Here is a 47,354-nt window from a genome sequence, read left to right as displayed (position 1 = left end):
AGAGATGTTTTGTGGGTTTCGAGATTGTTATAAGAAACCGGCACGATCCCCCTCCCTCCCCGTCCCTATCCACCCCGCAAGATCAATTCACTCCAACGGGCAGGCGCTCGGAGTGAAGAGAGGGAGCGCTTGGGGGCGCGTTCGACGTGGGATCTGTTGTGTCGATCAACGGACGTCTACGGTCGAAACGGGCACTGTGGCGGGGGAGGTGCGCAGATGGCGGTACTGACCGCCGATGTCGACCGGGCGCTGGTGCGCGTCCGTGACCTGGCCGGACGGCCGCGGGGGACGGGGTTCCTCGTCGAGGCGCGGGACGGACGGGGGATGCTCGTGACGAGCCACGAGGCCGTGGACGGCCTCGTACGGCTGGTGCTGCACGCGCACGGGGAACAGACGACCCTCGTCGAGGCGCCCGCGATCACCCCGCTGCCGGAGCTGGGGCTGGCGCTCGTGGCGACGGAGGGACTGGACGTACCACCGCTGCCGGTGGCCGGGTTCGCGCGCACCGCGGGGCACGGGCGGGCCGTGCGGCTGCGCGGCGCGGCCTGGGTGGAGGCCACGATCGCGGGGACGGCGCCGGTGACGTACACCGCGACGGACCGCTTCCACCTCCTCGACGCGGCGTACGAGCTCACCGGTGCGCGCGGTGATGACGAGCCGCTGCGTGCCGTCGCCTCGGGGGAGCCCGTGATCGACGCGGAGACCGGTGCCGTGCACGGCGTCGTCGTGACCGCGCTGCACGCGGGACGAAGGGCGGGCGGGTTCGCGGTGCCGTTGCGGGCGCCGGCGGAGGGCGGGGCGCTCGCGAACGCGCTGGCGCGCAACGCGGCGACCGTGCCCGCGTACGGGCCGCACCTCAACATCGCGGGGGCGCTGCAGCTGACCGCGACCTCCGTCGCTTCCGCGGCCCGGCCACGGCCCTGGCGTGGGGCCGAGGCGCGCCCGGACACGGAGGCGGAGCTGGCGGGCTTCACGGGGGAGGGGGGCGCCTGCGTGCTCGGGCTGGTCGGCGCCCCCGGCAGCGGCCGTACGACCGCACTGGAGGCGTTGGCCGCCCGGCGTGCCGCGGGCCAGGACCCGGCGCCCACGCTGTGGCTGCGTGGGGCCGAACTGCGTGCGGACGACGCCGGGTTGAGGGATGCCGTGGCGCGGGCGCTGGCCGCAGCGGGGCGCACCGTGCACGCGGGGAGGGCGCCGGAACGCGCGCCGGCCGACGCTTCGCCCGATGCCGTCGCCCGCCTGGCGCGCGCCGTGGGGCAGCGGTTGCTGGTCGTGCTGGACGCCCCCGAGGAGATGCCGCCGCTGCTCGCCCAAGCGCTGCCCGCGTGGTCCGCGGAGACGGCGCGGTGGCTGGGCACGACGGGGGCGCGGCTGGTCGTGGCGTGCCGCCCCGAGTACTGGGAGCAGGCCGGAGCCCTGTTCCCGTCCGGCCTGCTCCACGACGCCGGCACCCCGCCGGGCGCCCGGGCGCTGCCCGCCTGCCTGCGCCTCGGCGGCCTGCCGGAGGAGCAGGCGCGGCTCGCCAGGGAGCGCCACGGGCTGTCCGCCGGTGCCCTCGCCGAGCAGGACGCGGCGCATCCGCTCGCCCTGCGGCTGCTGTCGGAGGTACGGGCCGCCGGCGGTGGCCTGACGGGACGGCCCGGCCGGGCGGAGGTCTTCTCGGCTCACCTGGACCTGCTGTGCCTGCGGATCGCCCACCGGATCGCGGCCGCCCCGGCCCCCGCGCGGGCAACGGAGGTACGGCGGCTGGCCGCCCGCGTCGCCGGGCAGGCGCACGAGGCGGCCCGGCGCTGCCTGGGCCCGGGTCAGGGCGAACTGGACCGGGCGTCCTTCGAGGAGCTGTTCCCGTGGCGCCCCGGTTGGGCGGCGGCGGTGCTCACGGAGGGGCTGGTGGTGCCGGCCGGTGCCGGGTACCGCTTCGCGCACGAGGAGTTCGGCGACTGGCTGCAGGGCGGCCAACTCGACCTGGACGAAGCGCTGTACGCCCTGGTCCACCGCTGGTCGGCCGGCGACCGGGACGGCTGCGCCGAGGCCCCCGTGCGCCTGCCCGCCCGGACCGGGGCGCAGCCGCGGCACCAAGCCGTGCCGCCGGTGCCGCCCGCACCGCCGCTCGCCCCGCCCTCCGAGCCGCGCTGCCTGCCCGTGCCGCGGCACCGCATCGGACCGGTCGTGCAGGCGCTGCTGCTCACCGCCCGCCGTTCGGGGCCGGACGTCCTCGGGCGCAGGCTGCGGCAACTGGTCCAGGTGCTCGACCGCGACGCCGCCGCACCCGCGTCGCGCGGTGGCGGGACCGTACTGCTCGACGGGGTGCCCCGGCCGCGCGGGGAGGGAGACGGTGCCGCCCGGGCGGCGGCCCGGCGCGCGGACGCGGTGTGGTGGGCGGCGCACCTGCTGGGGGAGACCCTGCTCGGGGTGCCGGACGCGACGCCGTACCGGGACGTGCTGCGACTGCTGGCGGAACGTGTCACCGTCCGTTCGATCGAGGCCGGGGGCTTCCACGAGGGCGCGGGACTGGGGGAGTTCGGGCCGTGGTTCTGGCGGCGGCTGCGGCTCCCCCCGGAGGAGCGCCTGGCGCTGCTGAGGCTGCTGCTGCCCGCCGACGGCCCGCCGCGCGCCGCGGACCGCACGCGGGAGCGGTTCCTCACGGCGGCGGGCGAGGTGCTGGCCGCGACGCCGCGGCCGTCGCTGCCCGCGCTGTGCGGCTGGTTCACCGACGAACGGCTGCTGCAGTCCGCGCCCTGCGGCCCCCGGCCGACGGTCGCCACCGCGGCGCAGGCCCTCCTCCACACGCACCGGCGGCAGGCGGTGGACGACCTCACCGAGGTCCTGGCCGCCACGGACCACCCCCGCGCCAAGGAGCTGCTGGCGGCCCTCGCCGAGGACGAGCCGTCCGCCGTGTGCCGTGCCGTCGACCGCTGGGCGCACGCGGAAAGGCCGGAGCGGCACGCCGCCGCGGCCACCTACGGCCTGCTCGCCGCCCCGCACGCCGTACTCGCCGCCGACCGCGAACTGCTGCGCTACGCGGCCCTGGCGATCCTGGCCAGACCGGCCGACCGCACCCTGCACGGCGCCGCGCTCGGCCTCCTGGTGCGGGACCCGGCGACCCGGTGCCTCCACCTGAGGGCCGCCCTGGACGGCTTCGCCGCCGGCGATCCGCTGCTGCCGGCCGCGGCGCTCGCCGCGGCCCTCCCCACGCACCCCGAGCAGGTGCTCGCCGCGTTCCACTCCCGGCTGCGCGAACCGGGCCCCGGCGCCGCCGAGGTACTGCGCGAACTGGCCGAGGTGTCCACCCCGGCGCTCGCCCGCCGGGCCGCCGCCCTGGTGTGGGACCACCTCGGCCACCGTCCCGAGGACGCCCGGCACGCGGCGGCCTACCTCGACCGCCGCCTGGAGCACGGGCCGGCCGCCCGCGCCGTCCTCCTCCCGCTGGTCACCGGACTGCTGCGGGAGCACCCGCCGCAGGTGCGCAGGGTGCTGGCGCCCGTGCTGGCCGCACCGGGCGGCCACGTCTCCCGTCCGCTGCGCCAGGAGCTGCTGGACGTCCTCCTGGACCAGGAACGCGACCCGGCCGTGCTCGACGCCCTCCTCGGCGCGGCCGCCGACGGGTGCGCCCGGCGGCCGGCCCCGATGACCCGCGACCTGGTGCACCGGGTGGGCCTCCTGCTCTGCCGTACGCCCGAGGGCGCGGCCCTTTTCGACCGGCGGCTGGTGCAGCTGGTCAGCGGGTCGCCCGGGTTCGCCCGGCAGGTGCGCGGATGGCTGGCCGCGGACGGCCTCGATGGCGCGGGCCCAGGGGCGTGGGACGCGGTGATCGGCCCGAGCGCCCGGCGCATGTGCGACCAGCTGGCGCCGGCGGAGGCGGTGGGCCTCTGACCGGCCGGGGAACATCCGCCGACGGCGGCGGCGTCACGTGCCCGCTGCGGTCCGTGCACCGCATGCTCCGGCCGGTCGTCGTGCCGCGCCGGCACTCCCGGACCGCGTGCGTCCGGCGCCGCGCCCCGCCACGTACCGCGTCCCTTCCGGGCGGAGAGCGTGCTCTCACCGGTCGGGCGAGGGGCGCGCCAGGTCCGCGACGGCCGCGTCACCGGGGGCGCTGCGCCGGTGGGCCCCCCGGCATGGCAGGCTTGGACCTGCACATCGAAGAACCATCGGCGGTCGAGGAGCGGTCACTGTGCAGCGCTGGCGAGGCTTGGAGGACGTCCCCGGGGACTGGGGACGCAGCGTCGTCACCATCGGCTCCTACGACGGCGTGCACCGCGGGCACCAGCTGATCATCGGCAGGGCCGTGGAGCGCGCCCGCGAGCTGGGCGTCGCCTCCGTCGTCGTCACCTTCGACCCGCACCCCAGCGAGGTGGTCCGCCCCGGCAGCCACCCGCCGCTGCTGGCGGCCCACCACCGCCGCGCCGAGCTGATGGCGGAGCTGGGCGTCGACGCCCTGCTCATCCTCCCGTTCACGACCGAGTTCTCGCAGCTCTCGCCGGGCGACTTCGTCCGCACCGTGCTGGTCGACGCGCTCCACGCGCGGGCCGTCGTCGAGGGCCCGAACTTCCGCTTCGGGCACAAGGCCGCCGGTGACGTGGAGTTCCTGTCCGCGATGGGGCTGAAGTACGACTACGAGGTGGACGTCGTCGACCTCTACCTGACGGGCGAGGCGGGCGGCGGCCGGCCGTTCTCCTCCACGATGACCCGCAGCCTGATCGCCGAGGGCGACGTGGCGGGCGCCGCCGAGATCCTGGGCCGGCCGCACCGGGTCGAGGGCGTGGTCGTCCGCGGCGCGCAGCGCGGCCGGGACCTCGGATACCCCACGGCGAACGTCGAGACGCTGCCGCACACCGCGATCCCCGCGGACGGGGTCTACGCGGGCTGGCTGCACGTCGAGGGCGAGGCCATGCCCGCCGCGATCTCCGTCGGCACCAACCCCACCTTCGACGGCACCGCCCGCACCGTCGAGGCGTACGCCATCGACCGTGTCGGGCTGGACCTGTACGGGCTGCACGTCGCCGTCGACTTCCTCACCTACCTGCGGGGCATGGAGAAGTTCGACACGATCGACGCGCTCCTGGAGCGGATGGCCGACGACGTCAAGCGCGCCCGGGAGCTGGTCGACGCCTACGGCGCCGCCGGGTGAACCGGCGGCCGGAGCGCCGCTGACCGACCGACGCGAAGGGCCCGTCCCGCCACGATGGCGGGACGGGCCCTTCCCGTCACTGCTGCTGGGTCCAGCCGGGCGGGACCTGCCCCTGCGCCGGGGGCTGCTGCCCGGGCTGCGCCTCCTGCGGCGGCGGGGGCGGCTGCTGGGTCCAGCCCTGGGGCATGCCGCCCTGCGCGGGCGGAGGAGGCGGGGCCGGCTGCCCGTAGGGCGGCTGCTGCGGGTGGCCGTACCCCTGCTGCGGGGGCATCGGCTGCTGCGGCGGGTACGGCTGCTGCCCCTGCTGGGGCGGGTAGCCGCCCTGCTGCGGCGGCATCTGCTGCTGGGGCGGGTAGACGCCCTGGGCCTGCTGGGCGCGGACGAAGTCCTCGGCGACCAGCGACGCCAGGTGGAAGTACGCCTCACGGGTCTTCGGCCGCATCATGTCGAGGTCGACCTCGGCACCGGCGGCGAGGTGCTCGTCGAAGGGCACCACGACGACTCCGCGGCAGCGGGTCTCGAAGTGCGCGACGATGTCGTCCACCTTGATCGTCTTGCCGGTCTCGCGGACCCCGGAGATCACGGTGAGGCTGCGCTGCACGAGGTCGGCGTAACCGTGCGCGCCGAGCCAGTCGAGGGTCGTGCTGGCGCTGCTGGCACCGTCCACCGACGGGGTGGAGACGATGATCAGCTGGTCGGCCAGGTCGAGCACGCCACGCATGGCGCTGTAGAGCAGACCGGTGCCGGAGTCGGTGAGGATGACCGGGTACTGCTGGCCGAGCAGGGCCACCGCGCGGCGGTAGTCCTGGTCGTTGAAGGTGGTGGAGACGGCCGGGTCCACGTCGTTGGCGATGATCTCCAGGCCCGAGGGCGCCTGCGAGGTGAAGCGGCGGATGTCCATGTAGCTGTTGAGGTGCGGCAGCGCCTGCACCAGGTCCCGGATCGTCGCGCCGGTCTCCCGGCGCACGCGGCGGCCGAGCGTGCCGGCGTCCGGGTTGGCGTCGATGGCCAGGATCTTGTCCTGGCGCTCGGAGGCGAGCGTGGCACCCAGGGCGGTGGTGGTCGTCGTCTTGCCGACGCCGCCCTTGAGGCTGATCACCGCGATCCGGTAGCAGGACAGCACCGGCGTGCGGATCAGGTCCAGCCTGCGCTGGCGCTCCTGCTCCTCCTTCTTCGCGCCGATCTTGAAGCGCGACGCCTGGTTGTTGTTCCTGCGCGCCTTCGGCTGCTGGCGCAGCAGACGGTCCGAGGAGAGCTCCACGGCCGCGTTGTAGCCGAGCGGGGCGCCGTGCATGACCCGCTGCTGCTGCTCCTGGCCGGGACCGGGACCGCCCCAGCCGACGGCCGTGCGCGGGTCCACGGGCGGGGTGGGCTGTTGCTGCTGCTGCGGCAGGACCGGGGGGTGGGGCTGCACCGGCGGCTGGGGCTGGGGCTGGGGCGGCTGGGGCTGGGCGTGCGGGCCGGGCCCCGGCTGCGGATAGCCGTAACCGTGCGGCGGCGCCGGGGGGTTGGCTCCGTCGGCGTACGGCGGCATCGGCTGCTGCCCCTGCTGCGGGAGCGGCCCGGGCGCGGGAGCCGGGGGCTGCTGCGGAGGCGTCTGGGCGTACGGCGGCTGGGGCGGCTGGGGCGGCTGGGGCTGGGCGTAGGGCCCGGGCCCCGGCTGGGGATATCCGTACCCCTGCTGCGGGTGCGGCGGCTGCTGCGCGTGGGGGTCACCCCAGGGCGCGCCCTGGTCCGGCTGCGGGTACCCGTAACCGTGCGGCGGCGGGGCGGGCTGGGGGTAGCCGTACGGCTGCTGCGGCGCGGGCGAGTTGGGGTCGCCCCACGGCGCACCCTGATGCGGCGGCTGCGGGTAGCCGTACCCCTGCTGCTGCGGGGGCTGCACCGGGGCAGGCTGCTGCGGTGCCTCCTGCGGGGTGGCCGGCTGGTACTCCGGCGGCAGCGGCGGCACTTGGGACTGCGGCGCCGGAGCGGGCGGCTGCTGCTGCGGCTGCTGCTCGGGGGTGGCCGCGGTCTCTCCCTGGGGCGCTTGCCGGGTCTGCGGCATGGGCGGCTGCTGTGGCCCTGCGTCCGGCTCCGCGGGCGCGGGCGTCACCTCGGTGGCCACCGGCGCGGGCGCCTCCACCGGCTGCGGTTCCACCAGCTGCGGTTCCACCGGTTGCGGTTCCACGGGCCGGGCGGGCTCGGGGTCGGCGAAGACCGCCGCCGCGGCGGCCTCGCGGGTGGCGTCGGGCACCGCCGGAGCGGGCTGCGGCTCCGCGGGGGCGGGCGGCTGCCCGGCTTGCGGAGGACGGGGGTTCTGCGGCTCCTGCGGCTCCTGCGGCGACGTCGCCTCGGGCGCGGCCGCCACCGGCGGGCTCACCGCGGGAACCGGGGCCGGGGCCGGGGGAGCGGGCGTGGGCGCGCCTCCCCCCGCCTGCTGCGTGTACCAGGACGGCGGCGCGTAGTCGATCTGGAACTCGCCCGTGAGGTCCGCGTCGGACTGATCCCCGTCCGGGACGGCCCCGCCGGTGCGGATGTCGTCCTGCTCGCTGCTCACTTGTGCCTCCTGGTCAACTCAAGTACGCGCCCGGTCCGTCGGAGCGGACGCGATTCCCCCGTCTCGGAGTTCCCGCGGCACAACCGCCACGGCTCACCGGAAGAGCCTAATCATCCGGCCCGTGGGTAGGGCAAGCGCCGTCGGCATCACGACCGGCACGCCGACGTGATGCACCGTTCGCCGCGTATGGGGCCGCGCCGTCCACGCGTGGACACGGCTGCTGCGGATGCCGGGACCCTTGTGCCCATGCCCCGTGCCGCGGCCGGGTAACCGCCGCGGCACGGGTGCGTCCGGAACGCCCCGGCGGGCGGCCCCTGGTCAGTCCACGCGCCGGGCCGGGCCGAGAAGGCCGGACTCCGCTTCCGTGGGCTGCGTCATCACGAACTGCCGGCGCTTGCGCGTGCACCACATCGTCACGTTGTCGCCGAGCGTCGGCAGCGCGGCCACGTCGGCCTCCGACAGGCCCATCACCTGGCCGATGACCTCGGCCTCCTGGGGCGAGACCCGCTGCAGCCCCACCACGTCGGCGCCGGCGAGCAACCGCGGGGCCGTCGGCCCCAGGTACGGCAGCAGGGTCACGACCGACTGCCAGGACTGCGCTGCCACCCGGCTGCGCGGCGGACGGGCGCCGCAGTCACGGACGATGACGACGGGGCTGTGCACCGAAGGACCCTGCGGGGCGATCCGCCCGACCTCGTGCACCGTCACGCACTGCTGGCCGCCGCCCGCCGCCTGCGCCATCGGCGCCCACGACTGGGGGCGGGCGGTCTCCACCGCGACCCGGGCACCGGTCGCGGCGGCGCGCAGCGACAGCACCTGCGCCAGCCACATGCTGCCGACCAGCACCACGTCGAGCCGGGCCGGGCGGCTCAGCGCCAGCACGGCGGGCTGGTTGGCGGCGTCGATCCCGATGACGACACCGTCGTCACCGATCGGCAGGGACAGCCCGGACAACTGCCCGGGTGTCAGGGTGTGCCGGTCGCGGCGCGGTCCGAGCAGCCCGAACGCGGCACGCAGCGTGCGCCGTCCGGCGCCGGCGAAGGAGGAGCCGCGCGGGTCGGCGCCCTGCGGCAGGTGCGAGGGGCGGGGCCCGGTGCCGCCGGGGAAACCGGAGCCCGCGCCGGGGTGCTGTCCGCCGAAGGCGGGAACGGTCGGAGCCGACATCAGCGGGTACCTCCCAAGGGCAGCGTGGCCAGGATGCCGGGCACCTGCTCGCGGTCCAGCCGCACCAGGCCCAGCCGGGACGCGGTCGCGCGGCGTTCCAACTGGTGCCGTGCCTCGACCAGTTCGTTCTCGCTGCGGCCGGTCAGCCGTACGTACCCGGACAGCAGCGCCGCTCGGCTGCCGCCCGGCGCGAGGACCAGGGAGAAGGTGCTGGCCAGCGCGGGCGAGGAGGTCAGCAGGCCGACCAGGTCGGGCAGCGCGGCGGCGCCGGTGCCCAGTTGCGGCCAGCGGCTGACCCAGTAGGTCGTGTGCCAGCGGTCGTCGCACCGCCACGCCCGCGCGCTCTCGGAGGTACGGCGTGCCTGGCGGCTGCCGTCGAGGGCGGCGCCGCCCGTCGTGGCGAGGGGGTTCACGCAACTCGACGTCGCCACGGCGGCGATGATCTCGGGCTCGGTGAGCACGCGGGCCTCGAGCCCGGTGCCCACCAGCCGGCTCACCAGGTGGTCGGCGGCCCGCAGCAGGGCGCGCCGCGCCCCGGCCATGCCGCCGCCGCGCGCCTGCACCGCCTCCGGGCACAGTTCGGGATCGAGCTTGATCGCGATCCAGGTGAGCCGCAGCCCCGGCGTCTGGCTCTGCGCCTGCAGCGGTGCGTAGGACCGTGCGGCCAGCGCCTGCGCGGGCAGGTGCGGGGCGGGGGCGGGCTGGGTGTGCTGGACGACCTGGACCGACGCGAGCCGGATGTCGTCCACCGTCAGCAGGCCGTTCAGCAGCTCCAGGGGGAGCGAGCGGACTCCGCGGGCCGGGCGCAGCGGTTCGTCGACCGCCTGCACCTGGACGACGGCCGTCAGGAAGGTGCCGTCGCCGATCATGCCGATCTCGCGCTGCTCGCGCTCGTCGGTGTACCCGTAGGTGCGCAGCGCCGGGTCGCACTCCACGGCCGGCACGAAACCGGGGTCGGTGCCCTGCGGGACGCCGGCGGCGTTGCGCCGCTGACGGGTCTTCAGGGCGCGGGCGGTGGCCATCCACTCCGGCATCGGGCGGCCGCGCCGTCGCAGCAGGCCGAAGAGCAGCAGCGGAACGGCGATGACCGCGGCCACGACGGGCCCGACCACCTCGTGGATCAGCCAGCCGCCCAGCAGCAGTGCGAGTGCCAGCTCGATCAGCACGAGTTGCTGCACCCGCACGGGGCCTATGCTCCCGGGCCTGCGGGTCATCACCGGGGCCGCCGCCCCGGCCCGCGCCGCGGGGGAGCCGCCGTGCCCGTTCCCGGGTGGTCCGGCGTACTGCTGCGGTGGCTCGTCGCCCGGACTGCGCCGGGACCTGGTCGCGGTGGTCATCCCCCGTACAACCCTTCTGCTTCTGCTGGTACCTGTGCCGCGCGGGCGGCGTCCGGCGCCGTCCAGCGCTCGCTCGCGTCCGTCGCCCTGCCGGCGTGGGACGCTCCGGGTGCCGCTGGCGGGCCGATCGCGCTACCCCGTACCGTACGGTGCGATCGTCACACGGCATAGTAGGGGTCCCCCTCATCACAGCCGTCACCACAGCCGTCACCGCGGCGGACAGACGGGACCGGGGAACGCCACAACACAGCAGCGACATACGGGGAGTTGACGCAGGGATGGCGACACGTAGGGATGAGCTGAACGCCTACTCGTTCGCGCGCAGGCGCACGGTGGCCGCGTTTCTCCAGCCCTCCCCGCACGGTTCGGAGGAGGCCGCCCCGCGCCCGCTGAAGACCGTCGCCCCGAGCCTCGTCGTGGGTCTGCTGGTCGTTGTCGGCTTCGGATTCTGGGGCATATTGAAGCCCGCCGCGCCCAAGGGCTGGGACACCCCCGCCCAGAAGGTCATCGTCGGCGACGCGTCCACCACCCGTTACGTCGTGCTGAAGACCAACGGCGAGGCGCAGCTGCACCCCGTGCTCAACCTCGCCTCCGCCCGACTGCTGCTCGACCCCGAGAAGTTCGAGGTCATCAAGGTCAAGGAGTCGGTGCTCGACAACAGCGGCATGACGCTCGGCAGCACCATCGGCATCCCCTACGCCCCGGACCGGCTGCCCAGCCAGGACGACGCCGGCAAGCCCAAGACCTGGGCGCTGTGCGAGACCCCGGGCGGCGGCACGGACCGCTCGGCCCAGCGGGCGGTCCTCGTCATCAACCAGCAGAAGCCCAAGGAGGCGGCCCTGGTCGAGGGCGCGAACCAGCTCCGTGACGACGAGGCCATGTACATCGAGGTGCCCGGCGGCGACCAGTACCTGGTGACGGACCGGGGCTTCCCCTACCTGCTCGGCGGCCCCGCCGGGAAGCAGCAGCCCGAACTGGTCAACACCCTGCGCCAGGTCATCTTCGGCGCCTCCGCGCAGCCGCAGAAGGTCGACGCCGACTTCCTGTCGACCCTCAACAACGTGCCGGGCGCCGCCATCTCCTTCCCGCAGGTCGACGGCATGGGCGAGACGTCCACCGCGCCGGGTCTGAGCGCCGGGCACGCGAAGGTCGGCCTGGTGCTGAAGGCCAACGACGACCAGTACGTGGTGCAGCGGGACCGGGTCGTCCGTGTCACCGCCTTCATGGCGAAGCTGCTGCTGAACAGCCCTCAGGCGAGGTCGCTGTACGACGGATCGCCCGAGGCGGTCTCCGTCAACGTGGGCGAAGTCACCTCGGCCCAGGCGAGCGAGACCTTCATGGACGACCTCGGCTGGCCGGAGAAGGCGGTCACGCAGGCCAACACCCAGGACGAGAAGGACGGCCGCAGCGTCGCGTGCAGCGTGTACAGCGGTGTCGACGACAAGGTGACCAAGAAACCGGCGATGACGATGTGGGCCGGGAAGAAGTTCCCCCGGGACGTGGCGCAGAGCGGTACGAACACCTACGTCTCGCCCGGCAGCGGCCTCTTCTACAAGGCGTACGACGGTACCGACAAGCGCATCGGGTCCATCTTCCTGGTCACCGACACCGGACTGCGCTACTCGGTGCCGACGACGGGCGACAGCGACAGCGGCGGCGCCGCCAAGCAGGACGACGCGGTCGGCGTCGTGCAGACCAAGCTCGGCTACGCGAAGAACTCCCCGGTGCCGGTGCCGCGGATCTGGTCGGACCTCCTCGCGAGCGGGCCGACGCTCGACGTGAACGCGGCGAAGCAGGCGCAGGGCTCCTGAACTGGTATTTCCGCGGACCGTCGCGGGTATTGATTGAGCATTTGACAATCCATTGGCCAAGCCATCAACACCCGTGGCAACGTGAGGGTTTGGTGATGAAGGTCAGGATCCCGATACGGAACCGGGTACCTGTTCGCCTTGTCACCGCTATTGGCTAGAGTTGAAGACCGACCACATCTTCGGATGTGCGACGAATCCGATCTTCTACGTCTCATGGGGGACTCCAGACATGGCTGGACAGCAGTTCACCATGACCGAGGAGGAGATGGTTGCGTTCAGCAACCGCATCTCCACGGTCAACTCCTCGATCCAGGGCGAGATCCGCCGCCTCCAGACCGTGATCGACACGATCACCTCGGGGTGGAAGGGCTCCGCCGCCACGGCGTACAACAACCTGCAGTCGCAGGTGAACCAGGACGCCAACAAGATCAACCAGATCCTGGGCGACATCAAGGAAGCTGTGGACGCGAGCACCAAGAACTACTCCGCCTCCGAGGAGGAGCAGCGCGCGTCCATCCAGAGCATCTCGGCGCAGGGAAGCAACCCGTTCGGATGACCGTCCCCGCGCGGTGACCTGACGCCGCGCCGGCCGGTCCAGACATCCGAATCCAACATCTGAGGAGACATCACATGTCCGGGCAGATCCTGGTCAATTTCCAGACCATCTCCCAGGCCGCGACCGACGTGCGTACGACGGCCAACAACATCAAGCGCCAGCTGGACGACCTCGAGGCCGGCGTGAAGAAGATCGCGACCACGTGGGAGGGCTCCGCGCAGGAGGCCTACCGCACCAAGCAGACCGAGTGGGACCAGCGCGCCGCGTCCATGCACCAGACGCTGGAGGCCATCGCCCGTGCCCTCGACACGGCCGCGCAGAGCTACCAGGCCACCGAGAACAAGAACCGGCAGATCTGGGGCTGATCGCGCGCCTGGCCGCGTAACAGGTGATGAGGGCGGGCGTGTACGGCGACGTACGTGCTCGCCCTCGTCGGCGGTTTGACCACGAACCGCACATAACGGGAGGACGGAACACCAGTGGGATCGCACGCCGTGAGGCGCACCGCCGCCATCGCCGCAGCAGCGGCGCTCGCCGCCTTCGGCCTGCCTGCCGCCGGCGTCGCCTCGGCGTCGTCCGCCGGCGACGTACGCACGGTCCTCGCCGACGACGGCGACAACGAGCGCTTCCAGATCGACGACACCCAGTGCTCGTTCCCGTCCGACGTGATCAAGGGCACGCCCTGGTCGCTCCAGCGCATCGTCCTCGAGCAGTTGTGGAAGGACACCCAGGGCCTCGGGGTGGTCGTCGCCGTCATCGACACCGGCGTCGACAAGAACAACAGGCAGCTCGCCACCGCCGTCAAGTTCGGCGTGGGCAAGGACCTGATCGAGCCCAAGGACCCGGACGACGGCGCCAAGGACCCGGTCGGCCACGGCACCAAGGTCGCCGGCATCATCGCCGCCCGGCCCTCCAAGGACACCGGCTTCGTCGGCATCGCCCCGCGCGCGTCGATCCTCGCCATCCGCCAGAACGACAACCAGGGCGGCGGCACGGTCAGGACCATGGTCGAGGCGATCAAGTACGCCGCGAACGCCGGCGCCAAGGTCATCAACATCTCGCAGGACACGGCCACGGCGATGCCGCCCGACTCCGCCCTGGAGCAGGCCGTCAAGTACGCCCAGGAACGCGACGCCCTGATCGTCGCCTCCGCCGGCAACGACGGCGCGGGCGGGCAGGAGAAGCTGACCTACCCCGCCTCCTACGACGGCGTCCTGGCGGTCGGCGCCTCCGACCGCGACAACGCCCGCGCCAACTTCTCACAGCCCGGCTCCTTCGTGGGCATCGCCGCCCCCGGCGTCGACATGGTGTCCACCGTCCCCTTCGGCGGCCACTGCATCGACCAGGGCACCAGCTTCTCCGCGCCGTACGTCTCCGGCGTCGCCGCCCTCATCCGGGCCAAGCACCCCGACTGGACCTACCGCCAGGTCATCACCCAGATCGAGCAGACCGCGGACCGCGGCAAGCCGGGCCGCGACGACTTCGTCGGATGGGGCGTCATCGACCCCGTGGCCGCCGTCAACGACGACGCCACCACCCCGAAGGACGCCCCGACGCCGGACCCCGTCGTCAACGCCGGGGCCCACGAGAAGATCGAGGCGGCGACCGTCATCCTCGGCGAGAGCCCCCAGGAACGCACCGAACGCTACGCCGTCTACACGGTCGGCGGTGCGATCGGCGGTGTCGCGCTGCTGGTGGGTGGTGGCGTGGTGTTGGGCGACTGGCGTCGCAAGCGAGGGATCAACACATGAGTAGGAACGGGGAAGCGACACGATGAGTGACCAGTACAAGGTCGATCTGAGTGAGCTTGAGGACACGATCACCAAGCTCAACGGCGTCATCAGCCAACTGGGCGTGGCCAACGTCTGTGCCAAGAACGACACTTACCTGCCGCCCGGCGCGCTCGGCGCCGGATTCGACGAGGCCGAGAAACTGGCGCGTGCGCACGAGGACATGAAGACGCACATCGAGTCGGTCGTCGCGTACATCCACGATGTCATGAACGATTTCGGCGGCAAGACGAAGAAGGTCCACGGCCATTATTCGGATGCCGAATACGACGCGCAGGGCGGCATGTCCGGATCCGGTCAGTGAGCGGGACCATGAGCGTGGTCGAGGCCGCAGCAGTGAGGGCAGTGAGGAACGTCGTGCCGGAGGGGGTAACGCACCATGACTGACAACGAGGGGACGTACTACGAGTACAACGCCCCGACCCAGTGCTACGCCGGTGAGCACACCACCGACTTCGCCGGCGGCAAGAACATGGACCAGATGAAGGGCATGCTCGCCAACGCCGACCACGTCGAGGTCGAGTCCTGCGCCAAGGGCTGGATGCAGGTCCACGATCAGCTGGTGGTGGGTTCGGGCAGCGCCAAGTCAGTGTTCGACGCGGCGGTCGAGCACATCACCCAGCACTGGGACGGTGCGGCGGCCGAGGGCTTCAAGGCCCAGGCCAAGGTCATCACCAAGATGATCAGCGACTGCTCGACGTACGCCCGGTACACGTCGCAGGCGATGACCAACGCGGCATCGATCCTGAAGACGATCAAGCCGCAGGTCGACGCGATGGAGAAGCCGGGCACCCTGTCCAGCTTCGGAGACGCCCTCGGCGACGGGTTCGACCGCAGCGACGCGCAGCTTCACTCCGACCTCGGCAACGGGATGGGCACGCAGTCCGCGCTCGACAAGAACCGCGGCTCGCTGTCGGCAGGCAAGGAAGCACAGCTCGAGATGGCTGTGAAGATGGAGCAGCTCGGCGCGGGCTACAACGCGCAGTCCATGACGATGGGTTCGTGGACGAAGAAGCCGACGCCCAAGCGTTACGACGAGAAGGACGACTACCCGGGAGACCCGGGCGGCGTCGCGCCCGTACCGATGCCGGTCCCCTCCGAGGTCGGCAGCCCCCGTCCCAGCGACTCCGGCCGCGGCAGGACGGGGGGCACCACCGGCACCCTCACGCCGTCGCGCGAGGTGAAGTCGCCGCGTGAATCCGGTATCACCGGTGGTGTACAGAAGCCGGTGGCGAGCACCAAGCCGCAGGTGGGTACCGCGATCGACGGCATCGCCGGAGGCACGACCGGGTCCGGCGGATACGGTGGCGGGACCGCGGGTGTCGGTGGCGGTGTCGGCGGTGTCGGTGGCGTGGGTGCCGGTGGCTCGGCCGGTGCCGGAGCCGGTGCGGGTGTCCCGGGCGCCCTCGGCGGCCTCGGTGGACGTGGCGGCATGGCGGGCGGGGCAGGTGCAGGTGGTACCGGTCGCGGAGGTGCTGCGGGCCGTGGCGGTATGCCCGGCGCCGGTGGCGCGGGCGCGGGTGCGGGCGGCAGGGGAGGCGCGGCCGCCGGTCGAGGTGGCAGCCTCGCCCGACGTGGCGGCGGCGTCGTCGGTGCAGCCAAGGGCACCGGTTCGGGCACCCGCGGTACGCCGGGCGGCTCGGGCCTGCACAGGAGCCGCGGCGCGGCGGGAGCCGGCAGCGGCGGCAACGTCGGCAAGGGCGCGAACCGCATGATGGGCCGCGGCCAGACCGACCGGACGGAAGAGGAAGAGCGGCGCGAGGGCGAGCGTCCCGACTACCTGGTCGAGGACGAGGAGACCTGGACGCCCGAGCGCAACAACGCTCCTCGGGTCATCGAGTAGCGGCAACGCGGCAGCATGTAGAACAGTGTGGGGGCTCGGCCGGCGAAGCTGTGGCCCCCACACTGCCTGAGAGAGGACAAAGGATGGCCTTCACACGGACGCTGCGCTCAGTGGGCGGCGTTGTGCTCGCGGGTGCGCTGGTCTTCGCTGCTGCACCGGCCGCTTCAGCGGACCAGACGAGAGAAGACCAGTGGCCGCTGAAGGCCTTCGACGCCGCATCCATCTGGAAGATCTCCAAGGGCAAGGGTGTCACCGTCGCCGTCATCGACTCCGGTGTCAACGCCGGTCACGTCGACCTCAAGGGCAATGTGATCGAGGGGAAGGACTTCATCGACGGTGGCTCCACCGCTCCTCAGGCCGGCGACGATCACGGCACCGCGATGGCTTCGATCATCGCGGCCCATGGTCACGGTCCGGGTGGGGCCGACGGCGTCATGGGGCTCGCTCCGGATGCCAAGATCCTCGACATTCGCGACGACGGACACCACGACGACGGATTTGCCGGGTCGATCCGGTATGCCGTTGACCACGGAGCCACCGTCATCAACGTCTCGTCCGGAGGAGCGGTCAAGGTCGACGCGGAGGCGGAGGCCGTCGCCTACGCCCTCAAGAAGAACGTCGTCGTGGTCGCGGCCTCGGGCAACGAGGGTTCCGAGGTGCGCTACCCGGCGGGCCACCCCGGCGCCATCGCGGTGGGCGCGGTGAAGAACAACACCGAGATCTGGGAAGGGTCCAACCACGGACCCCAGTTGCTGCTCTCGGGCCCTGGAACTTTCATCGTGAGCGCCGGCGGCAAGGACAACGCGGCCTATCGCTCCGGCACCGGAACTTCGGACGCGAGCGCGTTCGTGGCCGCGGCGGCGGCCCTCCTCAGGGCCAAGTTCCCGGACCTGACCGCGGGGCAGATCGTCAACCGCCTGACCAAGTCCGCCGGTCTCCCCTCGTCGGAGAAGGGTCTCTCCCTTCCGGACGAGCACTATGGCTACGGCTTCATCCAGCCGCTTGCCGCCCTTACCCGGGACATCCCCGCCGGGCCCACCTACGGCCCCCTCAAGGTGCCGGAGTCGCTGCAGGCCGGACAGAGCGGTGACGGCCAGGGCACCACGGACAACCCCTCCGCCTCCGCCCCCAACGCCAGCGGCGGCGGCATGAGCGACGACGAACAGGCGGCGGCCGACCGCAAGCAGGTCATCGCGCTCAGCGTGATCGGCCTGGTGGGTCTGCTGGTGCTCGCGCTCGTCGTGTTCCTGATCGTGAAGCTGGCGCGCCGCAACAAGGGCAACAACGGTGGCGGCCCGGGTGGGCCCGGAACGCCCAACGGCTGGGGTGGCAACGGCCAGCCGCAGTACGGACAGCCGCCGCACCAGCAGCAGTACCCGGGCCAGAGTGGCAATCCGTACCATCAGCAGTCGCAGGGCCCGGGGCAGCAGTGGTCGAACCAGTAGCCGGGGCCTGAAAGCGACCGCGCCGTGCCGTCCTTCTCGCTGTCCGCAGAGGGAGCAAGCGGGGCCGTCAGGAGAGCGTCGCGGGGCTGTCGCACCCGTGGCGGGCGGCCGACTGCTCGGCGAAGCGCTGCAGATCGGCCCGCTCGGAGGGGGTGAGCGGCTTCGAGGTGAAGTGCCGGTCGCTCCCGTCGACCGGCGACGCGTGGAAGTAGCCGACGCCCAGGGCCCCCGGGCAGGTGGCGGACGTCCACACCGACGTACCGTCGACTCCCGAGGGCTTGTCGTGCCCCCCGTACGCGCCGTTCATGACGGCTTGGGAGTTGTCGTTGAAGGGGCCGTACGCGGCGGCCAGCTGCAGGTGCCCCGGGAGCACGCACTCCTCCACCGGCGCTGCCTCCGCGGGTGTTTCGCGTACCTCGGTGGCGGAGGTCAGCCCCTTGCAGGTGCCCTCGGCCTCGGCGGCCGGCACGGTGGTGGCGGACGCCGACGGGGCCGTCAGCCTCTTCGCGTCCCCGGGCTTCGTCGCACACCCGGTCGCCTCGGCGGCCTTCCGTGCCGTCTCGGTCACGGTCCGGGCGAGTTGGAGGCGCACGGACTCGGTGACCTCGATGTCGTGGGGGGACTCGGCCGCGACGAGCAGGCCACCGCCCTGCTCGGGCTCCCAGTTGTCACAGCTCAGCAGTACGGACGCGGTCGCTCCGGCGTCCTCCGTGACCATGAAGCCCTGCCAGCCCGCGTCCAAGGGGACGGGGAGCGACTCCTGCTCATCCTGGAACGTGTGGACGCCGTAGGCATTGAGGGCGCCCGCCGTGGTCTCGATGGATATCCCGGCGCCGCCCACGTCGCAGCGCACGGCGAGGCCCGCGGGCTCCTTCACGTCGTCGGACACGTCGAACTGCCGGCTGCCGACGTCGAAGCCCCCGCCGATCAGGCTCATCCGGGACTTCCCGGCGAGCTCCAGCACCGGGTCGACCGGCAGCATCCCGCCGCAGGCCCGGCCCGCCTGCGCCGCCGGGTACTGCAGCTGGAACCCGTGGTACCCCGCGCCGAGTGCGGCGAGGACCACCGCGGAGACGATCAGCCGACGCTTGCCGTTCTTCCGGAGCCACGTCCGGCCTTCCCTCGTCACGTCCTGCTGCCCCCGTCGTCCTTCTCGTTCCGGCCCTGCCCCCGCCCTCACGTCCCCCGTGCTGCCGGGCCGCGGCGACCGACCGTCAGATCGCGGCACCGGTCGGCCTCTCGGATCCCACGCTCACCTCGTCGGCTGTTGCAAGGCGGGGGCCGTACTCGGAAGCCCACCCGCGTCCTGGCATCTCGCGGAGTGTTCGGCGACGTAGCGCGCGGCGTCGGCGGCGAGTTCCACCATGGCCTCACGTGCCTTCAGGACCTCCTGCTCGCTTCCGCGCAGCGCGGGCGCGGCGACACTGACGTCCACGGCGAACTTGCCGCCCTCGAGCGTGCAGGGGGCGGTGAGAACCGCGAGTTCCGTGCCGCCGCCGGAGGTGACGTATCCGCGGGCCGGGCCCCAGTCGAGTTCGCTGCCGCCGGCCTTCACGCGCCGGGCGATGTCCTTCTCGTCGACGAGGCCGCTGCGCAGCCCGGATCCGACCTGGATCACTTCGCCGTCCACGTTGACGGCGCAGTACCCCTCGTCGCCGCCCACGGACTGCTCCGTGAGAGGCGCCCGCAGGCCGCCTCCCGTGCTCTCGTCCGCCACGACCTCGGACACAGGTGCCTGGTGGAACCGGGTGATCGGCTCCGTGGAAACGGACGTGCCGCAGAGCACGGCCGGCAGCGCGGCCCGTGACGACGCACTGGGTGGGCCGCCTCCTTCGGCCCCGTCGCCCGACGAGCAGGCGACGCCTCCGGACGCGAGGAGCAGGATGCCCGCGATGGCACGGACGGTCTTGTTCACCTGGTGTGTCCCCTTGTGGTCAGCCATGACGGGCGTCCTCGGCCTTGGCGCCGGCGGCGTGGCTCTGCTGGGCCTCGCGTCCGGCGGTGTCCTGCAGATCGCCGACGGTGTCCGTGTCGTACCCGCCGTGCGCGCCCGCCTGGCGCACCGCGTCCCTCGCGGAGCGCACCGCCTGCTCCTGGCCGTCGCTGTAACCGCGTCCGGCCTCGTGCTCCGCCTCCGTGGAGCTGTCGTGCTTGATGGACTCCAGCACGCTGCTCTGCACGTCCTCGATCATCCAGCCCGCGACGTCCCCGACGACGGGCACCTTGATCGCGCCGGTCGCGAGTCCCGCGCCGCGCCCGACCCACTTGCCGACGTCTTCGCTGTTCTTGTTGAAGTCCTCGTCCTCCGCGCGCTTGGTGTCCCAGACGGCGTCCGCGCGTGCCTCGCTCATGATGCCCGCCACGGTCGCTCCGGGGTGGACGGCGCTGGCGACACGGTCGCTGACCGGTACCCGGGTGTCGGTCTCCCCGTTCATCGCCCGGTCCACCAGACCCGTGGTGTACGCCTGCTGGGAGGCGTTGATCGCCTGGTAGGCGTCGGGGTCCTGCCCGACCTCCGCGAGGAAGGCCTGGGTTGCGGCGCGGTCCAGATTCGCCGAGGCACCGTGGACGGGCAGGTTGTCGTCACCCGAGACACCGCGCTGGACGTCCCCCATGTAGTTGGCGGCGATGTGCCCCAGGCTGTCGCGCATCGGCTCCAGGGGCGCCCCGTCCTTGCCGTTGACGAGTTCGCCGCCGCCCTGACCGCCGAACTTCTCGACGATGTCGTTCACCAGCCCGGCCTGCGCCTGGCTGTGCTTGGGCATGTCCGAGCCCTCGTAGTCGTACGCCACGCCACTGGTCGCCGCCTCCAGGGCGTGGCCCAGGGCGTCGGGGCCGTACTGGGTGGCCTTGGCGCTCTCCTCGAGGTCGCGGCTCGCCGTGTCCGGCACCCAGTCGCGGTCGGGGTCGGTGAAGTAGTCCAGGTAGGAGTCGACGTCCTTCTTCCCGTCGCCGTGGTCCACCCTGACGTCGCCGTCGGGGTCGACGGTGCCGTCACGGTGGTAGGCGACCACGTCGCCGGTGAAGAAGTCCTCGGCGGCCCCTGGGCTGTGGCCGAGTCCCTCCAGGATGCCGGTCATGGGGTCGAAGCCGTCACCACCCTTGCCGGAGGGGTTGGACGTGATGTCCTCGTTCAGCGAACCGCGCGGGGAGTTCTCGATCCAGATGTCGGGGTTCTCGGCCTCCAGGGAGACCGCGTGCTGCGCGATGGGCGTGAGGAAGTGCGAGTCGTAGTCGCCGTACCGCAGGATGCCGCCCAGGACCTGGTAGCCGTAGGGCTGGTACGGGTAGCCGGGGTTGTCGCTGACCGTGAACTTCTGGGCGCCCTGGGCGCGCAGTTCCGCGTTCCACGCGTCGGACAGGTGGGGCTGCTTGTCCGGGTCGGTGGCGGTGGCCAGGGAGTAGCCGAGGTTCTTCTGGAGTTCCTGGACCTCCTTGAAGCGTTTGGAGTCCGGCTCCTCGTCGGCCTGGGCGGTGAGGTTCGCGTAGAAGTCCAGCGTCTTGTGCGGACCGAGCTTGTCGTAGAAGCCGGTGGTGAACTCGGAATCCTTGCTGTTGGCGTGGAGGATCCGGTTCAGCTGGTCGAGTTCGGCGTCCGTCGCCTGGTCGCCCTTGGCGGCGATGGCGGCGGCCTGGTCGATCTCCACGGCGTCGAGGCTGGTGTAGACGCCGGTGTTGAACGACCGGCTGTCGCCGTTTGCGTCGCGCTCCAGGGCGGCGCTCGCGGCCTCGTCGGCGGCGGTGACCTGTTCCAGCACGCGCGTCAGGCGTGAGGAGAGCGAGTCCAGCTTCTCCTTGCGCTCGGTGGCGAAGCCCGGGGAGGCGGAGGCGCTCGGGCTGTCCCAGCGGGAGTCGACGTCCTTGATCGCCCCGTCCTCGGAGACGTGGAAGCTGTCGGTCCGGGCTTCGTCGAGCAGGGCGTGGAGCTGCTTCTGGTACGCGGCGAACTCGGTGTGGGCGTCCTTGAGCAGCTTGGCGACGCGGCCGGCCTCGGTGGCGGCGTTCTCGTACTCCGTGCGGGCCTTGTCCATGGTGGCGAAGGCCGCGGTCGCGGCGTCGCCTTCCCAGTGGCCTTTGAGGTGGTTGATCACGCGCTGCTCGAACTCTCGCTGGAGGGCCTCGTACTTGGCGGGCAGCGCGCCCCACGAGGCGGCGGCGTCGGACAGCGGCCCGAGGTCGGCCTTGTCGAGGTAGGGGATGGACACCATGTGTGCGTCAGCTCCTGTCCGTCCCTGCGGACGGGTGTGGGTGTGCGTTGCGGCCGTGCCCCGTGGCCCGGGCGTCCCGGGCCGCAGGGCGGGCCCTAGCCGAAGGGGGTGTGGATCGAGGCCTGGCGGGCCTGCTCCTCCTGCTCGGTGCGGGTGTAGTGGCCGGTGCTGGTGTGGAGCTTGTCGCTGATGTCCTGCAGCATGCGCTTGAGGTTGAGGACCTGGTCGCCCCAGCGGATGTCCATGCTCATGAGGGAGCCCGCGGTGGCCCAGGAGCCCCCGTCGGGCGGACCCGGAGCGGTGTGCCTGTTGAGGCCCGTGACGGCGCCAAGGGTGTCCTCGTCGGCCTTGTTGTCGACGTTCTCGGTGTCACCGCGCAGTTCGACCAGCGCGTTGGCGGCCTCGTCCAGGCGCTGGGTGTCGACCTTCGTCGTCCCGGCGGACGTACCGCCGCCTCCTGGATCCGCGGGGACGGAGTTCAGCCGCATCCGCGTGGCTCCGCCGCCCTGTGAACCGTCGAAGGGAGTGCTCATCCCTTTGTCCCATCCCCGTTGACTGCGATCCCGGCACGTCCGCCGTGCGTGCGGTCCCCTGACTCCGGAACCGTGCCATCGCCTAAGCGAGGACATGCCAATTGCACCCGAACATACCGGATCACGTCCGGGGCGCACCGGGCACCCTGCGTCCCGTGAGGAACCCGCGCACACCGTGCCCCCGTCAGGGCACGTAGAGATCCTGAGGGGAGCACCCGGGAGGGGGTGAAGCGGCACGTGGGGGAGCGGTAGCCTCGGTGGGTCGGCTGAAACCACCGCCCCTGGTGCTGAAGCACGGCGGGCGGTCCACGCGGGGGACACACATTGGGTGACCACTTCAAGGTCGAGGTCCAGGACCTCGACCGGCTGCTGAAGCAGTTGCACGACAGCCAGGACGACATGCGCAAGGCGCTGGGCGCGCTGAAGGACGTGGGTCCGAAGAGCACCGGCAGCGAGGCGCTGGACAACGCCTGCGACGAGTTCCACGACAGCTGGGACAACGCCATCGGGAAGATCGCGGACGGCACGCAGCAGATCGAGGAGAAGCTCAAGGCCACCAAGGACAACTACGAGGCCACGGAGCAGGCGATCCGCGACGCCATGACGCAGGGCGCGGCGCCGAAGCCCACGCCCTCCCCGTCCCCGCAGGCGCGGCCCACGGCGGGTGCGCGGTGACGGCGGTGGAATACCCCTCCATAGGCTTCGACCCGGCGCCGGGGAAGCTGGAGAGCGTCGAGGACCTCACCTCCAAGCTCTCGCGGGCCGCGACGGGCCTGGACAACGCCTACACGACGCTCACCGGGATCACCAAGGGCGGCAAGACCTGGGAGGGCGAGGCCGCGAGCGCCTTCGCCGAGAAGGTCGGCGACCTGCCGCGCTACGTGGGCGACAGCCGGGACGCACTGCGCGAGGCCTCGCTCCAGCTGTCGTCGTGGCGCTCGAAGCTGGCGGAGTACCAGCACAAGGCCCGGGAGTACGAGGCGCAGGCCAAGGCCGCCAAGGAGCGGGAGAAGGCCGGGCAGGGCACCTACGACCGCGCGACGTCCGCCTACAACCAGGCGGCGGCGGACCCGGCGCTGCGCCTGGCGGGCCAGTACTACGCGACGCAGAGCGAACTCGCCGACGCCCAGGCGAAGATCGACGCGGCGTCGAACCGGCTGAACCAGGCGGGCAAGGACCTCGACTCCGCGGGGAAGCAACTGGAGAAGGCGCAGCAGGAGCTCGAGGACATCATCAAGCGGGCCGAGGAACTGCTGGAGCACCACCAGTCCGACGCCCGGGGCATCGCGGACCGGCTGCGCAAGGCCAACGACAAGGCGCCCGACACGGGGTTCTTCGAGGGACTGGCGGACGCGTTCACCAAGCTGGGGCACAGCATCCAGAACTGGTGCGTCGAGCACGCCGACCTGCTCAAGCAGATCGGTGACTGGCTCAGCATCGCCTCGACGGTGATGGGCGTCCTCTCCCTGCTCACGCTCTGGTGCCCGCCGCTGTCCGGTGCCTTCGCGCTCGCGGGCGGCGCGCTGTCGCTGGGCGCCCTGGCCACGCACGGGGCGGCGAAACTGGGCGGCGCGGACGTCAGCGCGATGGACCTGATCGGTGACGGTCTGGGCGTCATCCCCATCGGCAAGCTGGGGAAGGTCGCGATGAAGGGCGTCAAGATCCCGATGAAGCTCTACAAGGTGAACGGCAGGACCATCGCCTCCATCGAGCACGTGACCAAGATCCGGGCGCTGAAGAACGCCGGCTACACGGTCGAAAAGCTGGAGGGCAAGGTCGGCCTGCTGCGGCGGGAGGCACTGCCGGGCAGCAAGATGGTCAGCGCCGAGGGCTTCGGCAACCGCATGAAGATGGCCTGGGACAACCACGTCCTGGACACCGTCGGATCCTCCGCCAAGGAGAAGGCGCTGAGCTGGGCGGTGGAGAAGTTCGCCCCGCAGAGCGTCAAGAACTCCCTCGGCGCGGCCATCCGGGCCGACGGCACGCTCGACCCCATGTCGTGGTGGGCCAAGGGACCGCAGGTCGCGCAGCAGGCCCCCGGTATCGTGACCGGCGTCTACAACATGTTCAACAATTCGGACACGCCCGCGGCCGGGAGGCTTTGATGAGCACGTCGCTCCACGAGGCGCCGGGCGTGCTCGTCGAGTTCGAGTCCCCGGACGTCTTCCACGAGATCCCGCTGCACCTGCCGCCCGAGGCCCTGGACGCGCAGGTGGCCGAACTGGCCGCGCGCATCTGGCCGGGCGGCACCGACTTCCAGCGGGAGGCCACCGCCGCGGTGTACCGCGAGGTCGCCGGGTCGCTGGACGCCGACGGGGTCCTGCACGCGGCCCTCGGCCTGTTCGCCACCGAGGACGACCGGATCAGCACGGCCAACCTGCTGGTGCGCATCGAGGAGGTCGAGCCGGGCGACCCGGGGATCGCGGCGGCGGCGCTGCACGAGATGCTCTCGCTGGAGCCGCACCGGGACGTCCACCAGGTGGACCTGGAGTGCGGTCCCGCCGTGGTGTCGTTCCACGCGACGGAGGTCGACGGCGAACAGGTCGCGGCCCCCTTCGCGTTCCTGCACATCGAGCTCTACGTGCCGTCGCCGTTCGGCGGCTATCTCGTCGTCTTCTCGCTCAGCACCCCGAGCCTGGCGGACCTGCCCGTGTACGTCTCGCTGATGTCCGAGATCGGGGAGAGCGTGCACTTCGCACGCGACCGCGGCACTTCCGGCGGCACCCCCGCAGGCCCACCGGAGCAGCCCGGCACGGGCGGCGACGTCCGCTCCGTCTTCGGGTGACACAGGACAGGACGCGATCGGATGGGTATCGGATGAGTGTCGTTTCGTTCCAGGTACGGCCGCCCTCCGAACAGGAGCGCCGGCAGGCCGGGTTCAAGCTGCAGAAGGTCATCCGCCCCCGGCGGGGCGGCGAGACCGTGTACGTCGGGCACGGTGCTCCCGCCGGCGGCTCCGGGGCCGACGCGAAGCCGCGGTTCGCGATGTACCGGGACCTGGCCGGACGGGAGACGCTCGGCTTCGTCGTACGGCCGGTGGGCGGGCAGTCGTCCGGCGGGCGGCTGTCGGTGCTCGGCCCGGGCGGCGAGGAACTGGGCGAGCTGGGGACCCCGGCGAAGCGGGCGCGGTGGCGGCCGCGCTGGGAGATCAGGCTGCCGGGCGGCCGGGTGCTCGCCGGGCACGGCGGGACGACGACTTCGTGGGCGGTGTTCGTGCTGCTGTCGCCGCTGTGGCTCGTCCTCAACCTGTTCTGGGCGGTCGGCGGCACCGGTGACTCCGCCTGGTCGCTGCCCGTCCGTACGGCCTGGCGGCAGGGGGTCGGTTCGCCGGCGTCGCTGAAGTACTACGGGATGTCCGAGCGGTACAAGGTGCGGACGGACCGGCTGGACGTACGGGTGGCGTACGCGCAGGCCGTGGTCCACCGCTCGCACGGCACCGCGTGACCGCCCCGCCCCTCCTCGCCGCCCCGCGCAGGAACAGGCCCGGGCTGCTCGCGCAGTTCGTCCTGCAGCGGCTCTGGCTGCCGCTGCGGGACGCGTACGCGACCGAGCGGATCCGCGCCCGGATCGCCGCCGCCGAGCGCCGGCCGGCGGCCCACCGGGCGCGGGACGCCGACGGCGGGGCGGTGCTCGCCGTCACCGTCCCCGCCCGGCTCTTCCGTGGTGCGGGCCCGGACCGCGCCTCCGCCGTCGCCGCCGCGGAGGGCTGGACGACGGAGGTACGCGGCACGGGGCGGGACCAGTGGAGCCCCGGCGCCCTGCACCTTCGCCGGCCGCTGCCTCAGCCGGGCAGATAGCCCACCAGAAGGTCCGCCAGCCCGCCCGGGTCGGCGAGCGCCACCAGGTGCCCACCCGGCAGGACGTCCGGTTCGACGCCGAGCCGTTCCCGGGCCACCCTCTGCTGGAAGGCGGCGGGGAACAGCCGGTCGTCGCGGCCCACGACGACGCGGGTGGGCACCTGCGGCCAGGCGGGCAGCGGGAAGGGCACGCCGAACGGGGTGTCCGACTGCCGGTTCCCCTGGGCGAGGGCCTCGTCCGCCACGGGGCGCGGAAGGTCGTGGAAGAAGGTGACCAGGGGGTCGAACTCCCCGTCCACCGGACGTCCCTCGGCGAGGTCGAGGGCGCGCCGGGCCTCCGGCTGGCCCGTGGCGGCCCACCAGTCCCCGGCGGTCTCGCCGGGGACCGGGACCATCGCGTTGACCAGGACGAGCAGGACGAGCCGGTCCCCCAGCCGTTGGCAGGCCAGGGGCGCGCTGAAGCCGGCCATCGACTGGGCGACCAGCACCAGCGGCGCGCGGTCGCCCGCGGCGGCGACGGCCGCGTCGGCGTACTCCTGCAGGCCCGCGGAGTCGTCCGCGGTGGGCAGGTCCACCGCGACCGCGGCGTGGCCGCGGCGGCGCAGCTCCGGCACGAGCAGGTGCCAGTACCAGGTGCCGCCGCCCGCCCCGGGGACCAGGACGAAGGTCGTCTCCGTCACGTCCGTCCGCCCTCCCTTCAGGACTTCGTCAGGACGGAGGTGAAGCTGTCCAGGATGTGGTTGGCGCCGGCCTCGGCCGTGGCGCAGTGCTCCTCGGGGACCCCGGGCTGGTGGTAGACGACCTCGGTCCTGTCCCCGCGGTCGGTGAAGGTGGCGTCCATGACGACCTCGGGCGCGCCGGGCACGTCCATCGTCCACACCAGCCGCTTGTGCACCTCCACCTCGCGGTACACCCCGCTCAGCGGCATCTCGCCCTGCGGCGTGGTGATGGTGGCGCGCCAGGCGCCGCCCGGGCGGACGTCGCTGGCGACGGTGGGCAGCGGCGCGCCGAACCACTGGGCGAAGTACTCCCGCTCGGTCCACACCTTCCACACCTTGGCGAGCGGGGCGTCGAAGACCCGGGTAATGGTGATGTCGTTCATGATGCTGCCTTCCTGGTCGGGCCGGGCCACTGCGGAACGGCTCCGGGAGGTAGGACCGGCCGGGCCGGCGGAACTCATCGGTGGCGGTGTCCGACCCGTGTGGTGTGATCGGCAGGAGCGACGAGGGAGCGGAAGATGGCAGCGCAGGTACGGATCGAGCCGTGGGCGGAGGGCGACCTCGACCTGCTGCGCCGGGCGAACGCGCCGGGGATGATGCGGCACCTCGGCGGCCCCGAGACCGAGGAGCAACTGCTCGTCCGGCACGAGCGGTACCTGGCGAGCGGCGGCGAGGGCGGTGGCGGGATGTTCAGCATCGTGCTGCTGCCCGAGAGGGTCCCGGCCGGGAGCATCGGCTACTGGGAGAAGTCCTGGCGGGGCGGGACGGTGTACGAGACCGGCTGGGGCGTCCTGCCCGAGTTCCAGGGGCGCGGGGTCGCCGTGGCCGCCGGGGAGGCCGTCATCGCCCGGGCGGCGGCCGAGAAGGGCCCGCGCTTCCTGCACGCCTTCCCCAAGGTCGACAACCACCCCTCGAACGCGATCTGCCGCAAGCTCGGCTTCACGCTGGTGGAGGAGTGCGACTTCGAGTACCCGCCGGGGCACCCCATCCGCTGCAACGACTGGCGCCTGGAGCTCTACGTCCCGTGAGGCCGGCCGCGGTCACCACAGGTCGCCGTCGCGCCAGTCGCAGATGAGCGGGCCGGACAGGTCGAGCGGGGCGGGCCCGGGCAGCACGAGCACGCAGTCGTCGTCCTCGGGGGTGCGGACGACACCGTCCGGCGTCAGCGCCGCGGTGGGGCCGCGCCAGGGCCGCCAGCCGCGCGCGGTGTAGAAGGCGGCGGCTCCGTCGGCGGCCGCCAGCGCCCCCAGGTCGTGGGCGCCGCGCACCAGCCGTTCCAGGGCGTCCATCAGCGCGGCGCCGTGCCCGCGTCCCCGGTGGTCGGCGCGCACGCCGACGGCCTCCAGGTAACCGGCGCGCAGCGCCCTTCCTCCGTGCAGCAGGCGGCGCTGGACGAGGGCGGCGTGCCCGACGAGGCCGCCGTCCTCCCACACCAGCGCGTGCATGCCGCCGAGGGCGTGCTCCCAGTCGGCGTCGGACAGGCCGCCCTCGAAGGCGGCGTCCAGCAGCGAGCGCGCCGCGCCGAGCACGGCGGCGTCCAGGTCGGCGGTGTGGGCGACGGTGACGCGGGCCATGTCCCCATCCTGGCAGGCCCGTCCGGGTCCGGCGCCGGCTGCCACAATCGACGCATGCTGACCCTCGGGACGATCGTGCTCGGAGTGACGGACGTGCGGCGCGCCGCGGCCTTCTGGGGCGCCGCCCTCGGCTACGTGCCCCGCGACGGCGAGGTGCGGGCGGAGGACGACTGGGCGGTGCTGGTGCCCGCCGCGGGAGCGGCAGGACCCGGGCTCGCGCTCGGCACCAGCGACACCCCGGTGCAGGAGCACCCCCGGGTCCACCTGGACCTGTACGCGGACGACGCCGCCGGACAGGCGGCGGAGGTGGAGCGGCTGGTCGCCCTGGGCGCCGGGCGGGTCGACTGGGACCTCTACCCGCCGGACCCCGACTTCGTCGTGCTGGCCGACCCCGAGGGAAACCGTTTCTGCGTCATCGACAAGAGCGTCGGCTGACCGCCGCCCCCGTACGTCACAGCGGTTCCGGCCCGACCTGCGGCGGGTCCACGAAGAAGCTGTCGTGGCGGAGCAGGAACTCCCGGAACGCCGCACCCCCGCGCTGCGCCATCTCGCCGGCCCGCTCGAAGTACTCCTCCCGGGGCGCGCCGGGCGCGAAGAGCAGCAGCATCGACGCGGGTTCGTCGGAGTCGTTCTGGAAGGCGTGCAGTCCTCCGGGCGGCACGTGGAGGAAGTCCCCGGGACGGGCGGTGATCCAGCGCTCCCCGTCGAAGAGCTGCACCGCCCCGGAGAGGACGAAGAAGGACTCGGAGATCGAGCGGTGGAAGTGGGTGCTGGGGCCGGGGGAGCCCGGGCCCATGTCGATCCGGTACAGGCCGAAGCCGCCGTCCGTCGACGCGTGCGTGGCGAGGTAGTGGGTGCGGTTGCCCGAAGGCGCGACCACGTCCGCGGCGGTGTCGGCGGAGCGGAACAGCGCGCTGATCTCGCCCTGTTCTCCGAGGTAACGGGGCTTGGGGTAGGACATGATCGCTCGTCGCCTCCTTCGGCATCGTTCAGACAGACCGTGCCACATCTGATCGAGGAACTCCGATCAGCGCTCCGGGAAGGACGGCCGAAAGGTTGACGAAGCGTGTCCGTGCCGCCCGGCCCGCGCACCCGCGACGGCGCCCGCGACCGCCGACCGTGGTTGCGGCGTCCCCCTGATGGCACGATGGCATGAGCACACCCGTCACCACACTCTCGACCGGGGGAACGGACCGATGAGCAAGGAGATCAGCGACGCGGACCTGACGGACGTCGCGGACGACCCCGCACAGGCCCGCCGACTGCACAAGGCGCTCAGGACGCTCGCCGACAACCCCACCGTGGACGGCACGCTCAAGGAGATGGCGCGGGAGGTGCTCTCCGGTCGCCTCGGCATGCGCGAGGCACTGGGCTCCAGCGCCTACCTCGGTGCGATCGGCGACCGCATGGCCGAGCTGAAGCGGGCCGACGAACGGCTGACGCCCGAGGAGCGGGCCGCGCAGGAGGAGCGCGCCCGGCGCTGGTTCGAGCAGCAGGCCGAGGAGGAAGCCGGGGAAGCCGGGGACGACCGGGAGGACGAGGCGGCCGGCGGCCACCGCCCGGCCGCCGTCCGGCGCGACCCCCGGGACGTCCCGCCCGCCTACCGGCCGCCGGCCCCGCGGGACTGAACGCGGACACGCGAGCGGGGGCGGGCCGTCCGGCCCGCCCCCGCTCGCGTGTCCCGGCGCCGCGCGCCGGAACGGGCTCAGCTCTCCGGCAGGAAGCCGGTCTGGATGAGCTGGTTGCCGCGGCGCCGCGTGATGAACTGCGCACGGCCCGGGGGCAGCCTGGACGCCTTGACGTTGCCGAAGACCGGGCCCTCGCCCGGGTCGCCGGAGAGCAGCACACCGGTCGCGCCCAGCTCCTTGACGCGGGTCAGGAACGGCTCGAAGGACGACCGGGACGCCCCCGAGGTGCTGCGTGACAGCACGATGCGCAGACCCAGGTCACGGGCGAACGGCAGGTACTCCATCAGCACCTGCATCGGGTTGCCCATCGAGGTGGCCACCAGGTCGTAGTCGTCCACGAAGACCCAGGCGTCCGGCTCGCTGTACCAGCTGCGGTTGCGCAGCTGCTCTGGCGTGACGTCCTGGCCGGGCATCCGGCGGCTCATGGAACCGGCCAGCGACTCCATGACCTCCTGCAGCTGCGGGCCGGAGGCGCAGTACTTGTACACGTGGCTCTCCGGCACCTGGCCGAGCAGCGCCCGGCGGAAGTCGGAGACCACGAACAGCGCCTTGCCGGACTCGTAGCGCTCGCTGACCTGCTTGGCGATCAGCCGCAGCAGCGAGGACTTGCCGGACTCGCTCTCGCCGTAGATGACGAACAGCGGGTCGGTCTCGAAGTCCACGAACACCGGCGACAGGGTGAGTTCGTCCACACCGATCGCGATGCCGCGGTCGGAGAAGTCGCCGCCCTTGGGCAGCTCGGTCGACGGCAGCATCGTCGGCAGCATCCGCACCTTCGGCGCGGTGGGCCCCGACCAGTTGGCGTTGACCGTGGCCACGAACTGCGCCATGCCCTCGGAGAGGTCCTCCACGTTCGAGGAGGCGTCGACGCGGGGCAGCGCCGCCAGGTAGTCCAGCTTCTCCGGGGACAGACCGCGGCCCGGCTTGCCGACCGGCACGTTCTCGGCGCGCCTGCGGTCGAACTCGGACTCCATCGGGTCGCCGAGCCGCAGCTCCAGCCGGCTGAGGACCTGGTCGCGCAGCGCGGGCCGGATCTCGGTGTAGCGGGTGGCGGTGATGACCAGGTGGATGCCGAAGCCCAGACCGCGGGTGGCGATGTCGTTGATGACCGGGTCGAGCATCTCGTAGTCGGTCTTGAAGGTGCTCCAGCCGTCGATGACGAGGAACACGTCGCCCCACGGCTGGTCGGGGAAGTGTCCCGAGGCCCGGCGGGAGCGGAAGGTGTTCATCGAGTCGATGACGTTGGTGCGGAAGAACTCCTCGCGGGCATTGAGGATGCCGTGCACCTCGGCCACCGTACGGCGGACCTTCTCCGCGTCCAGGCGCGAGGCCACCCCGCCGACGTGCGCCAGCCCGTCCAGGGCCAGCATGCCGCCGCCGCCGAAGTCCAGCGCGTAGAACTGCACTTCCTTCGGGGTGTGGGTGAGCGCGAAGGACGCGATCAGGGTGCGCACCAGCGTCGACTTGCCGGACTGCGGGCCGCCGACGACCAGCGCGTGACCGCCGGAGCTCGACAGGTCCGCGTACATGACGTCACGGCGCTGCTCGAAGGGCTTGTCGACCAGGCCGACCGGCACCTGGAGCTTGCCGGTGGCGGTGTAGCCGTCGGCGTGCAGACCCCGCTCGGCGCTCACCGTCAGCGGCGGCAGCACCTGGTCGACGCTGAACGGCTCGTCCAGCGGCGGCAGCCACACCTGGTGGGCGGGCGGCCCCTGGCCCTCCAGCCGGCCGACGATGACGTCGAGCACGGTGTCGGCCAGCGCGTCGTCCACCTGCCCGGCGCGGGGCTGCGGCTCCGGCTCGGTGACGATGCGCACGGGCACGGGCGAGGCGGTGAACAGCACGGGGGAGCGGTCGATGCGTGCCCCGCTCGCCGTCCGCGTGCCCGGCGCCCGGTAGGTGCCGGACACGTACGCGGCCTTGAACTGCACCATCGTGTCGGTGCCGTACTTCAGGATGCCCGCGCCGGGGACGTTGGGCAGGTGGTACGCGTCGGGCACGCCGATCGCGGTGCGCGACTCGGCGGCGGAGAAGGTCCGCAGACCGATGCGGTACGACAGGAAGGTGTCCAGACCGCGCAGCTTGCCCTCCTCCAGGCGCTGCGAGGCCAGCAGCATGTGCACGCCCAGCGATCGGCCGATGCGGCCGATCTGGATGAACATCTCGATGAAGTCCGGCTTGGCGGCGAGCAACTCGGAGAACTCGTCGATGATCAGGATCAGCGAGGGCAGCGGGTCGAGCGCCGCGCCCGCAGCGCGGGCCTTCTCGTAGTCCGTGATGTTGGCGTAGTTGCCGGACTGCCGCAGCAGCTCCTGGCGGCGGGTCAGCTCACCGGTGATGGAGTCGCGCATGCGGTCCACCAGGGTGAGCTCGTCGGCCAGGTTGGTGATGACCGCCGACACGTGGGGCATCGTGCCCATGCCGGTGAAGGTCGCGCCGCCCTTGAAGTCGGCGAGCACGAAGTTGAGGGTCTCCGAGGAGTGCGTCACGGCCAGTCCCAGTACCAGCGTGCGCAGCAGCTCGGACTTGCCGGAACCGGTGGCGCCGACGCACAGGCCGTGCGGGCCCATGCCCTCCTGGGAGGCCTCCTTGACGTCCAGCATGACCGGCTCGCCGGTCTCGCCCAGGCCGATCGGCACCCGCAGCCGCTCGTGGAGGGTCCGCGGCCGCCAGGTCCGCGCGACGTCCACCGACGAGGCGTCGCCGATCCCCATCAGGTCGGTGAAGTCCAGGTTCGCCAGCAGCGGTTCGTCGGCGTCGGCGGCGCCCAGCCGCAGCGGCGCGAGCTGCCGCGCCAGCGACTCGGCCTGTACGGGTGACAGCACGTCGGGGACGCCGGTGAAGGTGCCGGCCCCGGCCTCCAGGTACAGCTGGTCGCGCCACACCTGGATGGACAGCGAGCCGCGCGCCTCGTCCAGCTCGCCGGGGACGACCTCCAGGATCGTGACGCCCTGCAGGCCCTCGGCGGAGGCGATCACGGAGTCCGCCGGCACGCCGCCGCCGTCCAGCACGATCACCACGTGCGGCTGGTCCAGCACCGTCTGGCCCTCGCGGTTGAAGCGCGGCCTGCCGTCCAGCTCGTCCGCCAGCAGCTCCTCGACCTCACCCAGGTCGCCGCATATCAGACGGCGCGAGCCCGCGCCGTCGTGCTCCTTGTGCTGCGCGTGCGGCAGCCACTTGACCCACTCCCACTCCGACTGCGCGCCGGGCGCCGCCACGACGGCGACGACCAGGTCCTCCGGCGAGTGCAGGGAGCACAGTTGGCCCACGATGGAGCGGGTCTGCCCGTAGACGGTGTCGGGGTCCCCGGAGACCGTCACGTGGTAGAAGGAGCGCAGGCCCACGGCCAGCGGCAGGTTGTCCAGCGAACCGTGCGCCGCGATGAACTGCTGCATCGAGTGCGCGGTCAGCGGTTCCAGCTCGTCCACCGGGGCGGTCTCCGGCGCCACCAGCGGCGTCGACAGCTGCTGGGGCCCCAGGCCCACCCGCACCTGCGCGAAGTCCGGGTCGCTGAGCCGGCGTTCCCACACCCGCGAGCCCTCGGCGACCAGCGCCCACAGCTGTTCGGGCGCGGGGTGCAGGTAATACTGTGCGTCGCGCTGCTTGCGGGCGGTCTTGCGCACCCCGCGGCGTATCTGCGCCAGGTACTTCAGGTAGTCCCGGCGGGCCTCCGCCATCTGCCCCGACGGCCCCTTGCGGGAGCGCACGATCTGGGCCACCACCATCGCCACGGTGGAGCCCATCATGAGCACGCCCATGACCTTCATGAACCCGCCGGAGGTCCCCGACCCCGTCGGCAGGAAGAAGAACGCCGCCGACGAACCCATGCCGAGCATCGGCAGCAGATTCATCAGCAGGCCCTGGTCCTCGCCGCGTGGCAGTTCGGGCGGGGCTTCGAGCCGTACCTCCTCATTCGGCACCTCCGGCGGGTAAACCCGCGGCGGGCGCTTGATGACGACCACGCTCACCGATGCACCAGTCCTTCACGCGAATCGCAGTTTCGGGCCGCCCCCGTGGCGACGGTCCCCCGTATGACACGTCCCGGTCGCGCTCCACCCCCGCACGGGGCGGGCATTGGACCACAGGCAGGTGGCGATCCTACTGGGCATGACAGTCACAAGGCACTGGGACGGGTGAGGGACAAGGGACTTGGGGTACCCGGTAGGGTGACGGATCGCGAAGCGCGGAACGGGGGTCCGACCCTGGACGGCCGCGTGGACCCGACCTCTACCCATCCATCACCGGACGAGGGGGACCACTCCAGGTGAGCACGATCTCAGCGACGGGATTCTGCAGAGTCACGGTGGCGGCGCCGAACAGCCGGATCGATGTGGCACTTCCGGAGGACGTACCGCTCTCCGACATCCATCCCGAGATACTGCGCCTGTCGGGCCAGACGCCCGACGAAGCCGCCCCCACCGGCTACAACTTGGTCCGCCGTGACGGGCGTGTCCTCGACGACACCCTGTCCCTGGCCGAACAGCGCGTCCACGACGGCGAGTTGCTGCTGCTGCGTCCGTTCGCGGACTCGCTGCCGCCCGCCGTGTTCGACGACGTCGTCGATGCCGTCGCCGCCGCGGTCCAGACCGACCGCCGCAGCTGGAACGACGGCCTCATGCGCGGCGTGGGCCTGACCGCGGGCGTCATCCTGCTCGCGCTCATGGCCTTCGTGCTCTGGTTCTCCGAGCCGGTCAAGCACGACATGCACGGCCTCCCCGGCATCCTCGCCGGCGCCGCGGGCCTGGTGCTGGTGGCGCTCGCCTCGGTGCGCGCCCGCGTGTACGACGACCGGCACTCCGCCGTCGCCCTCGGCCTCGCCTCCCTGCCGCTGCTGCTCGTCGCCGGCTCCGGGGTCATGGGCGTCGGCAAGACCGAGGGACCCGGCCGGCTGCACTTCCTCATCGGCTGCGTCGTGGTGCTCGTCGCCGCCGTGCTCCTTGTGCTGATGCTGCCGCAGGGGGACGCGCCGTTCGTCGCGGCCTCCTTCACCGCAGGCGTCGGCACCGTGGCCACCTTCGTGGCGATCCTCACGGACGCCGCGCCGCGCGAGGCGGCCGCCGTCACCGCCGTCGTCATGATCGCCGTCATCGGCTTCCTGCCCGGCTGGTCCGCCCGCTTCGCCCGGCTGCCCATCGGTTTCCGCTCGCCCGACCAGGTCCAGGCCCGGCACCGCGGCGACGGCGACCGGCAGGGCGAGGAGGAGCCGGTCGACTTCGACCGGATCACCAACCAGGCCCGTCGCGGCCACGAGCTGCTGCTGGGCCTGGTCGGCGGCTGCGCGGCCGCGATCGTCGGCTCCGCCGGCGTCGTGCTCGGCTTCTCCGACAGCGCCTGGGCGCAGCTGCTCGCCCTCGCGATGGGCCTGGCGACGCTGATGCGCGCCCGGCTGTTCCGCTACACCTCGCAGGTCGTGACGCTGATGGTGGCCGGTGTGATCACCATCGGGCTGCTGATCATCGGTCTCGCCCTCAACCTGCCGACCGACGTCCTCACCGACCTGCTGCGCGGCAACCACTCCTCGCTCGACATCCGCACCGTGTGGCTGTCCGCCGCGGTGGCCCTGGGCGCCACCCTCCTGGTCGCGATCGCCCTCGTCGTCCCGAGCAAGGGCGTCACCCCCTTCTGGGGCCGGATGCTCGACCTCGCCGAGGCGACCGTGCTGCTCTCCCTCATCCCGCTCGCCCTCGCGGTCCTCGACCTGTACGCCGAGGCCCGCGGCATGACCAGCGGCTGAGCCGGGACGCCCGCGAGCCGCCCGCAGCACCGCCACCCCGGCCCCGGAGATCGCACCGGGCCCGGGGTGGTACTCTGTGTGACCGATGCGTCCGCCCATGTGCGGCGCGTCATGCCTTCCGAGTCATCGCAGCTTCTCCTGTGACGCAGACCAGGGGCGCTCGGAGGCACCGACACCACAAGGAGACCGCATGTCGCTCGACGTCGCGACGAAGAAGCAGATCATCGCCGAGTTCGGCACCAAGGAGGGCGACACCGGCTCCCCCGAGGTCCAGGTCGCGCTGCTCTCGCGCCGCATCTCGGACCTGACCGAGCACCTCAAGACCCACAAGCACGACCACCACTCCCGTCGTGGTCTGCTGATCCTGGTCGGCCAGCGCCGCCGCCTGCTGCAGTACCTGGCCAAGAAGGACATCCAGCGCTTCCGTGCGCTCGTCGAGCGCCTCGGCATCCGCCGTGGCGCGGCCGGCGCCCGCTGAGACGCCGTAAAGGGAGCGGTTCCCGTCCGGGAGCCGCTCCCTTGGCGTACGTACGGGACCGCGCTGGGCGCGAGACCGGGACCGAAGCTTTGTAGTCTGGTCCCATACACAACGCCATAGAGCATGCGGAGGGAGCGTCCTCCTAAACGCCACCAGAGCCGGTCCTCGGTAGTGGCCCCCGGGCAGCACGTACGTCCCGGTGGCTTCGATCGAAGACCGGCCCGGCGGGACGCCCCTCCACCGACGGCTCCCGGGAAGACGCCCGGGGGCACGAAAGAGGAGAATCCCCATAGTGGAGAACGAGACCCACTACGCCGAAGCCGTGATCGACAACGGCAGCTTCGGCACCCGTACGATCCGCTTCGAGACGGGCCGCCTGGCCCGTCAGGCCGCCGGCTCGGCCGTGGCCTACCTGGACGACGACACCATGGTGCTGTCGGCCACCACCGCCTCGAAGCACCCGAAGGACCAGCTCGACTTCTTCCCGCTGACGGTGGACGTCGAGGAGCGCATGTACGCGGCCGGGCGGATCCCCGGTTCCTTCTTCCGCCGTGAGGGCCGTCCCTCCGAGGACGCGATCCTCACCTGCCGCCTGATCGACCGCCCGCTGCGCCCGTCCTTCAAGAAGGGCCTGCGCAACGAGATCCAGGTCGTGGCGACGATCATGGCACTCAACCCCGACCACCTCTACGACGTGGTCGCCATCAACGCCGCCTCCTGCTCCACGCAGCTGGCCGGTCTGCCGTTCTCCGGCCCGGTCGGCGGCGTCCGCGTCGCGCTGATCCGCGGCCAGTGGGTCGCCTTCCCGACCCACAGCGAGCTGGAGGACGCCGTCTTCGACATGGTCGTGGCCGGCCGCACCCTCGAGGACGGCGACGTCGCGATCATGATGGTCGAGGCCGAGGCCACCACCAAGACGATCAAGCTCGTCGAGGACGGCGCCGAGGCGCCGACCGAGGAGGTCGTCGCGGCGGGCCTGGAGGCCTCCAAGCCCTTCATCAAGGTGCTGTGCAAGGCGCAGGCCGACCTCGCCGCGAAGGCCGCCAAGGAGACCGCCGAGTTCCCGATCTTCCTGGACTACCAGGACGACGTGTTCGAGGCGCTCGAGGCCGCCGTCTCCGACGAGCTCAAGCAGGCGCTGACCATCGCCGGCAAGCAGGCCCGCGAGGCCGAGCTGGACCGCGTCAAGGGTCTCGCCGCCGAGAAGCTGCTCCCGCAGTTCGAGGGCCGCGAGAAGGAGATCTCCGCGGCCTACCGCTCGCTGACCAAGAAGCTGGTCCGCGAGCGCGTCATCAAGGACAAGGTCCGCATCGACGGCCGCGGTGTCACCGACATCCGCACCCTGGCCGCCGAGGTCGAGGCCATCCCGCGGGTGCACGGCTCGGCCCTGTTCGAGCGCGGTGAGACCCAGATCCTGGGCGTCACCACCCTCAACATGCTCCGCATGGAGCAGCAGCTGGACACGCTCGCGCCCGAGACGCGCAAGCGCTACATGCACAACTACAACTTCCCGCCGTACTCCGTCGGCGAGACCGGCCGCGTGGGCTCCCCCAAGCGCCGCGAGATCGGCCACGGCGCGCTGGCCGAGCGGGCCATCCTCCCGGTCCTGCCGGCCCGCGAGGACTTCCCGTACGCCATCCGCCAGGTCTCCGAGGCGCTCGGCTCCAACGGCTCCACCTCGATGGGCTCGGTCTGCGCCTCCACCATGTCGCTGCTGAACGCCGGTGTGCCGCTGAAGGCCCCCGTCGCCGGCATCGCCATGGGCCTGATCTCCCAGGAGATCGACGGCGAGACCCACTACGTCACCCTCACCGACATCCTCGGTGCGGAGGACGCCTTCGGCGACATGGACTTCAAGGTCGCCGGCACCAAGCAGTTCGTCACGGCGCTGCAGCTGGACACCAAGCTCGACGGCATCCCGGCGTCGGTCCTGGCCGCGGCCCTCAAGCAGGCCCGCGACGCCCGTCTGCACATCCTCGACGTGATGATGGAGGCGATCGACACCCCGGACGAGATGTCGCCGAACGCCCCGCGCATCATCACCGTCAAGATCCCGGTGGACAAGATCGGTGAGGTCATCGGCCCCAAGGGCAAGATGATCAACCAGATCCAGGAGGACACCGGCGCCGAGATCACCATCGAGGACGACGGCACCATCTACATCGGTGCCGCCGACGGCCCGTCCGCCGAGGCCGCCCGCGCCACGATCAACGGCATCGCCAACCCGACGATGCCCGAGGTCGGCGAGCGCTACCTGGGCACGGTCGTGAAGACCACCACCTTCGGTGCCTTCGTCTCCCTGCTCCCGGGCAAGGACGGCCTGCTGCACATCTCGCAGATCCGCAAGCTGGCCGGCGGCAAGCGCGTCGAGAACGTCGAGGACGTCCTCGCCGTGGGCTCCAAGGTCCAGGTCGAGATCGCCGAGATCGACCAGCGCGGCAAGCTGTCGCTGATCCCGGTCATCGAGGGCGAAGAGACCGCGGCCGACGACAAGGCCGAGGACGCGTCCGAGAAGTGACCACCGGCTCCACACGCGTGACGGCCCGCCCCTCCACCAAGGGGCGGGCCGTCCGCACGCAGACCCTGCTGCCCGGCGCCGACGGCATCGGTACGGTCCGGCGCAGCGTCCTCCCCGGGGGACTGCGCGTCGTCACCGAGACCCTGCCGACGGTGCGCTCCGCGACCTTCGGCATCTGGGTCGGCGTCGGTTCCCGCGACGAGACCCCGGCACTCAACGGCGCCACGCACTACCTGGAGCACCTGCTCTTCAAGGGCACCGCGCGGCGCAGCGCACTCGAGATCTCCTCGGCCATCGACGCCGTCGGCGGCGAGATGAACGCCTTCACGGCCAAGGAGTACACGTGCTACTACGCGCGTGTCCTCGACACCGACCTGCCGCTCGCCATCGACGTGGTCAGCGACATGCTGACCGGGTCCCTGATCCGCCAGGAGGACATCGACGCCGAGCGCGGTGTGGTCCTGGAGGAGATCGCGATGACCGAGGACGACCCCGGGGACCAGGTCCACGACCTGTTCGCCACCGCCATGCTGGGCGACTCCCCGCTGGGCCGCCCCGTCCTCGGCACGGTCGACACCATCAACGCCCTCACCCGCGACCAGGTCGCCCGCTTCTACCGGAAGCACTACGATCCGACCCGGCTGGTCGTCGCCGCCGCGGGCAACATCGACCACGCCACCGTCGTCCGCCAGGTCCGCAAGGCCTTCGAGGACGCGGGCGCCCTCCGCGACGCGGACGCCGTGCCCCGCCCACCGCGCGACGGCGCCCGCACGATCCGCGGCCAGGGCCGGGTGGAGCTGCTGGAGCGCCGCACCGAGCAGGCCCACGTCGTGCTCGGCATGCCGGGGCTGTCCCGGCACGACGACCGGCGTTGGGCGCTGGGCGTGCTCAACACGGCGCTCGGCGGCGGGATGAGTTCCCGGCTGTTCCAGGAGGTCCGCGAGAAGCGCGGCCTCGCCTACAGCGTCTACTCGTACACCTCGTCCTTCGCGGACTGCGGCCTGTTCGGCGTGTACGCCGGCTGCCAGCCGCGCCGCGTCCACGAGGTCCTGAAGATCTGCCGCGAGGAGCTCGACCAGGTCGCCGAGCACGGGCTGAGCGACGAGGAACTGCACCGCGCCATCGGTCAGTTCTCCGGCTCGACCGTGCTCAGCCTGGAGGACACCGGCGCGCTCATGAACCGGATCGGCAAGAGCGAGCTCTGCTGGGGCGAGCAGATGTCGGTGGACGCCACACTGGAGAGGATCGCCGCGGTCACCCCCGACGAGGTGCGCGCGGTCGCCCGCGACGTCCTGGGACAGCGTCCCTCGCTGGCCGTCATAGGCCCGCTGAAGGACCGGCAGGCCGCCCGCCTGCACGAGTCCGTCGTCTGAGCCTGAGCCGTACCGACCGTCTCGAACGTCTGGACCGGAGGACTGGAACGATGAGCAAGATCCGTGTGGGTGTGATCGGGGCCCGCGGCCGGATGGGCGCCGAGGCGGTCAAGGCCGTCGAGGCCGCGGACGACCTGGAGCTCGTGGCGGCGATCGGCCGCGAGGACAAGCTGGAGACCCTGGCCGAGAACGAGGCCCAGGTCGCGGTGGAACTGACCACCCCGGGCTCGGTCATGGGCAACCTCGACTTCTGCCTGCGGCACGGCATCCACGCCGTGGTCGGCACCACCGGCTGGACCGACGAGCGCCTGGACACCCTGCGCGGCTGGCTCGGCGCCACGCCGGGCACCGGTGTGCTCATCGCCCCGAACTTCGGCATCGGGGCGGTCCTGGCGATGCGCTTCGCCCGCCAGGCGGCCCGCTTCTTCGAGTCCGCGGAGATCGTCGAACTCCACCACCCGGACAAGGTCGACGCCCCCAGCGGCACCGCCGTGCGCACCGCGCAGCTCATCGCCGACGCCCGCCGCGAGGCCGGGCTCGGCGCGCAGCCGGACGCCACCGCCACCGCCCTGGACGGCGCGCGCGGCGCCGACGTCGAGGGCGTGCCCGTGCACGCGGTGCGGCTGCGCGGTCTCGTCGCCCACCAGGAGGTGCTCTTCGGCGACGCCGGAGAGGTCCTCACCATCCGTCACGACTCCATGAACCGCGGCTCCTTCATGCCGGGCGTGCTGCTCGGCGTGCGCAGGGTCGTCTCCACGCCGGGACTCACCTTCGGCCTGGAGCACTTCATGGACCTCGACTGACCGACCGAGAGACGACAGACTGAGAGCCGGTTCGCCCACCATGCGCGCAAAGATCACCTACTTCGTCCTCGCGGCCGTCCTGGTCGTGTACTTCGTGCTGGCCGGCGCCCGTGGCGTCTGGCTGATCCAGGACGGCCGACCGGTCACGGTGGTCCTCGGCGTGGCCGTGCTCGTGCTGCCGCTGGTCGGCGTCTGGTTCCTGGTCCGTACGACGCAGTTCGCGCGCAACGCGGACCGGCTGGCCCGCGAACTGGAGGCCGAGGGCGGCCTGCCGGAGGACGAACTGGTGCGCACCCCGAGCGGGCGCGTCGACCGCGCCTCCGCCGACGCGGTCTTCGCCCGGCGCAAGGCCGAGACGGAGGCCGCGCCGGAGGACTGGCGGACGTGGTTCCGGCTCGCGGTCGCCTACCACGACGCCCGCGACACCCCGCGGGCGCGCAAGGCCATGCAGCGGGCGATCGCCCTGCGCGGGAAGGCGCCGCAGACCCCCTGAACGGGGCCCCGGCCTCAGCCCGGCAGGACGGTCGTCCCGGCCTCCCCGGGGGCGCCGGTCAGCGCGCGCAGCAGGGCGTGCGGGGCGCGCCCGTCCAGCACCCGTGCGGTGCGGACACCGGCGCGGACCGCGCGCAGGCAGCTCTCCATCTTCGGCACCATGCCGCCCCCGAGTGACGGCAGCATCCGTTCCAGCTCGGTGGCGGTCAGCCGGTCCAGCACCCGCTCCCGGCACGGCCAGTCCGCGTACAGCCCGGGCACGTCCGTCAGTACCACCAGGGCCTCCGCGCCCAGCGCGGCGGCGAGCGCGCCGGCGGCCGCGTCCGCGTTGACGTTGTAGACCTCGCCGTCCGTGCCGCGGCCGAGCGGCGAGACCACCGGGATGTGCCCGTGGTCCAGCAGCATGTCCACGGCGGCCGTGTTGACCTCCGTCACGTCCCCGACCAGGCCGATGTCCATCAGCTCCCCGCCGACCTCGGCGTAGCGGCGCACCGCGGTGAGCGTGTGCGCGTCCTCGCCGGTGAGCCCGACGGCGTACGGGCCGTGCTCGTTGAACAGCCGCACCAGCTCCCGCTGCACCTTGCCGGCGAGCACCATCCGCACGACGTCCAGCGTCTCCGGCGTGGTGACGCGCTGACCGCCCAGGAAATGCGCGGGTACGCCCAGCCGGTCCAGCTGCGCGCTGATCTGCGGACCGCCCCCGTGCACCACCACGGCCCGCACCCCGGTCCGCCGCAGCAGCACCACGTCCGCGGCGAAGCCGCGCAGCAACGCCCCGTCGGTCATGGCGTGCCCGCCGAACTTCACGACGACGGTGCGGCCCCGCAGCGGTTCCAGCGCGGGCAGCGGCGCGGGATGCGTGAGGAGCGTGTTCGGATGCGGCGGTGCGAGCAAGAGTCGCTCCAGGTCCTCGGCGGGCCGGGTCGGCCGGACGCTAACAGCCGCAGGCAAACCCCCGATGACGCCCGGCTGTCGCCTCTACGCCGTCTCCCGCCACCGGTGCGCGTCCCGGACGGGCGGGGCCTCGTCGCACCGCCTCGTCGACGTGCCCGGCCCGGACCGGGGCGTGGCGCCCCGCTGAGCCCTCAGCGGCTCAGCTCGGAGGCCCAGCCCTCTATGGCGTCGGCCGCCTGGTCGAAGGCCTCCGTACGGCCGAGGAAGTCCGCGTTGTGGTCGGTGAGCAGCGGTCGCAACCGCTGGCCGTCCGCCCGCGTGACGACCAGGGCCTGGCCCTGGACGGTCCGGGGCAGCCCCAGCCACTTCACCGGCTGCTGGGCCGTACGGACGGCCCCGACCCGGTTCCACGGCAGCGTCGTGGTGTAGAAGAGCCCCACCTGCCGCAGCCCGCGCGTGCTCACCCAGAACCCCACGCGCAGCAGACGCAGCGCGCAGACGATGGCCAGCACGGCGGCGACGACCGTCGCGGCGACCCCGGGCCCGTTGCCCGCGAGCCCCATGATCACTCCCGCGATGAGCAGGTACGAGGCGAGCACCAGCAGCATCGCCGCCGCGGCGACCCGCCAGGGCCCCGGGCGGTAGGGACGGATCCACCCGTCCTGGACCCGGTGCGGAAGGGCGGCGTCCGCGGCGTACTCGTCGTGGCCGCTGTCGGCGGCGAGGAAGGGCAGAGACACATCGGTGAGGCTAGCGGGCCCCGCCGGGACCGGCCAGCAGTGGTCCGCCGGTCGTCTGCCTTGCTCCGCTTTGCGGGGGGTGGGGCCGGTGTCGACGGGTGTCGGGCGATGTCGGAGCGGGCGCATAGGCTGGGCGCCGCCCCAAGCTCCATGAGGAAGGACGCCCGGTGACCGACATCTCCGCCGACGATTCCGTGCAGTTCCGCGACGACGTGACCGTCGAGCTCGTCAAGCACAGCGCCGCCGACTCCGACGTGCTGTGGGCCGCCCGGGTCTCCACGGCCGGCGAACAGTCCCTGGCGGAGCTGACGAAGGACCCCGAGCGCTCCAAGGGCCTGATCAACTACCTCATGCGGGACCGCCACGGCAGCCCCTTCGAGCACAACTCCATGACCTTCTTCATCAGCGCCCCGATCTTCGTCTTCCGCGAGTTCATGCGCCACCGCGTCGGATGGTCGTACAACGAGGAGTCCGGCCGGTACCGCGAGCTGCAGCCGGTCTTCTACGTGCCGTCCACGGAGCGCAAGCTGGTGCAGCAGGGCCGCCCCGGGAAGTACGAGTTCGTGCACGGGTCCCCGGAGCAGCACCAGGCCGCCGTGGACGCCATGGAGGCCTCCTACCGGCATTCCTACGAGGCCTACCAGAAGATGCTGGCGGCCGGCGTCGCCCGCGAGGTCGCCCGGGCCACCCTGCCCGTCGGCCTGTTCTCGTCGATGTACGCCACCTGCAACGCCCGCTCGCTGATGCACTTCCTCGGCCTGCGCACCCAGCACGAGCTCGCCACGGTCCCGTCCTTCCCGCAGCGGGAGATCGAGATGGTCGGGGAACGGATGGAAGCCGAATGGGCGAAGCTCATGCCGCTCACCCACGCCGCCTTCAACGCCAACGGCCGGGTCGCTCCGTAGCAGGTCACCACTCATCCGGAATCTTCCGATTGCCGGGTTTCATGCTGTTCGTCTAGTCTTCAGAAACGGATTCCGGTGCTGCTTGAACCCCCGAGCAGGCAGCGCCGGAGTCCTCATCGCAGGTCCCGAGGGGGTGTCCCGGCACCGGCACCGAGTAGCGTTGGACTCATGGCTCCGACCTCCACCCCGCAGACCCCCTTCGGGCGGGTCCTGACCGCAATGGTCACGCCGTTCACCGCGGACGGCGCCCTCGACCTCGACGGCGCGCAGCAGCTCGCCGCCCACCTCGTCGAGGCAGGCAACGACGGCCTGGTCGTCAACGGCACCACCGGTGAGTCGCCGACCACCAGCGACGTGGAGAAAGAGCAGCTCGTCCGGGCCGTACTGGAGGCGGTGGGCGACCGCGCGTTCGTCGTCGCCGGCGTCGGCACCAACGACACCCACCACACCGTCGAGCTGGCCCGCCAGGCGGAGCGCGCCGGCGCCCACGGCCTGCTCACGGTGACGCCGTACTACAACAAGCCCCCGCAGGAGGGCCTGTACCGGCACTTCACCGCCGTCGCGGACGCCACCGGTCTTCCGGTGATGCTCTACGACATCCCCGGCCGCAGCGGCGTCCCGATCGAGACCGAGACCCTGGTCCGGCTCGCCGAGCACCCCCGGATCGTCGCCAACAAGGACGCCAAGGGCGACCTCGGCGCCGCGAGCTGGGCCATCAGCCGCAGCGGCCTCGCCTGGTACTCCGGCGACGACATGCTCAACCTGCCGCTGCTCTCCGTCGGCGCCGCCGGCTTCGTCTCCGTCGTGGGACATCTGGTCAGCCCTGAGCTGCGGGCCCTCCTCGAGGCGTATCTCTCGGGTGACATCCACAAGGCGGCCGAGATCCACCAGAAGCTGCTCCCGGTCTTCACCGGGGTCTTCCGCACCCAGGGCGTCATCACCACCAAGGCCGCCCTGGCCCTGCAGGGGCTGCCCGGCGGCCCGCTCCGGCTCCCGCTCGTGGAGCTCGGCGAGGCCGCGACGGCACAGCTGAAGCAGGATCTCGCCGCCGGCGGGGTACAGCTGTAACCAAAGACTTAAGAACTGAATATCGCTCCATGAGGACAACGCAACAGAAAGCACGCTGTCATGCGCGCACGGTGTCCCCGGGTGTCCGCCCGGGGCCTGTGGCGTGCGTGGTGAGGAGATACTTTGAGCCATCCGCACCCTGAGCTCGGCCCGCCCCCCGCGCTGCCCGAGGGGGGCTTGCGCATCACCCCGCTCGGCGGTCTCGGCGAGATCGGCCGCAACATGACGGTCTTCGAATACGGAGGCCGGTTGCTGATCGTCGACTGCGGGGTGCTCTTCCCGGAGGAGGAGCAGCCCGGAGTTGACCTGATCCTGCCGGACTTCACGTCCATCCGTGACCGCCTGGACGACGTCGTCGGCATCGTCCTCACCCACGGTCACGAGGACCACATCGGCGCCGTCCCCTTCCTCCTGCGGGAGAAGGACGACATCCCGCTGATCGGTTCGAAGCTGACCCTGGCCCTGATCGAGGCCAAGCTCGCCGAGCACCGCATCCGCCCCTACACCCTCGAGGTCGCCGAGGGGCAGCGCGAGCGCATCGGGCCCTTCGACTGCGAGTTCGTGGCGGTCAACCACTCCATCCCCGACGCCCTCGCGGTCGCCATCCGCACCCCGGCCGGCATGGTCGTGCACACCGGCGACTTCAAGATGGACCAGCTGCCGCTCGACGGCCGCCTCACCGACCTGCACGCCTTCGCGCGCCTGTCGGAGGAGGGCATCGACCTGCTGCTCTCCGACTCCACCAACGCGGAGGTGCCCGGCTTCATCCCGCACGAGCGGGACATCCTGCCGGTGCTGCGCCAGGTCTTCGCCAAGGCCGAGAAGCGGATCATCGTGGCCAGCTTCGCCAGCCACGTCCACCGCATCCAGCAGGTCCTGGACGCGGCCCACGAGCGCGGCCGCAAGGTCGCCTTCATCGGCCGCTCCATGGTCCGCAACATGGGCATCGCCCGTGACCTGGGCTACCTGCGGGTCCCACCGGGCCTCATCGTGGACGTCAAGACGCTCGACGACCTCCCCGACGAGAAGATCGTCCTGGTGTGCACCGGCTCCCAGGGCGAACCCATGGCGGCCCTGTCCCGGATGGCCAACCGCGACCACCAGATCCGCATCGTCGAGGGCGACACGGTGGTCCTGGCCTCCTCGCTCATCCCCGGCAACGAGAACGCGGTCTACCGGGTGATCAACGGCCTCACCCGCTGGGGCGCCAACGTCGTGCACAAGGGCAACGCCAAGGTGCACGTCTCCGGCCACGCCTCCGCCGGCGAACTGGTCTACTTCTACAACATCTGCAAGCCGCGCAACCTCATGCCGGTCCACGGCGAATGGCGGCACCTGCGTGCCAACGCCGAACTCGGGCAGGCCACCGGCATCCCGAAGCAGCGCTGCGTCCTCGCCGAGGACGGCGTGGTCGTCGACCTCGTCGACGGCGTCGCCAAGGTCACCGGCAAGGTCCAGGCGGGCTACGTGTACGTGGACGGCCTCTCGGTCGGTGACATCACCGAGGCCTCCCTCAAGGACCGCCGCATCCTCGGCGAGGAGGGCATCGTCTCGGTGTTCATCGTCGTCGACAGCACCACCGGCAAGGTCGTGGGCGGCCCGTTCGTCCAGGCCCGCGGTTCCGGGATCGACGACGCGGCGTTCAACGACGTCCTCCCCAAGGTCGAGGAGTCCCTCGCCCGCGCCGCCTCCGACGGCGTCGCAGAGGTCCGTCAGTTGCAGCAGCTCATCCGCCGAGCCATCGGCAAGTGGGTCTCCGACAACTACCGTCGCCGCCCGATGATCCTCCCTGTGGTCGTGGAGGTCTGACGCACCACCAGGAGCGGGGCACCCCGATTTGCATCGGGGTGCCCCGCTCCAGTACGTTGTCACAACCCCCGCGACGAGAACGCCACGGAGACGTGCGTGCCCACAGCGGAGCGGTAAATCCGACGGAAAGCATCTGCTAAAGTCGGGGAGCGCGAAAGCCGAAAGGCAGAAACGCAAAAGCAGGAAATCCCCGCCGGCGGGAATCGGGCCCGAAAGAGTCTGATAAGCTGGTGACAACGAAGGGAAAGCCCGGAAAGCCCGGAAAGCCCGGAGAGGCCGGTGAAACGGTCTCGAAGGAAGCTTCCGTTTCTTGAGAACTCAACAGCGTGCCAAAAGTCAACGCCAGATATGTTGATACCCCGTCCATCTCGGACGAGGTTCCTTTGTAGTAAACACAGCGAGGACGCT

40 protein-coding genes and 1 pseudogene are annotated in these 47,354 nt (G+C 72.1%); 26 read left to right on the top strand and 15 right to left on the bottom strand.

Translation table 11 applies throughout. The features are described from left to right. Positions 1 to 216: 216 nt before the first annotated feature. Together PV350_RS13840 and PV350_RS13835 are read left to right on the top strand one after the other, a co-directional pair. Positions 217 to 3,873, top strand: a complete 3,657-nt coding sequence (locus tag PV350_RS13840; RefSeq protein ID WP_499514316.1) for a serine protease — start codon at positions 217 to 219, stop codon at positions 3,871 to 3,873. Positions 3,874 to 4,171: 298 nt separating this feature from the next. Next, positions 4,172 to 5,128, top strand: a complete 957-nt coding sequence (locus tag PV350_RS13835) for a bifunctional riboflavin kinase/FAD synthetase (RefSeq protein ID WP_500333987.1) — start codon at positions 4,172 to 4,174, stop codon at positions 5,126 to 5,128. A gap of 76 nt (positions 5,129 to 5,204) precedes the next feature. Here the strand turns inward: PV350_RS13835 and PV350_RS13830 are convergent, their stop codons facing one another. From PV350_RS13830 to eccE, 3 genes are all read right to left on the bottom strand, one after another. Then, positions 5,205 to 7,667, bottom strand: a complete 2,463-nt coding sequence (locus PV350_RS13830) for an SCO5717 family growth-regulating ATPase (protein ID WP_499514318.1) — start codon at positions 7,665 to 7,667, stop codon at positions 5,205 to 5,207. Between the two features lie 318 nt (positions 7,668 to 7,985). Continuing rightward, entirely contained in the window at positions 7,986 to 8,831 is an 846-nt protein-coding gene (locus PV350_RS13825) for a hypothetical protein (RefSeq protein ID WP_500333985.1), read from the bottom strand. Then, a complete protein-coding gene (gene eccE / locus PV350_RS13820) occupies positions 8,831 to 10,168 on the bottom strand; it encodes a type VII secretion protein EccE (protein WP_499514320.1) in 1,338 nt (445 codons plus the stop codon). Before eccE ends, PV350_RS13825 begins: the two co-directional genes overlap by 1 nt. A 278-nt stretch (positions 10,169 to 10,446) precedes the next feature. On the opposite strand from eccE, the gene eccB reads away from it, so the two are divergent. The 7 genes from eccB (at position 10,447) to PV350_RS13785 (ending at position 17,613) form a co-directional block, all read left to right on the top strand. Next, entirely contained in the window at positions 10,447 to 11,979 is a 1,533-nt protein-coding gene (gene eccB, locus PV350_RS13815; RefSeq protein ID WP_500333983.1) for a type VII secretion protein EccB, read from the top strand. A gap of 229 nt (positions 11,980 to 12,208) precedes the next feature. Then, positions 12,209 to 12,535, top strand: coding sequence for a WXG100 family type VII secretion target (locus tag PV350_RS13810; RefSeq protein WP_499514322.1), 327 nt, complete (start codon positions 12,209 to 12,211; stop codon positions 12,533 to 12,535). A gap of 74 nt (positions 12,536 to 12,609) precedes the next feature. Then, a complete protein-coding gene (locus tag PV350_RS13805; RefSeq protein WP_499514323.1) occupies positions 12,610 to 12,900 on the top strand; it encodes a WXG100 family type VII secretion target in 291 nt (96 codons plus the stop codon). 129 nt (positions 12,901 to 13,029) lie between these two features. Further along, positions 13,030 to 14,286, top strand: a complete 1,257-nt coding sequence (gene mycP / locus PV350_RS13800) for a type VII secretion-associated serine protease mycosin (protein ID WP_500333981.1) — start codon at positions 13,030 to 13,032, stop codon at positions 14,284 to 14,286. 22 nt (positions 14,287 to 14,308) lie between these two features. Next, positions 14,309 to 14,629 (top strand): hypothetical protein, encoded by a 321-nt coding sequence (locus tag PV350_RS13795; protein ID WP_499514325.1) that lies wholly within the window; start codon positions 14,309 to 14,311, stop codon positions 14,627 to 14,629. Between the two features lie 75 nt (positions 14,630 to 14,704). Continuing rightward, positions 14,705 to 16,168, top strand: a complete 1,464-nt coding sequence (locus tag PV350_RS13790; RefSeq protein ID WP_500333978.1) for a hypothetical protein — start codon at positions 14,705 to 14,707, stop codon at positions 16,166 to 16,168. Between the two features lie 83 nt (positions 16,169 to 16,251). Then, the gene (locus PV350_RS13785; RefSeq protein ID WP_500333976.1) at positions 16,252 to 17,613 is read left to right on the top strand and encodes a S8 family serine peptidase; all 1,362 of its coding nucleotides are present in this window, start codon (positions 16,252 to 16,254) and stop codon (positions 17,611 to 17,613) included. 67 nt (positions 17,614 to 17,680) lie between these two features. On the opposite strand, the gene PV350_RS13780 is transcribed toward PV350_RS13785, so the two are convergent. The 4 genes from PV350_RS13780 to PV350_RS13765 form a co-directional block, all read right to left on the bottom strand. Continuing rightward, on the bottom strand, positions 17,681 to 18,742 hold the full coding sequence (locus tag PV350_RS13780; RefSeq protein ID WP_500333974.1) for a hypothetical protein: 1,062 nt from the start codon (positions 18,740 to 18,742) through the stop codon (positions 17,681 to 17,683). Between the two features lie 123 nt (positions 18,743 to 18,865). Next, positions 18,866 to 19,555 (bottom strand): hypothetical protein, encoded by a 690-nt coding sequence (locus tag PV350_RS13775; RefSeq protein ID WP_500333972.1) that lies wholly within the window; start codon positions 19,553 to 19,555, stop codon positions 18,866 to 18,868. Beyond that, positions 19,548 to 21,821, bottom strand: a complete 2,274-nt coding sequence (locus PV350_RS13770; protein ID WP_500333970.1) for a hypothetical protein — start codon at positions 21,819 to 21,821, stop codon at positions 19,548 to 19,550. The genes PV350_RS13775 and PV350_RS13770 overlap by 8 nt, the downstream gene beginning before the upstream one ends. Before the next feature lie 95 nt (positions 21,822 to 21,916). Continuing rightward, positions 21,917 to 22,354: a hypothetical protein gene (locus tag PV350_RS13765; RefSeq protein WP_499514331.1), complete on the bottom strand. Its 438-nt coding sequence runs from the start codon at positions 22,352 to 22,354 to the stop codon at positions 21,917 to 21,919. 324 nt (positions 22,355 to 22,678) lie between these two features. Here PV350_RS13765 and PV350_RS13760 point away from each other — a divergent pair, with 324 nt between their 5' ends. From PV350_RS13760 to PV350_RS13740, 5 genes are read left to right on the top strand one after another with little or no spacing between them, the layout of a single operon-like run. Further along, on the top strand, positions 22,679 to 23,029 hold the full coding sequence (locus tag PV350_RS13760; protein ID WP_499514332.1) for a WXG100 family type VII secretion target: 351 nt from the start codon (positions 22,679 to 22,681) through the stop codon (positions 23,027 to 23,029). Positions 23,030 to 23,034: 5 nt separating this feature from the next. Then, positions 23,035 to 24,459 (top strand): putative T7SS-secreted protein, encoded by a 1,425-nt coding sequence (locus PV350_RS13755; RefSeq protein ID WP_499514333.1) that lies wholly within the window; start codon positions 23,035 to 23,037, stop codon positions 24,457 to 24,459. Further along, positions 24,459 to 25,139, top strand: a complete 681-nt coding sequence (locus tag PV350_RS13750) for a hypothetical protein (protein WP_500333967.1) — start codon at positions 24,459 to 24,461, stop codon at positions 25,137 to 25,139. The genes PV350_RS13755 and PV350_RS13750 overlap by 1 nt, the downstream gene beginning before the upstream one ends. Positions 25,140 to 25,171: 32 nt before the next feature. Then, the gene (locus PV350_RS13745; RefSeq protein WP_499514335.1) at positions 25,172 to 25,798 is read left to right on the top strand and encodes a hypothetical protein; all 627 of its coding nucleotides are present in this window, start codon (positions 25,172 to 25,174) and stop codon (positions 25,796 to 25,798) included. Continuing rightward, complete coding sequence (locus PV350_RS13740) at positions 25,795 to 26,151, top strand: hypothetical protein (RefSeq protein ID WP_499514336.1); 357 nt, start codon at positions 25,795 to 25,797, stop codon at positions 26,149 to 26,151. The genes PV350_RS13745 and PV350_RS13740 overlap by 4 nt, the downstream gene beginning before the upstream one ends. On the opposite strand, the gene PV350_RS13735 is transcribed toward PV350_RS13740, so the two are convergent. Together PV350_RS13735 and PV350_RS13730 are read right to left on the bottom strand one after the other, a co-directional pair. Further along, positions 26,136 to 26,831, bottom strand: coding sequence for an alpha/beta fold hydrolase (locus PV350_RS13735; protein WP_500333964.1), 696 nt, complete (start codon positions 26,829 to 26,831; stop codon positions 26,136 to 26,138). The genes PV350_RS13740 and PV350_RS13735 overlap by 16 nt on opposite strands. A 17-nt stretch (positions 26,832 to 26,848) precedes the next feature. Further along, positions 26,849 to 27,253: an SRPBCC family protein gene (locus tag PV350_RS13730; RefSeq protein ID WP_499514338.1), complete on the bottom strand. Its 405-nt coding sequence runs from the start codon at positions 27,251 to 27,253 to the stop codon at positions 26,849 to 26,851. Between the two features lie 135 nt (positions 27,254 to 27,388). Between PV350_RS13730 and PV350_RS13725 the strand changes: the two genes are divergently transcribed. Beyond that, the gene (locus tag PV350_RS13725; RefSeq protein ID WP_500333961.1) at positions 27,389 to 27,898 is read left to right on the top strand and encodes a GNAT family N-acetyltransferase; all 510 of its coding nucleotides are present in this window, start codon (positions 27,389 to 27,391) and stop codon (positions 27,896 to 27,898) included. Between the two features lie 12 nt (positions 27,899 to 27,910). On the opposite strand, the pseudogene PV350_RS13720 reads toward PV350_RS13725, so the two are convergent. Beyond that, a pseudogene (locus PV350_RS13720) lies at positions 27,911 to 28,500 on the bottom strand (GNAT family N-acetyltransferase). On the opposite strand from PV350_RS13720, the gene PV350_RS13715 reads away from it, so the two are divergent. Continuing rightward, entirely contained in the window at positions 28,499 to 28,879 is a 381-nt protein-coding gene (locus PV350_RS13715) for a VOC family protein (protein WP_499514340.1), read from the top strand. The pseudogene PV350_RS13720 and the gene PV350_RS13715 sit on opposite strands and share 2 nt — an antisense overlap. Positions 28,880 to 28,895: 16 nt before the next feature. Here PV350_RS13715 and PV350_RS13710 read toward each other — a convergent pair whose 3' ends face one another. Then, positions 28,896 to 29,405 carry a cupin domain-containing protein gene (locus PV350_RS13710; RefSeq protein ID WP_500333959.1) on the bottom strand — a complete coding sequence of 170 codons (510 nt, stop codon included), beginning with the start codon at positions 29,403 to 29,405 and terminating at the stop codon, positions 28,896 to 28,898. 235 nt (positions 29,406 to 29,640) lie between these two features. Between PV350_RS13710 and PV350_RS13705 the strand changes: the two genes are divergently transcribed. Next, on the top strand, positions 29,641 to 30,072 hold the full coding sequence (locus PV350_RS13705; RefSeq protein WP_500333957.1) for a hypothetical protein: 432 nt from the start codon (positions 29,641 to 29,643) through the stop codon (positions 30,070 to 30,072). Between the two features lie 77 nt (positions 30,073 to 30,149). On the opposite strand, the gene eccCa is transcribed toward PV350_RS13705, so the two are convergent. After that, positions 30,150 to 34,100, bottom strand: coding sequence for a type VII secretion protein EccCa (eccCa, locus tag PV350_RS13700; protein WP_499514343.1), 3,951 nt, complete (start codon positions 34,098 to 34,100; stop codon positions 30,150 to 30,152). A 296-nt stretch (positions 34,101 to 34,396) separates the two neighbouring features. On the opposite strand from eccCa, the gene eccD reads away from it, so the two are divergent. The 6 genes from eccD to PV350_RS13670 all read left to right on the top strand — a co-directional run bounded on the left by eccD (position 34,397) and on the right by PV350_RS13670 (position 41,531). Then, positions 34,397 to 35,866, top strand: a complete 1,470-nt coding sequence (eccD, locus tag PV350_RS13695; RefSeq protein WP_499514344.1) for a type VII secretion integral membrane protein EccD — start codon at positions 34,397 to 34,399, stop codon at positions 35,864 to 35,866. Positions 35,867 to 36,056: 190 nt separating this feature from the next. Then, positions 36,057 to 36,344, top strand: a complete 288-nt coding sequence (rpsO, locus tag PV350_RS13690) for a 30S ribosomal protein S15 (protein WP_361804583.1) — start codon at positions 36,057 to 36,059, stop codon at positions 36,342 to 36,344. 292 nt (positions 36,345 to 36,636) lie between these two features. Continuing rightward, positions 36,637 to 38,862, top strand: a complete 2,226-nt coding sequence (locus PV350_RS13685) for a polyribonucleotide nucleotidyltransferase (protein WP_499514345.1) — start codon at positions 36,637 to 36,639, stop codon at positions 38,860 to 38,862. After that, positions 38,859 to 40,235 carry a M16 family metallopeptidase gene (locus PV350_RS13680; RefSeq protein ID WP_500325846.1) on the top strand — a complete coding sequence of 459 codons (1,377 nt, stop codon included), beginning with the start codon at positions 38,859 to 38,861 and terminating at the stop codon, positions 40,233 to 40,235. Before PV350_RS13685 ends, PV350_RS13680 begins: the two co-directional genes overlap by 4 nt. A 50-nt stretch (positions 40,236 to 40,285) precedes the next feature. Then, entirely contained in the window at positions 40,286 to 41,038 is a 753-nt protein-coding gene (gene dapB, locus PV350_RS13675) for a 4-hydroxy-tetrahydrodipicolinate reductase (protein WP_499514347.1), read from the top strand. Between the two features lie 40 nt (positions 41,039 to 41,078). After that, positions 41,079 to 41,531, top strand: coding sequence for a hypothetical protein (locus PV350_RS13670; protein ID WP_499514348.1), 453 nt, complete (start codon positions 41,079 to 41,081; stop codon positions 41,529 to 41,531). Positions 41,532 to 41,545: 14 nt separating this feature from the next. On the opposite strand, the gene argB is transcribed toward PV350_RS13670, so the two are convergent. Beyond that, positions 41,546 to 42,424 carry an acetylglutamate kinase gene (argB, locus tag PV350_RS13665; protein ID WP_499514349.1) on the bottom strand — a complete coding sequence of 293 codons (879 nt, stop codon included), beginning with the start codon at positions 42,422 to 42,424 and terminating at the stop codon, positions 41,546 to 41,548. 191 nt (positions 42,425 to 42,615) lie between these two features. Further along, positions 42,616 to 43,164 (bottom strand): SCO5741 family PH domain-containing membrane protein, encoded by a 549-nt coding sequence (locus PV350_RS13660; protein ID WP_499514350.1) that lies wholly within the window; start codon positions 43,162 to 43,164, stop codon positions 42,616 to 42,618. A gap of 167 nt (positions 43,165 to 43,331) precedes the next feature. On the opposite strand from PV350_RS13660, the gene thyX reads away from it, so the two are divergent. The 3 genes from thyX to PV350_RS13645 all read left to right on the top strand — a co-directional run bounded on the left by thyX (position 43,332) and on the right by PV350_RS13645 (position 46,946). Further along, the gene (gene thyX / locus PV350_RS13655; RefSeq protein ID WP_499514351.1) at positions 43,332 to 44,069 is read left to right on the top strand and encodes an FAD-dependent thymidylate synthase; all 738 of its coding nucleotides are present in this window, start codon (positions 43,332 to 43,334) and stop codon (positions 44,067 to 44,069) included. A gap of 168 nt (positions 44,070 to 44,237) precedes the next feature. Continuing rightward, positions 44,238 to 45,137, top strand: a complete 900-nt coding sequence (dapA, locus tag PV350_RS13650; protein ID WP_499514352.1) for a 4-hydroxy-tetrahydrodipicolinate synthase — start codon at positions 44,238 to 44,240, stop codon at positions 45,135 to 45,137. Positions 45,138 to 45,260: 123 nt separating this feature from the next. Next, the gene (locus PV350_RS13645) at positions 45,261 to 46,946 is read left to right on the top strand and encodes a ribonuclease J (RefSeq protein ID WP_500333953.1); all 1,686 of its coding nucleotides are present in this window, start codon (positions 45,261 to 45,263) and stop codon (positions 46,944 to 46,946) included. 136 nt (positions 46,947 to 47,082) lie between these two features. Here PV350_RS13645 and PV350_RS13640 read toward each other — a convergent pair. Further along, the coding region (locus PV350_RS13640) for a hypothetical protein (protein ID WP_500333951.1) at positions 47,083 to 47,354 on the bottom strand (272 nt) is incomplete at its 5' end.

The organism is Streptomyces sp. PA03-6a (genome assembly GCF_033792765.1).
Lineage (GTDB): Bacteria > Actinomycetota > Actinomycetes > Streptomycetales > Streptomycetaceae > Actinacidiphila.
Note: the sequence above shows the minus strand (reverse complement) of the source record. Positions and strands in the feature narration are given on the sequence as shown.

Excerpts from the sequence above, each read along its gene's own strand:
- PV350_RS13840 (WP_499514316.1), top strand. The coding sequence starts at position 217 with ATGGCGGTACTGACCGCCGATGTCGACCGGGCGCTGGTGCGCGTCCGT.
- PV350_RS13825 (WP_500333985.1), bottom strand. The coding sequence starts at position 8,831 with ATGTCGGCTCCGACCGTTCCCGCCTTCGGCGGACAGCACCCCGGCGCG.
- eccE (WP_499514320.1), bottom strand. The coding sequence starts at position 10,168 with ATGACCACCGCGACCAGGTCCCGGCGCAGTCCGGGCGACGAGCCACCG.
- eccB (WP_500333983.1), top strand. The coding sequence starts at position 10,447 with ATGGCGACACGTAGGGATGAGCTGAACGCCTACTCGTTCGCGCGCAGG.
- PV350_RS13810 (WP_499514322.1), top strand. The coding sequence starts at position 12,209 with ATGGCTGGACAGCAGTTCACCATGACCGAGGAGGAGATGGTTGCGTTC.
- PV350_RS13805 (WP_499514323.1), top strand. The coding sequence starts at position 12,610 with ATGTCCGGGCAGATCCTGGTCAATTTCCAGACCATCTCCCAGGCCGCG.
- PV350_RS13795 (WP_499514325.1), top strand. The coding sequence starts at position 14,309 with ATGAGTGACCAGTACAAGGTCGATCTGAGTGAGCTTGAGGACACGATC.
- PV350_RS13790 (WP_500333978.1), top strand. The coding sequence starts at position 14,705 with ATGACTGACAACGAGGGGACGTACTACGAGTACAACGCCCCGACCCAG.
- PV350_RS13785 (WP_500333976.1), top strand. The coding sequence starts at position 16,252 with ATGGCCTTCACACGGACGCTGCGCTCAGTGGGCGGCGTTGTGCTCGCG.
- PV350_RS13775 (WP_500333972.1), bottom strand. The coding sequence starts at position 19,555 with ATGGCTGACCACAAGGGGACACACCAGGTGAACAAGACCGTCCGTGCC.
- PV350_RS13770 (WP_500333970.1), bottom strand. The coding sequence starts at position 21,821 with ATGGTGTCCATCCCCTACCTCGACAAGGCCGACCTCGGGCCGCTGTCC.
- PV350_RS13765 (WP_499514331.1), bottom strand. The coding sequence starts at position 22,354 with ATGAGCACTCCCTTCGACGGTTCACAGGGCGGCGGAGCCACGCGGATG.
- PV350_RS13750 (WP_500333967.1), top strand. The coding sequence starts at position 24,459 with ATGAGCACGTCGCTCCACGAGGCGCCGGGCGTGCTCGTCGAGTTCGAG.
- PV350_RS13745 (WP_499514335.1), top strand. The coding sequence starts at position 25,172 with ATGAGTGTCGTTTCGTTCCAGGTACGGCCGCCCTCCGAACAGGAGCGC.
- PV350_RS13730 (WP_499514338.1), bottom strand. The coding sequence starts at position 27,253 with ATGAACGACATCACCATTACCCGGGTCTTCGACGCCCCGCTCGCCAAG.
- PV350_RS13725 (WP_500333961.1), top strand. The coding sequence starts at position 27,389 with ATGGCAGCGCAGGTACGGATCGAGCCGTGGGCGGAGGGCGACCTCGAC.
- PV350_RS13715 (WP_499514340.1), top strand. The coding sequence starts at position 28,499 with ATGCTGACCCTCGGGACGATCGTGCTCGGAGTGACGGACGTGCGGCGC.
- PV350_RS13710 (WP_500333959.1), bottom strand. The coding sequence starts at position 29,405 with ATGTCCTACCCCAAGCCCCGTTACCTCGGAGAACAGGGCGAGATCAGC.
- PV350_RS13705 (WP_500333957.1), top strand. The coding sequence starts at position 29,641 with ATGAGCAAGGAGATCAGCGACGCGGACCTGACGGACGTCGCGGACGAC.
- rpsO (WP_361804583.1), top strand. The coding sequence starts at position 36,057 with ATGTCGCTCGACGTCGCGACGAAGAAGCAGATCATCGCCGAGTTCGGC.
- dapB (WP_499514347.1), top strand. The coding sequence starts at position 40,286 with ATGAGCAAGATCCGTGTGGGTGTGATCGGGGCCCGCGGCCGGATGGGC.
- PV350_RS13670 (WP_499514348.1), top strand. The coding sequence starts at position 41,079 with ATGCGCGCAAAGATCACCTACTTCGTCCTCGCGGCCGTCCTGGTCGTG.
- dapA (WP_499514352.1), top strand. The coding sequence starts at position 44,238 with ATGGCTCCGACCTCCACCCCGCAGACCCCCTTCGGGCGGGTCCTGACC.